This window comes from Prevotella intermedia ATCC 25611 = DSM 20706, from assembly GCF_001953955.1.
In the GTDB taxonomy this organism is placed as follows: Bacteria; Bacteroidota; Bacteroidia; order Bacteroidales; family Bacteroidaceae; genus Prevotella; species Prevotella intermedia.
The window spans coordinates 375,514-433,184 of the sequence record NZ_CP019301.1 but is presented as its reverse complement, the minus strand read 5'-3'; the positions used below and the strand labels follow the sequence as shown (position 1 = coordinate 433,184).

Genomic DNA, 57,671 nt, shown 5'->3' with positions numbered 1-57,671 from the left:
TTTGTTGCCCATAATCTGTGCTTGTTCAGCCACTTCTTGGTCGCCGTCAACGATAATATCGGTAATGTTGCATTCTATTTTGTAGCCATTGGCGGTCTTGTCGAGCACCACGTAGCGTGTGTTTTTAGTTATTGCAATCTTCTTGTTGCCTTGTCCCATAGGCAATGCCATATCCATTTTTATCACATCTTTATAAAAAGTGGTGTCGTTTTTAGCGAAGTTTGCCTTTACAGTTGCCTGTGCGTCTGCTGTGAGCGCTGCGCCCAACATCAAGACTGATAGTAAGATAGTTTTCATTTCCCTATTGCTTAATAATTGATTTATGGTATATTTGTTTTATTCTTCTGTTTGTTTTCCTGCTTAGAAGTAAACCTCTTGTATGCCGTTTATGGAGATAGCCTCCGCAGACTGGCAAGGGTCGAAGTTGGCAGGAATGTCGAACTTGGCGTTGGGCGAATAGTTCAGCGACTTGTCGGCATAGACCATTTGCATGTAGTAAGCCCATATAGGCAGTGCCATCGTGGCACCCTGACCGAGCGAAGTAGAGTCGAAGTGAATGTCGCGGTCTTCTCCGCCCACCCAGCAACCGTTTACAAGCTGAGGTGTGAAGCCCATGAACCAACCGTCGGAGTTGTTGTTGGTCGTACCCGTCTTACCGCCAATATCGCCCGTAAGGTTGTAATGGTAGCGCAAACGTCCGCCTGTTCCACCTTGAACTACGGCTTGCAGCATGTCAAGCATCTTGAATGAGCTTTCTTCCGATATAACTTCGTTCATCAATGGTTGGAATTTGGCTACCACGTTGCCGTGGCTGTCTTCTATTCTCGTAACGAAGATGGGGGCACAGCGTACTCCGTGGTTCACGAAAGTGGTGTATGCGCTGCACATTTCGCCCACTGATACCTCAGAAGGACCGAGACACAGCACGGGCGAAGTGTTTTTTTCGATGTCTGGATTGTTCAGTCCGAAGTCGTGCAGAATATTCACGAATTGCGATGGACCGAGCAAACTGATGAGGTAAGCCGAAATCCAGTTGTTTGATTGTTGCAATCCCCAGCGCAGCGGAACCTGTTGTCCGTAGCGTGCCTTTGAGGCATTGCGAGGCGTCCAGTTGCCATACGAACGCTGAACGTTGGGTGCTGTGGTGCACGGAGTCATTCCGTTCTGCATCGCAAGCGCATAAAGGAAAGGCTTAATGGTAGAACCCACCTGGCGTCTGCCGCCCATTACCATATCGTATTTAAAATGGTCGTATTCTATTCCGCCCACATAGGCTTTCACAGCACCTGTCCGTGCCTCCATACTAAGGAAGGCTGCGCGCAGGAAAGACTTATAGTAGCGAATGGAATCGATAGGCGTCATCAGCGTATCCACGTTGCCGTGGTAGGTGAAGAGCGTCATTTCGTGCTTTGTTTGGAAGCTGCGGCGTATCTCGTCGGGCGTAGCTCCCTGTTCTTTCAATCGCAGGTATCGCAAACTCTGGCGGCACGAGCGGTTGAGGATAGATTTAATTGTATTTCGCGAAATGTTCGTTGAGAATGGTGCATTCTTCTTGTAGCGGTTGGCACGGTTGAACTCTGCCTGCAGATAACCGCCGACATGCTTGCGCACAGCCTGCTCGGCGTATTGCTGCATACGTGTGTCGAGGGTTGTGAAGATGCGCAGACCGTCGGTATTTATGTCGTAGGTTTCGCCGTTTCGCTTTTTGTTCTTGTTACACCAACCGAAGAGCGGGTCTTCTTCCCACGCAATAGAGTCGAGCACAAAATCGCGCATTTGCCACTCTTGGTAGTTTGCTCTTTCGGGTTTCTTCTCCATCATGTAATGGCGCAGGAATACTTGGAAGTAGTCGCCAGAGCCTTTTATGTTCTTTGACCTCGAGAAGTTGAGCCCCAATGGTCGCTGTACAAGCTCGTTAAGTTCCTCTCGTGTGATGTAGCCAGACTTGCACATCTGACCCAAAACCACGTTTCGGCGTGTGCGGCAGCGTTCTTCGTAGCGCAGGGGGTTATACATTGAGGGGTTCTGGCACAGTCCGATGAGGGTCGCAGCCTCGGTAACGGAAAGTTGTCGTGGCTCTTTGTTGAAATAAATGTTGGCTGCTCGCTTTATGCCGACGGCATTATGGAGATAGTCGAAGTAGTTTAAGTACATCGCAATAATCTCTTCTTTCGTGAAGTGACGCTCCAGTTTCACAGCAATAATCCACTCAATGGGTTTCTGCAACATTCGTTCGAGCGTGCTGTGTGCCTTTTCCGAGAACACCTGCTTTGCCAATTGCTGTGTGATGGTTGAGCCACCGCCTGCTTTATCATGCCCCAATACGCCTCGTTTAAGTACGGCACGTGCCAGCGCAATGAAGTCGATGCCCGAGTGTTCATAGAATCTTTCGTCCTCGGTAGCTACCAAAGCGTGCACCAAATGGGGCGAAAGACTGTTGTAGTCTACTGCCACGCGGTTGGCATTGTCTTGATTCCAAGTGCCAATAAGCTTACCGTCGGCAGAGTAAACCTGCGAAGCAAATTTGTCTACGGGGTTCGAAAGTTCTTCCATATCAGGCATATAGCCTATCCAACCGTTCCATACCGCCACGAAAAAGATTGTGGTGAAACTGATGACAAATATCAATATAGCCCAAAAAGTATGTACAAGATGTCTTCGCATTTTCATTATTGTTTATAAGTTGCAAAGATAACGCAAATAGATGAGAAGGCAAAATAAAAATAGTGGGATTTTTTTAAGAACGCCAACATATAGATATTTTCTTTTATAAAAGTTCTTCAATAGAAAATATTTGCGTATCTTTACGCTCGAAAACGACCAACTCAACACAATACAATGGAGAAACAGAACTTTGTGAACATTCAGGATTTGGATAAGGAACAGCTTCTTTATCTTATTCAAATGGCGCAGGAATTTGAGAAATATCCTAACCGCGAGTTACTAAAAGGCCGCATTATAGCGACTCTGTTTTACGAACCTTCCACCCGTACACGCCTTAGTTTCGAGACGGCTGCCAATCGTTTGGGAGCCAAAGTCATTGGTTTTACCGATGCAAAGGCGTCGAGTGTGAGCAAGGGAGAAACCCTTAAAGACACCATACTGATGGTTGCGAACTACGCCGACACCATCGTGATGCGCCATTACATCGAGGGAGCAGCGCAATATGCCTCGGAAGTGTCGCCCGTACCTATCGTGAATGCAGGCGACGGTGCCCACCAGCACCCTTCGCAGTGCCTTTTAGACCTTTACACAATAAACCAAACGCAGGGCACATTGGAGAATTTGAACATCTATCTCGTCGGCGACCTTAAGTACGGACGCACCGTTCACTCGCTGCTGATGGCGATGCGCCACTTCAATCCTACGTTCCACTTCATTGCACCAGCCGAGCTTGCTATGCCCGAAGAGTACAAGATATTCTGCAAACAGCACGGCATTCGATACACGGAGCAGGAAGATTTCACCCCCGAATCCATTGCTGGTGCCGACATATTATATATGACACGTGTACAAAAGGAACGCTTCTCCGACCTTATGGAATACGAACGTGTGAAGAACGTCTACATTCTGCGCAACGATATGCTGCACCTTGCAAAGCCCAATATGCGCATTTTGCACCCACTGCCACGCGTGAACGAAATAGCATACGACGTAGATACCAACCCGCACGCCTACTATATACAGCAAGCTAAGAACGGACTTTTCGCCCGCGAAGCCATTTTTGCCTACTGCCTCGGCATAGGAATGGACGAAGTGAAAGCCGATACAACGATAATAAAATAAGGAGATTATGGAAATGAACAAGAAAGAACGTTTGGTTGCCGCCATCGAAAACGGCACTGTAATCGACCATATACCCGCAGAAAAGACCTTCCAAGTGGTGAATCTTCTCGAACTTCAGAACCTTTCAACCCCTGTTACCATTGGCTACAACTTCAGTTCTTCCAAAGTAGGGTGCAAGGGAATCATCAAGGTAAGCGACAAGTTCTTCACCGACGACGAAATATCTCGCCTCTCGGTAGTTGCGCCCAACATCATCTTGAACATCATTCGCGACTATGAAGTGGTAGAGAAAAAGCAAGTCATAACGCCCAACGAACTGCGCGGAATCGTGAAATGCAACAACCCAAAGTGCATCACCAATAACGAGCCAGTGTCTACAATATTCAACGTTGTAGACAAGGAGGCAGGCACATTGAAGTGCCATTATTGCGACAAGGAACAGCAAATGGAGAACGTAGAGTTGTGTTAATCCCTATATAAGATATTCTATACTGATTCAGAGTAATATAAGCGAGTGTGTAAAAGTTGTGGTTGAAGCTGATAAAAGCCCCTGCTTGCCACACCTCCCCATACTCTGTTAAGTCCGTGGAATAGCCTTTAAAATTGGTTTTAGCATTTCACTGCAAATATTTGTACGAAATATTTGCCCTGTTATTAGAAAATTCCTATATTTGCAGCTAATTATAACAACCTTGCTTTTGGCGACATCTTTACTAAAAACCGTGGATAGTCGGCGGAGGCATTTTAATACTTAAACAACATGAGAAAAGATCTTGAGATTTTTGATCTCATCGAGCAAGAGCACCAGCGCCAGTTGAAAGGCATGGAGCTTATCGCTTCAGAGAACTTCGTCAGCGACGAAGTAATGCAGGCAATGGGGTCTTACCTTACCAACAAGTACGCTGAAGGCTATCCCGGAAAGCGTTACTATGGTGGTTGCCAAGTAGTAGACGTAGTAGAGAACCTCTGTATCGAGCGCGTAAAGAAAGTGTTCGGTGCATGCTGGGCGAACGTGCAGCCACACTCTGGTGCGCAGGCTAACCAGGCCGTTCTTTCAGCAATTCTCGAACCGGGCGACAGTTTTATGGGACTCGACCTCAACCATGGCGGCCACCTTTCACACGGTAGCCCAGTAAACAACTCTGGTATTCTCTACCGTCCTATCGGCTATCAGCTTGATAAGGAAACCGGTCGTGTAGACTACGACAACATGGAGAAGCTCGCTCGCGAGCACAAACCAAAGCTCATCATTGCGGGTGCATCAGCATACAGCCGCGAGTGGGACTATGCACGCTTCCGCAAGGTAGCCGACGAAATTGGTGCAATCTTCATGGTAGACATGGCTCACCCAGCAGGTTTGATTGCTGCAGGTTTGCTCGAAAACCCAGTTAAGTACGCTCACATCGTAACAACAACTACACACAAAACCCTCCGTGGTCCTCGTGGTGGTGTGATTATGATGGGCGAAGACTTCGACAACCCATGGGGAAAGACAACTCCAAAGGGCGTTATCAAGAAGATGTCGCAACTTCTCGATTCTGCTGTGTTCCCAGGAAACCAAGGCGGTCCATTAGAGCACGTTATTGCTGCTAAGGCTGTTGCCTTCGGCGAAATCCTCGAACCAAGCTGGAAAGAGTATGCTACACAGGTGAAGAAGAACGCTGCTGTGCTTGCCGAAGAACTCGTAAAGCGTGGCTACGGCATTGTTTCAGGCGGTACCGACAACCACTCAATGTTGCTCGACCTCCGCACCAAGTTCCCAGAACTCACTGGTAAGGTTGCTGAAAACGCACTCGTTGCAGCTGACATCACTGTAAATAAGAATATGGTACCATTCGATACACGTTCTGCATTCCAGACTTCAGGTATCCGTCTTGGTACAGCTGCTATGACAACTCGTGGCGCAAAAGAAGACCTTATGATTCTCGTTGCCGAGCTTATCGACAAGGTTCTTTCTGCTCCAGAAGACGAAAAAGTCATCGCAGAAGTTCGCGAGAAGGTAAACGCAACAATGAAAGAATATCCATTGTTCGCTTACTAATCAAGAACAAAACAAAATTTCTCATAGCTAAAAAGGCTCCCTCAACGGCATTGCTGTTGAGGGAGTTCTGTTTTTTGTCCAGTCTGCTGCTTTGTCGTTGGGGTGGGGTAGATAATATTTATCCATCTGCAAAGTCGCTTTTTCTTTGGCATAATGAACTGTCTGCCGAAACTTCAAATGCAGCAACACACCTTATAATATAAGTGGGAAAGAGAAGAAAAGTGTGTAAATATTTTTCACAAGCGTATCTATGGTGCAACTTCTTCATTATCAACGCTTTGCAAAACCTATTGTTTTGCATTCCAAAAGCGGCTGTTTTGCACGGTAAAAGCGTAGGTTTTGCAGCGCAAAACAGCCGCTTTCGCAATGCCAAATCGAAATTAGCGTTTTTCAACGAAATTATCTTTACAAAAATAATGTTATTGTCAAGTTCTATGATAGGGTTCCTAGAGACTTCTAGTTATTCTAGAATTTCTAGATAGCCCCGCCGTTTCTTCCTTGTTAGTAAACGCCCAAAACCACGCCCAAACCCTCTTTGTTGCGATTTCCGAACGCCCCCTTACCTTACAAAAGCCCTTTCCACAGCCTTTCCACACACAACTCTTGGAAAACAAAAAAAGCTGGAACACCTCACGGCTATCCAGCTTCTCTAACCTTTTATCTAATATGTTCTCTTTCTATAAATCGCTTACAAAAAGAGATGTTTAACTCTTAAATATAATTTCTATGATATGTTTATTTCTTCATTCCAGTGTATGCCTTGTTCATACCTTTCACTACTTCCGAAGTAATGTTGCAAGCATCGTCGGCATAAAGAATGTTGTCGCCGCTCTTTGCAAGTATCATAACATACTTCTTGTCTTTGTTAAAGCTCTTCAAGTAGTTGTGTACACTGTCAGAAAGAGCCTTGTTGTAGTTGGTAACTTCCTTCTGATACTCTGCGCCCAAACGCTGTTGCAAGGCTTCGGCATCGGCAGCTTGCTTCTGAATACCTGCCTGAATTTGCTGTGCCTGTGCCTGTGTGTACTTGTTGGTCTGAATGTTTCGCTGGAAGTTGGCTGCTGCCTGCTGCAATGCCTGCTGCTTTCCTGCGAGCGTCTTCTGTATGTTCTTTTCCTTTGCTTCAAGGATTTTAGTCACCTCTTTCCAATAAGTGTACTGGGTCATGATAGAATCAATCTCCACGTATGCTATCTGTTGCGAGCCTGCTGCTGCGGTTGCAGTTGCAGGTTTTGCGGTTTCCTTGGTGTCATTGGCTTTTGGCTGATTGTTGCAAGACATTATACCGAATGTCATTGCTGCGACAGCCAACGCGCTTAAAGTCTTTTTCATTTTATCTTTGTTTTTATTAATATTCGTTGTTTCTTAGTATGCCTTGTTGGCGGCACGTGCCTCTTTGTCTTGGTCGATAACGCAATGAATTCCCTTTTTGCGCAGGTACTTGCTGTCATGAATGTGTTGCGACTGGAAACTTGCGCCTTTCTTCAGAAGCACTCTGACGGAAAGCAACAACATTGCAATAGCAATTATTAACACACTCAACAGTAAAGTCTCAACCATTTTACTTATCTTTGCATCTATATTTTTGGCAAAGGTAACACAAATCAAGAATATACCAAAAGAAATACTATTAAAAATGACAAACATGGAATTAAAACCTGCTCGCGTATTTGAGCATTTCGCGAAAATCAACCAAATTCCTCGCCCATCAAAGCACGAGGAAAAGATGATTGAATACCTTGTTGAGTTTGGCAAGAGCCGCAACTTGGACACCAAGGTAGACAAAACAGGCAACGTGCTGATAACGAAGCCTGCAACCAAAGGTATGGAAAACGCACCTACCGTAATACTGCAAAGCCACATCGACATGGTGTGCGACAAGCTCGTGGATTTGGATTTCAACTTCCACACTGACGCTATTCAGACCTATGTTGATGGCGAATGGCTCAAGGCAAAGGGCACTACACTCGGTGCTGACGACGGTATTGGCGTGGCTTATGAGCTTGCAGTACTCGATTCAGACAATATTGAACACGGCAAAATAGAATGCCTTTTCACCGTAGACGAGGAGACCGGGCTGACTGGTGCCTTCGGTTTGGAACCGGGCTGGCTTACAGGCGACTACCTTATCAACCTCGATTCGGAAGACGAAGGACAGATTTTCGTAAGCTGTGCAGGTGGTATCGCCACCGACAGCGTATTCAAATTCAAGCGCGAGGACACTCCTGCGGGCTACTTCTTTATGGAGGCAAGCGTTAAAGGACTGATTGGCGGACACTCTGGCGACGACATTAACAAGAAGCGTGCGAACGCTATCAAGATTCTCGGACGCTTCCTTTATATGCAGCAAAGCAAGATGGACTTGCGCCTTGCAGAGTGGAATTCTGGCAAGTTAGACAATGCAATACCTCGCGATGGTAAGGTTGTTTTCGCCGTACCGTCGGCAAAGAAGGAAGACGTTATGGCAGACTGGAACATCTTTACAAAGGGTGTTGAGGAAGAATACCACGTGTCTGACCCTAACGCAGTATGGGGAATGGAGAGCACAGAGGCTCGTCCAGTGGTTGAAAAAGAAGTAGGTCGCCGCATCGTAATGGCTGTTCAGGCTGTAGACAATGGTCCTTTGACCAACTGTCAGGACGAAGCTATCGCCTATATGGTAGAGACTTCGAGCAACGTAGCTGTGGTAAAGACCGAAGAGAACGCAATCACGGTTATTGCTTCGCAGCGTTCTAACGTGCCAAGTGCACTCACCAATATGGCAAATACCATCAAGGCTTGCTTCGAAATGGCTGGTGCGGAAATCTGCCAGCACGACGCATACCCTGGCTGGAAGATGAATCCGAACTCTAAACTCGTGGAAGTTGCCGTAGAGGAATACAAGAAACTCTTCAACAAAGAACCACAGGTGCTCGGCATTCACGCAGGTTTGGAATGCGGACTCATATCAGAGAAGTATCCAAACGTGGATATGATGAGCGTTGGTCCTACCCTTCGTTTCGTTCATACCCCCGACGAGCGTTTGCTTATTCCTACCGTACAGATGGTTTGGGACCACTTGCTCGCCATCTTGAAGAATGTAAGATAAAAGGCACTCGCTTCTTAAAAACACACATAAATGCGCCCGCCCAACTCGCTCCGAGTAGGCGGGCGTTTGCTGTATAATAAGGAATCAACCGATTTTACCCCTATTGCTTTTTGTTATTTTTAACTTTATTTTAATGAAAAATATTTGATAATAAAATAAAAAAAATCTACATTTGCATTGAATTCAATTAAATAATAACTCATTAAAACCAAAGTAAAAATGAAAAAGATTATCTTATCAACAGTTATCATGCTTGCGTCTGTAGGTGCTTATGCACAATATTCAGTTGGTTCTATTAGCTTACAACCTAAAGTTGGCGTGAACATTGCAAATATCACAGACGCAGATGGTCCAGACTCACGCATTGGTCTTGCAACTGGTTTAGAGGCAGAATTTCAGGTAACCGATATCTTCTCTCTCTCATTAGGTGCTATTTATTCTCAGCAAGGTGCAAAGACTGGTATTTCTACAGATGATATAGACGGTACGCTAACTTTTAAGTTGGACTACATCAACGTACCTATCCTTGCTAACGTCTATGTGGCTAAGGGCTTGGCAGTAAAGCTAGGTATCCAGCCAGGCTTCAATGTAGCCTCTAAGGCAGAATACAAGCAAACAATAGGTGGCATTACAAACAAGGTATCGGGCGATGTTAAAGGTCTTAACTCAGTAGACGTCTCTATCCCAGTAGGTTTTTCTTACGAGTATGCCAACATCCTGTTTGATGCTCGTTACAACTGGGGTTTAACAAAGTTTATTGATGATTCTGACAGTAACAGTAAAAACTCTGTACTCCAAATCACACTTGGTTACAAGTTCAAGCTGTAAACAGAACTGTCTGCAGCGTACTTTGATATGATGAACGCAGGCTTTATCTTTCGTTTCATTCATATCCCCAACGAGCGTTTGTTTATATCTACCGTTCAGATGGTTTGAGTTCAGTTGCTCGCCATCTTGAAGAATATAAGACAAAAACACTCGCTTCTAACACACACTAACACGTCCGCCCAACTCGCTCCGAGTAGGCGGGCGTTTGCTATATAATAAAAAATCAGCCAATTTAATCTTTACTGTTTTTTTACTATTTTTACCCTTTTTTCAATGAAAATATTTGATGATAGAAGAAAAAAACGTACATTTGCATCGTATTCAGTTAATTTACAATTCATAAAAACTAAAGTAAAATGAAAAAAATCATCTTAACAGCAGCTATCATGCTTGCTTCTGTGGGTGCTTATGCACAATTCGCAGTTGGTTCCATTAACTTGCAACCTAAAGTTGGTCTGAACATTTCAAACATTACAGACATAGACGGCACAGACCCACGCATTGGCCTTGCAGCTGGTTTAGAGGCAGAATATCAGGTTTCTGACATCTTCTCTCTCTCAGCAGGTGCTATTTATTCTCAGCAGGGTACAAAGTTAAGCTGGGTAAGAGGTGGTGTAGACGTTGCACAGACTTTAAAGTTGGACTACATCAACGTACCTATTCTTGCTAATGTTTACGTGGCTAAAGGTTTGGCAGTTAAGTTAGGTGTACAGCCAGGTTTCAATGTTACTGCTAAGTTAGAGCATAAGGAAACAGCTGCAGGCCGCACAAGAAAAACAACAGGAGATGTGGAAGATGTAAAGTCAGTAGACTTCTCTATCCCCGTAGGTCTTTCTTATGAGTATGCCAACTTCCAGCTCGATGCTCGTTACAATTGGGGAGTATCAAAGGTTGCTAACGACGATGACGAGAAAAATTCTGTGTTCCAGATTACACTTGGTTATAAGTTCAAGCTCTAAACAGAACTTTCTGAAACGCACATGAACATTATGTGCATACACAGATTCGCAAATTTCGGAAATTCTTTCGAATTACACAAGTAGTAGCGAGGGTTTTGTCACTCTCCAGTCTTTAATTATGAACTCTCTGATGTTTCATGAACGTGAGTTGTTCGTCAGTGGGAATGCCCATGAGCAGTGCAACGGCTTCCGTCTCCGTCGTTGGTACAGTCATGGCTTTGAGTTCTCGCTCCGTATTCCGCGCAGCCGCAGCGGGAACTTCTATCCCGTTCTCTTGGGGTTGATACGCAACGAAAGCGAGGAACGTGCCAGATTGTTCTGGCCTCCTCTACACCAAGGGGTCACCACTGAGCAGATAGGCGAGATTTCTGACTGTGTCTATGGCCGTGCCTACAGCAAGCAGCAGGTGTCGCATCTTGCTGGCAGCTGCCGTGATGACGTCGAACGGTGGCTCGGCCGCAGCCTGTCCTCCCACAACCTGGCCGTCTACATTGATGCCACCTTTATCTCCACCCGCAGGGACAGGCAGGTGTCCAAGGAGGCCTACTATACCATTCTGGGGGGGAGGACGGCAGCAGGGAGGTGCTCACCGTTGTCAATCACCCCACTGAGGGTGCCCTGTGCTGGAAAGACGAGCTTGAGGCATTGAGGCAAAGAGGCGTCGGGCAGATAGACTTAGTCGTTTCCGATGCGTTGCAAGGCATAGAGAATGCCGTCTGTGCGGCCTTCCCTGGTTCCGCACACCAGTTCTGCGTGGCACACGTCAAGCGACAGATACTTGGCAGCGTGTCCCATAAAGACAAACTGGCAGTGGCTCAGCAGCTCAGCGAGGTGTTCCCATTGGAGAACAACGAGATGAAATCCTTCGAGGGATACGAAGAATTCATTACCTTTGTCGAGAAATGGGAAAGCAAGTACCCTGCCTTGAGAAGGTACAAGGCCGAGCGCAACAGTGCCTACTTCACGTACATGGACTTCCCAGCCCAAGTGCAGAGGTGCATATATACGACCAATTGGATTGAAAGGCTCAACAGGAAGTACAAGAGAACCATCAATATGAGAACCTCCATGCCCTCGGAGAAATCCGTCATCTTCCTACTGGCAGCGGTGGCGATGGAGGAAACAAAGACGACATATGGCAGGAGAATATATCAATTCAAAAGCTGGAAAGAAAAGAATAAAAAAGCAGTGGAAGTACAGAGAAAAGAAAGATGAATTACACACTTTTAAGGACACTACCCGCAAACAGCCGCTTTCGCAATGCCAAATCGAAATTACCGTTTTTTAAAGAAATTATCTTTACAAAGTTAAGGCTATTGTTAGGTTTAGTGCTAGAACTTCTAGAGGATTCTAGTTTTTCTAGAATTTTAAGATGACCTTGCTTTGCTTGGGTGTTAGAAAACTATTGCTTTTGAGGTTCTTTCTTCTTTTTCTTTTTCCGCTTGAACAACTCCTTGAAGTAGGTGAAGTCTTTCTTCATAATAACGCCGAGCCCCTGTGTGTTCAGCGAGTTGCGCGTGAAGTAGCGGTCGTTGGCACGGTTGTAGAAGTTCAGTGCCATATTGCCGTTCGGCACGAACAGATACTTGATGTCGAAATCGCCGATGAATGCCGATGTGTTGGTGGCAACGTTGTCGCGATAACCGAACTCGCCGTTGATGAGCAGGCGGTTGTTGAGCAGGCTGCCCGAGAGTATGCCTTCGTACTCGGCATTGCTGAAACCATCGTTACCTGTGGCTATGTTTGCGCCAAAGTTCCAGTGGTTGTCGTTTATAACGTTCGACAGCACGGTGTTGATTTGCTGTGAGAGCGTTCCCGACAAGATGCTCTGCATAACGAGCGAGGCTTGTCCTATCTGGTTAGGTTCACGGGGGGCAGCGTTGTTTGCTGCTTGCGGATAAAATCTGCCCACAGCCAGGAGGTACAACGCCTGCTGGTTAAGGTCTTGCTCGGAGTTCAATACCGACAGCACCATCTGCTTTGCGTCGGAAGAAAGTTCGGGCAAGTCGAGTCCGAACGTTATTGATGGGTTTTCGGGCGTACCGTTGATGTCGAGCAGACAGTCTACCTTGGTGTTGTTGGAGCGGAACGAATTGCCCATTTGCAGGTCGGAAAGAGGCACGGAATTCAGCGTGTAGTGCCCTTTCAGCTTCAGTGCTGCGGCAAATGGGTCGCCACCGAAGGCAATGAGCGAGCCATCGCCGAAGGTGAATTGTCGTTTTATGATGTTCTGAATGGTAAGGTTGTAGCTGCCTCGGCTGATGTTGTAGTTGCCGAAAAGCTGGAATGCGCCCTTATTATAATAGGTAGCACGGATTACGCCCGAACCGTTCAGTGCGATGTTGTCGCCTGTTGCCTCGTCCATCAGCACGCCAAGCGTAAAGTCGGGCGTGGTGTTTATGAGGAAGTTCACGTGCAGGTCGCTTGATATTTTCTTGTTGTAGCCGTTTTCGGTGTTGCGTTTCAGCCACACAGTATCTTGTCGGAGCACTGGTCGCAGCGAGTCGGGCGTCATATCACGCCAACGAATGAACGAGTTTTCGTCGATGGTATTCTTTGCCGCATTGTAGGTAATGTACGAGTTGCGGTTCGGTGTCATATTTATATTCATCGTTACTTCGTTCTCACGACCGATGATTGCACATTTGCCAGTGCCATATACACGCCCCCAGAATGTGCCCGACGATGCCTCACGGGGGAAATTGTATGCCAGCAGATTGTTGGTTTGCACGTCTATGTCGAACGTCAGATTGCGCAGTGCTTGGTGGTGGAGTCCGCCCGTAAGCATACCTGTGTGCCCTTCGGCATCGGCAATGGTGATGCGGTCGAAGCTGATTTCGTTCGGAATGAGCAGCACACGGCCGTCTTTGACGGTGTAGGTGGTGCCCAATGGCGTAATGCGCACAGAGCCCGAAGCCAGCATATCGCCCTCAAGATTTACGTCGGATAGCGGTCCTACCACCTTTATCCAACCATCTCCGTGCAATTTAATCTTGTCCATAAATGCACCGCAGAAGTGCTTCAGGAAGGTAAGGCGCGTGCCGTGGGCATAGATGGGCAGGTTTATGCGGCTGTTTCGCAAATCTACATAGCCGCCAATGTCGGTCGATGCGTCGCCGTCTATCGCCTTTGCGTCGATGTTTATGCGTCCCTCGTTGTTGTTGTAATTGGCTTGTGCATAGAGCGTTCCCATGTCGCCTCGTTCAAATTGGAACTGTCTTACAACGAGGTCGGCATACGCTTGTGGGTTGGTGAATACCGATTTCAGCACCACTTCGCCCGAAGCAAGCCCACCGAACGACACGCTGTGGAAGTTTACGAGGTCTAAGATGTAAGGCACGTCGATGTCTTTGAGTTGCACGGTGAGCGAGTCGGAAGTGTTTCCAGATGTCTGTCCGTTCACGATAATGTGCTGTTCCTTGTTCGATAGCTCGAAGTGCTTTATGTCTAAGTTGTTGTGAGCATAGGTAAGTTCCGATGGCTGCACCTGCAGTTCGATGGTGTCGATGCGTATTGCTGAGGGCGCAAAGTGCAGATGGGTAGCTAATTTGCTGCCCTGTCGTTCGAATTGTGCAATACAATTGATTTGTCCCAAGAAGGTTTTCTGTGCGAAAGCGTTGAACGACGACAGCGTGTTGAGTGCGTTGTTTGCAGCTGTTCCGTTGATTTGCAGTGCGAGGCGGCGGTCTGCCTTGTCTACCCATTCGCCTTTCAGAGCGATGTCCAAGGTATGGTTGGGCGTGGAAAGGTCTACTTCGAGGTTCTCAAAGTGGTAGCCAGCATAGTCTGCCTGTGGTGCTGCGATGTTGAGCGACAGCGTGTTGCGGGCTTCGTCCACATCGCCCATAACTTGGATATGGGGCGTGATGCCGATTTTAAGGTTCGTCAAATCGTGCAAAAGTTGTGTGTTTGTGATGTTGGCTGATATGTGGAACGCATTCTTGCTTGCGGTTTTGCCCCATCGCTGCGGTGCTCCCACAAGGGCAGGGAGGTAGGCACCAATCACGTTCTTTACGCTTTGCACGAGCGTAGAGTAGTTGAAGCGTCCAGAAATGGAAGCTGTGCCGAAGTCGGATTGCAGTTCTATCGACTTGCCCATAAGCTTGTTGGCTGCCGTTAGCTCCAAGTAGTTCAGTTCAATGCTGCGGTTGTTTGCCTCTTGCGTGGCAAAGTTGTCGAGCGTGAGTTTGCCGATAAGGTCGTCAATCGACGCACTGCTGCCTTCCAATGTCGCATGGAACGAGAGGGTTCGGTTGCCCAATGCTTCGGTGATATGCATATTGTGCAGATTCAGTCGGTCGGCATCAATGCGGGCATTTACGGCTATTTTGCCTTTCTGTTCGATGAATTTGCGAATGTTTCCCACCGTTCCGTCAATGCTTATTTTGCCGTTCGGGTCGTTGATAGAGGCTTTTCCGCTGAATATATCGTTGGTATAGTTGCCGTCTATGGCAATGTTGCGATAGGTATAGCCGTTGTAGTCGAACCGTGGCACGACACCCTTGGCGTAGATGTAGCGCAGGTCGGTGGTGGTTTCCACCTTAATATCGGCGACAACGGTGCCAAGTTGCGCAGAGGTAAGAATGTTGCCAATGGTGAAACGCTGCGTGTGCAGTTCAGCTTTTATGTTCCGTCCACGGAGCGAGAAGTCTATGTCGGCATTGCCGTGCACGAGGGCAAGTGTGCCCTTTGCGTGGTGGTTGCCGTGCGTTCCTTGCACCTTTCCTTTGAAACGAAGGTCGCCCAAGCGCAGAACTTCGGCGGGCAGGTTCAGTCGGAAAGCCTTGTTTATCTGCTGGATAAGGCTGTTTTTCACTTGAATGGTCTGTGCGTTGATGTTCCAAGCAGGTTGTGTGGTAAGGTGTGCGAGCGACCCTTTGAGGTTCGCCACGATGTCGCCCCTGCCGTAGCGCAGCGCAAGCGTGTTCAATTTCAGTTTGTCAGCCGTTCCCGAAATGTTGGTGTTGAGGTACAGTTTGTGGTTGAAAGTCTTTAAAGACGGTAGCAGACAGGCAATGTCGGCAGGCGTCAGATACGACTTTTCTATGCGCACTTGATGGTGGGCAGTACCGAAATCGGGTATTGTCGCTTTGTCGTTGAAGCGTGCTATATATAAAGGTATGTTGATTTTCGACTGTGGGAGCTGAACGAGCAGGTCGTTTATCTCTGCCTGTTGCTTGTCCATCTTCAAGCGTAGGTGCAGTTTGCGCACGTCCAATCCTGACGCTTCAGCAAACGAAAGGTTGCGAACGGTGGCGTCGATATGGTCGTCGGTGAGGGTGTTTAAGTTGATGTGTCCCGATATATCCTTAACGTTGAGGTGGTTAAGGTTCAGCTTGTTGCGTGTGATAGGCGCAGAAAGAAGGTCGTAACGCACATTGCTGTGGCGGATAATAAGGCTTTGAATGCGAAGGTCTAAAGGGATGTGGTGCGTTGTATCGCGCGATGCTAACGAGTCGATGACGAACTGGAAGTTGGGCTTTTCGCTTGGCGAGGTGCGATAGAGTAGGGCGTTCAGACCGAAAACCTGTGCCGACGATATACGCACTTTGCCCTCGCTGATGAGCGTCCATAGGTCTATCTTTGTGGCAATGCGCGATGCCTTTGCCATTTGCTTGCCTTTTTGGTCGTTTACAACCAATCCGTCTACAATGAAATGGTTTAAGAATCCAAGGTCGATGCGTCCCACCTGAACCTTTGTTCCAAGTTTTTCGGTGAGTGCATTTGCAACCTGCGTACCCACGAAATGCTGTACGGAAGGCAGGTGTAACAATATAATAATAAGCAAGTATAGCCCAATTGCGGTCCATACGCTCCATCGAATAAAAGTCCTCAGTTTCTTCAAAGCAAGTGCAAAACTACAATTTTTCCATTGTATACTAAAATTAATGATACAAAAAGTTTCTAAAGTGCCTAAAAATTACTATATTTGCACGCTGAATTAGCGAAGATTTCATTATTTATATTATGACAGAACAAATAAGGTTGCGTAAGGGTTTGGATATAAAACTCAAAGGACGTGCTAAAAAACAAACAATGCCACTGGAATTGTCGAAGCTGTATGCAATAGTACCCGATGATTTTGTAGGGGTTACACCCAAAATGGCAGTGAAGGCAGGCGACCATGTCAAAGCGGGCGAAACGCTTTTCGTGAACAAGAATTCCGAGGAAGTAAGGTTTGCTTCTCCTGTCAGCGGTACTGTAAAATCAATAGAAAGAGGCGACCGCAGAAAGATTCTGTACGTTAGCGTAGAGGCAGATGACGAGCAAAAGTTTGCTGATTTCGGTGCGAAAGACATACAGACGCTTGATGGCGAAGGGGTGAAGAAGGCTCTGTTGGAAGCTGGATTGTTTGGATATATCAACCAGTTGCCCTATGCAGTGTCTACCACTCCCGACACTGAACCAAAGGCAATATTTGTTTCGGCATTAAGAGACAAACCATTGCAAGGCGACTTTGAGTATGAACTTGAAGGAGAAGAGCAAGCCTTCCAGACTGGATTAACCGCACTGTCAAAGATTGCAAAAGTTTATTTATCTATCGGTGTACAGCAAAACAGCAAGGCTTTGACAGAAGCAAAGAATGTTGAGCTGACAGTTTTCGATGGACCTTGCCCTGCTGGAAACGTAGGTGTGCAAGTCAATCATCTATCACCTGTGAACAAGGGAGAAGTGGTTTGGACGGTAGATCCAACTGCTGTCATCTTCTTCGGACGACTCTTTCAGACGGGTAAAGTAGACTTGACACGTGTTGTTGCCATAGCCGGCAGCAAGGTAAAAGAACCTGCATACGTGAAAGCATTGGTAGGAACACCTATCAAGGACATTGTTGCAGGCAGACTGACAGCCACCGAACACGTGCGTATATTGAACGGAAACCCACTGACAGGTACGATAGTTGGCGATAATGCCTTCCTCGGTGCACACACATCTGAAGTTGTGGCAATGCCCGAAGGCGACGATGTGGACGAAATGGCAGGCTGGATAATGCCTCGTTTCAATCAGTTCTCTACATCGCGAAGCTATTTCAGCTGGCTCTTTGGCAAGAAGAAGGAATATGACCTCGACGCCCGCATCAAGGGCGGAAAGCGTAATATCATCATGAGTGGCGAGTACGACTCAGTATTACCGATGGACATATATGGCGAATACCTTATAAAAGCTATCATTACGGGCAATATCGATAAGCAGGAACAGCTTGGTATTTACGAAGTAAGTCCCGAGGATTTTGCCTTGGCAGAGTTCGTAGACAGTTCAAAGCAACCATTGCAGCAGATTGTGCGTAACGGTTTGAACACGCTGCGAAAGGAGAACGAGTAAGTACACCTTTATTATAATAGAGAATTAACAACTTTAAGTGATACAATATGAGCTTAAGAAATTATCTTGATAAGCTGCGTCCACAATTTGAGAAAGGTGGAAAGCTGCACGCTTTCAAGAGCATTTACGATGGTATGGACACTTTCCTGTATGTCCCACACGAGACATCGAAGAGCGGAGCGTCTATTCACGATGCCATCGATTCAAAACGAATAATGAGCATGGTAGTTATTTCGCTGATACCTGCAATGTTGTTCGGTATGTACAACATTGGTTATCAGAATGCTTTAGCTGCTGGCAAATTGGGCGAAGCAACCTGTATGGGAATGTTCCTGTATGGTGCTTTGATGCTTTTGCCTAAAATCTTGGTGTCTTACATTGTGGGTCTCGGCATCGAATTTGCTTGGGCACAATGGAAAGATGAGGAAATTCAGGAAGGCTATCTGGTAAGTGGTATCCTCATTCCGCTTATCATTCCCATCACGCTGCCACTGTGGATGCTGGCATTAGCCGTAGCTTTTGCCGTGATTTTCACAAAGGAAATCTTCGGCGGAACAGGTATGAATACCTTCAATGTGGCACTTGCCGCACGTGCTTTCCTCTTTTTCTCTTATCCGGGAAGTATGACAGGCGACACGATATGGACTTCTACCGAACAGATTTTCGGACTTGGCTACACGCTACCTGACGGCTTTACAATGGCAACTCCATTGGGCGAGATAGCTCAAAGCACAGCTGTGAACGCATCGTTGAACGATATGATTATTGGTTTAATTCCCGGTTCGGTGGGCGAAACATCGGTTATCGCCATTGCTATCGGTGCAATCTTCTTGATTTGGACGAACATTGCCAGCTGGAAAACCATGCTTAGCGTCTTCGTAGGTGGTGCCGCTATGGCGTTACTCTTCCATTCTACGGGTGCAAGTCCGTTGCAATGGTACGAGCATATCGTGCTGGGTGGCTTCTGTTTCGGTGCTGTATTCATGGCAACCGACCCTGTTACCTCTGCGAGAACGGAGTGCGGAAAGTGGATTTACGGTTTAATGATTGGCGCAATGGCTGTCATTATCCGTGTGTTGAACCCCGGTTATCCCGAAGGAATGATGCTTGCCATACTCTTTGGTAACATGTGCGCACCATTAATCGACTACTGTGTGGTTCAGTCTAATATCAACAAGCGTGCTAAGCGTGCTAAAATGTAAGGAGGAAAGAAACAGATGAAGACAAATAGCAATTCATATACAATCATCTATTCTGCTGTTCTTGTGGTCGTTGTGGCTTTCTTGCTTGCTTTCGTATTCCAAGCATTGAAACCTGCGCAAGACGTTAATGTGCAGATAGACCACCAAAAGCAGATTCTCTTTGCACTCAACCAAGACCGCAATATGACCAACGAAGCAGCGCAAAAGCTGTGGAAGGACATCATTGTTGCCGACGATATTATCAACGAAAACGGAGAAATTGTGGAACAAGGCGAGCAAGGTGGCGTAAAAGCAGGCTTCAAGTTGGACAGCAAAGACGCTAAAGAAGGCAAATTGGCATTGTTCCGCTGCAAGGTAGACGGTAAGGACAAGTATGTTATTCCTGTTTATGGAAACGGACTTTGGGGACCCATCAACGGTTTCATAGCTTTGAACGAAGACAAGGCAACCATCTTTGGCGTGTACTTCAACCATGAGAGCGAAACTGCCGGATTGGGTGCAGAAATCAAGGATAGCAAGGAATGGCAAGACAAATTCAAGGGCAAGAACATCTTCAATGCACAGAAACAGAATATCGTTTTCAGTGTAACGAAGAAGGTGGAAAAGCCTGAAAGCCAAGTGGACGCTGTTACAGGAGCTACGCTGACAAGCAACGGTGTAACCGAAATGTTCCACAACGAGAAAGGCGGACTTGCACCTTACGTTAAGTTCCTCACCGCAAAGTAACATTGAGAAGTAAATTAATATAAAACAGAAAGATTATGAGTTTGTTCTCAAAACAAAATAGAGAGGTTTTCATAAACCCGCTGAACCTTGACAACCCTGTGTTGATACAGGTGTTAGGTATCTGTTCGGCTTTGGCTGTTACCTCGCAGCTGAAACCTTCTATCGTCATGGGACTGGCGGTAACCATTATTACAGCCTTCTCGAATGTGATAGTTTCGATTATTCGTAAAACCATTCCAAACCGTATTCGTATCATCGTTCAGCTTGTTGTCGTGGCTGCTTTGGTAACCATTGTCAGCCAAGTATTGAAGGCTTTTGCCTACGATGTAAGCGTCCAGCTTTCGGTTTACGTGGGTCTTATCATTACCAACTGTATCCTTATGGGGCGTTTGGAAGCCTTCGCCATGACGAACAAGCCTTGGCCAAGTTTCCTCGACGGCATTGGTAACGGCATCGGCTACGCCATCATTCTTGTATTGGTAGGCGGCTTCCGTGAGTTCTTTGGTCGTGGCACCCTGCTTGGTTTCAAGGTTATTCCGCAGAGTTTCTACGATATGGGCTATGTAGACAATGGTATGATGGCAATGCCTGCTATGGCGTTGATACTCGTTGGCTGCGTTATATGGGTTCATCGTGCATATTTCTATAAAGGAGAAGAAAAATAATTATGGAACATTTATTAAGTCTATTCTTCAGGTCCATCTTCGTGGACAATATGATATTCGCATTCTTCCTTGGAATGTGTTCGTTCTTAGCCGTATCTAAAAACGTTAAGACATCGTTCGGACTCGGTGCTGCCGTTATCTTTGTGTTGGTTGTTACCGTGCCTGTAAACTACCTTTTGCAAACGAAAGTGCTCGGTCCCGACTGCTTGATAGAGGGCGTAGACCTTTCTTATCTCAGCTTTATTCTCTTCATTGCCGTTATTGCGGGCATTGTTCAGTTGGTTGAAATGGCAGTCGAGAAATACTCACCTTCGCTCTATGGGGCGTTGGGTATCTTCCTTCCGCTCATTGCCGTGAACTGTGCCATCATGGGTGCCAGCCTCTTCATGCAGCAGCGCATTGGGCTCGACCCTTCAAGTTCGCAGTACATTGGTTCTGTTTGGGACGCTCTCATCTACGGACTCGGCTCTGGTATCGGCTGGCTCTTTGCCATTGTGCTGATGGGTGCTATACGCGAGAAAATGGAATATTCTGATGTGCCCAAGCCTTTGCAGGGTCTTGGCATCACTTTTATCACCGTAGGACTTATGGCTTTGGCTATGATGTGCTTCTCAGGACTTAAAATTTAATATCAAAAATGGCAGAGTTTATATTATACAGCATTGCTGTTTTCTTGGTTACAATCCTTCTTTTGGTTATTGTTCTTCTTGTTGCAAAGAAGTATCTCAGTCCAAGCGGAAAGGTTAAGATAACTATCAATGGCGATAAAGAATTAGAAGTAGAACAGGGCAGCACCATTTTGGGAACGCTCAACGAGAACGGCGTCCACTTGGCTTCTGCGTGTGGAGGTAAGGGAAGCTGCGGACAGTGTAAGTGCCAGGTGCTCGAAGGCGGTGGTGAAATCCTCGATTCAGAACGCCCACACTTCTCTCGTAAGGAGGTAAAAGACCACTGGCGTCTTGGCTGTCAGGCGAAAGTGAAGGGCGACCTCTCCATAAAAGTATCAGAATCCATATTGGGTGTTAAGGAATGGGAATGCACCGTTATCTCCAACAAGAACGTTTCGTCGTTCATCAAGGAGTTCAAGGTGGCACTTCCTCCAGGCGAACATATGGACTTTGTGCCAGGTTCGTATGCACAGATACGTATTCCAAAGTACGACTGCATCGACTACGACAAGGACTTCGATAAGGAACTCATCGGCAAGGACTACCTCCCAACGTGGGAAAAGTTCAACATACTTTCGCTCAAAGCCAGCAACCCAGAAGACACCGTGCGTGCTTACTCAATGGCAAACTATCCAGCCGAAGGCGACATCATTACGCTCACCGTGCGTATTGCTACGCCACCGTTCCTGCCACGTCCACAAGTAGGTTTCCAAGACGTACCAGCGGGTATCGGTTCGTCGTACATCTTCACGCTGAAACCAGGCGACAAGGTAATGATGAGCGGTCCTTACGGCGAGTTTGCACCTAACTACACATCGGGCAAGGAAATGATATGGATTGGTGGTGGTGCAGGTATGGCACCGTTACGCAGTCAGATTATGCATATGTTGAAGACATTGCACACCCGCGACCGTGAGATGCACTTCTTCTATGGTGCCCGTGCGTTGGGCGAAGCCTTCTTCCTTGAAGACTTCTGGGAGCTTGAAAAGGAATATCCTAACTTCCACATGCACCTCTCGCTCGACCAGCCCGACCCAGTGGCAGATGCAGCAGGCGTGAAGTATTACCAAGGTTTTGCGGTGAACTGTATTTGCGAAACCTATCTGAGGAATCACGAAGCACCCGAAGATTGTGAGTATTATCTTTGCGGTCCTCCTATGCTCATCAAAACTGTTACCGACTATCTCGACAGCCTTGGCGTAGAGAAAGACGCCATTCGCTTCGACGATTTCGGATAAGAAGCAATTGTATAAATCTCAAGTAAAAACAATTTTCATTATAACAAAGGCGTCTGCACCCATAAGTGCGGACGCCTTTTACTTTTGTTGCAAGGCTATTTCGTCAATACAAAATGCGGGTAGGGGAGTGCCCCTTCACGTTCCTGACACCGAAAGAACAACAGATTTGCCGTGAGGAATGCGATAAATAGCACCCCTATAATGAGCAACAGTTTGTAGATAAAAATAAATAGGAAAGAGCAGGATTTACCATTTATTTTGTAAAGATAATAGTGTTAAAAAGTGATAACTGCGCTTTGGCGTTGCAAAAGCGTAGGTTTTGCAATGCAAAACAGCCGCTTTTACCGTGCAAAACCTACGCTTTTGGAATGTAAAACAATAGGTTTTACAAAGCGTTGATAAAGAGGTGGTTATGCGGTAGATGAGTTTGTAAAAAATATTTACACATTCATCGTCTGTATTTCGTTCATTGGGTAAGTTGTTGTTCTCGATGTTGCGTTTGTTCCTAAATTGTACATTCCAAATCGAAGTGCGACAAAATGCAGAAAAATCACAAAAAAGTTGATAATTCCATAAATATTTCCTACATTTGTAGCATTGAAAGGCGTGAACGGGCTATCTGCACAGAGGGCTTGACCCCCCCGATAAGGTAGATAAGAGGTTGCATTGAAGTGCAGGAAAGGCTGCATACACGGCACTTCTCTGCTGTTTCCCACACGCATTGAATGACTATTTTCCTAACTTATAACAGAACATTAACAAAGCGTATGAAAAAGCCAGGCACTGCCACATCAGCCGAGAACTACACCAACGAGTCGAAAATCATCAAATGTTACAAACGCTACGCACCGCTCTACGACCTGCTTTTCGGTAGCGTATTCCAGCAAGGGCGTCGGGCAATCGTCAAGGAAATGAAGGCAATTGACACCAAAGACGTGCTCGAAGTGGGCGTAGGAACCGGGCTTATGCTGCCGATGTATCCGCAGGACGTAGCAGTTACGGGCATAGATATCTCCAAGGAGATGCTCGACAAAGCCCAAGAGAAAGTGGACAGAGACTGCACTGCCACCGTGTCGCTGATGCAGGTAAATGGCGAGCAGCTGCCGTTTCCCGATAATCACTTTACCTGCGTTACGCTGCCCTACACCTATTCCGTTACCCCTGACCCCTTTAAGCTTATCAACGAGGTGAGGCGCGTCTGCAAAAAGGACGGTTTCATCATCATCGCCAACCACTTTTCGGGCGTCCGCTCCCCGTGGGCTGTGTTTGAAAAGATAGTCAGTCCGTTTGCCACGAAGATAGGATTTCAATCCAAATTCTCTTATCAGACCTATGTGGAGAACCTCGACTGGAACGTAGTGAAGAGTTATTCGTGCAACCTCTTCGGGCTTTCGCGCATCGTCGTGGTCAGGAATGACTGACGGCACGGACTGCTCCAGTGCTGCCTGCGAGGTGGACGGAGACCCCAATCGCCACCTTTCTGGAGATGGAAGAGGATAGTTTGCTTGCTGAAAGGGCACTTTCCTGTATTTCGCAATGTTTTGAAATGAAACTTGTACCCATTGGCTATCAGTATGCTGCGGCTTATCTGCAATGGTTTCGGCAACAGTACTGGTTGATGGGTGTTTATGTAATTTTGATGTTTTATCGGACAGCAACCAATCAATAGCTATGCTCTGGCATTCCAAAACCCATTGTTTTGCACGGCAAAAGAGCCTGTTTTGCATCGTAAAACAGGCTCTTTCGCAATGCAGAAACACTCCTGTCGTTCACAGTCCTATATAGAATAAGGTGTTGATGGCACGGAACGCTGACGGCAATACAGGGCAGGAAGACCTCTATAAAACTGTTGAAAACAAATAAAGGAAGTTCAATACATTTGGAAAACTAATTAAATCTGGGTCTATTTGCACAGATATAAGATTGGTTTAAGTGGATAACAATAATTGCTTAATATCAGTTTTGGATAACATTTTTGTTTAATTCATACGAGAAAAAGAATGGAAATACGTAAAATTGCATTATCGTTGATTGCGGTAATGGCGTTAAGCGCAACAACAGTACAGGCGCAGACCACAAACACCAGTAAGAAAACTCCAACTGCAAAGGCTAAGATTTGCACTGTTGAAAAGAAGATAGAAGGAGACTTTAGGTGCGACGAAGCGAAAGTGGAAAAGGCTGCAAAGAAGACTTATTGCAATGCAAAGAACGTCTGCCAGAGACCGAGAAGGACTGCAAGAATGCTATACATAACGCTAAGGTAAAGTGCGAAGCAAAGGAAGCTGCCAAAAAAGCACAGAAGAAACGCTAAGAAACTGACGGCAAAAGAACAAAGCATCAGCTCGGTTTCGATAGGAATTGATAGCTGCAAACAAATGTTTGTGGCTGTAACACAACAGATTTCCATGAAAGATAGACGCATGTCTACTTTCGGGGGAAACTCTTTACAAAGTCTAAACCAAACAAGCAATTTGACTAAAATAAGACTGACAAGACATAACCTTTGGCATACCATTTGCAAGAAAATACCACAGAACAGATGAAGAAACGAGGTGCGAGATGTTAATAAAAAATATATTATAGTCCAAAATTTTGTAGTTCGATAAATATTTAGTAACTTTGTACAAAATTACGTCTATCCTAACGTAACTTAACACCATATTTAATATTTAGGTATATTCTATCTAATGAGACAACTTAAGATTTCAAAAAGTATTACCAACCGTTCCAGCGAGGCACTCGACAAGTACTTGGTGGAGATTGGACGTGAACCAATGATTACCGTTGATGAAGAGATTGAGCTTGCTCAGGAGATTCATAAAGGCGGCAAAAAGGGCGAGCGAGCAAAGGAGAAACTCATTAAGGCGAACTTGCGCTTTGTGGTTTCTGTTGCTAAGCAATACCAACATCAAGGTCTCTCGCTTACCGACCTTATCGACGAAGGCAACATCGGCCTTGTCAAGGCTGCCGAGAAGTTCGACGAGACACGTGGGTTTAAGTTCATCTCATACGCAGTTTGGTGGATTAGACAGAGCATCTTGCAGGCTATTGCCGAACAAAGCCGCATTGTGCGCCTGCCGCTGAACCAAGTGGGAGCCATCTCAAAGATAAACCAAGTTACCAACGAGTTCATTCAGAAACACAACCGTCGTCCTTCTATTCACGAATTGGCTGATATGACGGGCATAGACGAGGCACGCATTCGCCAAAGTCAGAGCGCGGACAATCACCACATGAGCATTGATGCTCCGTTCAGCGACGACGATGATAACTCTATGAGCGATATGTTGGCATCGGGCGATGACTCGCGAACCGACCGCGGTGTGGATTTTGAATCAATGTCTGACGACCTTAAGTCGGTGTTGCAGAACACGTTGAAAGACCGTGAGCGCAAAATTGTAATTGAGTGTTTCGGCATTGGTTGTCAGGAGAAAGGACTGGAGGAAATAGGCACGGAGATGCAGCTTACACGCGAACGTGTGCGCCAGATTCGTGAAAAGGCAATCGAAAAAATCCGCTTAAGTGGTAATGCACGAGTGCTGATGAAGTATCTCGGTTAAACGTAAAATTTATTGGATAGTCCTCGCTGAAGGGCTGAATATTCAGAAATAAACCCCATCGCTTGCACGGCGGTGGGGTTTTCAGTTACGGAAAAGTCTGTTTTTATGGTTAGTTTTTGTGCAACTTTCTTGTTCTTTCGCTGAAAATCACTATCTTTGCAACAGTTATTACCGTTGTTCTGTGCTCATACAATGGTAACGACACGATGGAACGGCTGTAATAACGTTCCTGAAACAACAAACAGAAAAGCAGAAATAACAATCATAAATAATAGAAAAGCATCTCGTCTGCAATGCCGCAAACGGTGTTGAAGCGCAGAAAGATGAAAGTTTTAACTAACAAATTAATGGAAGAATTTGAACTCATTGCCAAAACCTTTATGGGACTTGAGGAGGTTTTGGCTCAAGAGCTCACCCAACTGGGTGCTAACAACGTGCAGATTGGACGACGAATGGTGTCGTTCACAGGAAACAAGGAAATGATGTACCGCGCTAACTTCCAGTTGCACACCGCAATAAGAGTACTGAAACCAATCGCACACTTCAAGGCAAAGAGCGCAGAAGATATGTACGATGAAGTGAAAAAGATAGATTGGAGCAAGTACATTCTGAAGGGAAAGACATTCTCGGTAGACTCGGTGGTCTACTCGGAAGAGTTCAAGAACTCACGTTTTGTTACCTACAAGGTGAAAGATGCCATTGTAGACCAGTTCCGTGAAAACACAGGCATACGCCCGAACATCTCTGTAAGCAACCCAGACATTCGCCTGAACATACACGTAGCCGAAGATAAGGCTACCTTGTCGCTCGACTCCAGCGGCGAATCGCTGCACCGTCGTGGCTACCGACAAGAAAGTGTGGAGGCACCATTGAACGAAGTGCTCGCAGCAGGTATGATATTGATGACTGGTTGGAAGGGCGAAACCGACTTCATCGACCCTATGTGTGGCTCGGGCACGCTGCCCATCGAGGCTGCACTCATCGCACGCAACATTTCTCCAGGCGTATTCCGCAAGGAGTTTGCGTTCGAAAAATGGCCCGATTTCGACCAAGAACTCTTCGATATGATATACAACGACGATTCGCAGGAGCGAGAATTCGACCACCATATCTACGGTTACGACGTTGAAATGAAGGCTGTGAACACGGCAAAAATGAACGTGGCGGCAGCAGGATTCACAAAATACGTTACCATAGAGCACAAGGACTTCAAGAACTTCACGCAGCCAGAGCAGAAGAGTATCATCGTGATGAACCCTCCTTACGGCGAGCGCATCTCTACTCCGAACCTCTTGGGCACCTACAAAATGATTGGCGAACGCCTGAAACACCAGTTTATGGGCAACGAAGCGTGGATTCTCTCGTATCGAGAAGAGTGTTTCCGCGAAATCGGATTGAAGCCAAGCATCAAGATTCCCGTGTATAACGGTTCGTTGGAATGCGAGTTCCGTCGCTATCAGATGTTCGACGGCAAGCTGAACGACTTCCGTGCAGAAGGCGGGATTGTGAAGACAGAAGACGAAAAGCGCGAAATGGCACAGAAACACCGCTTCAAGAAGAACCGCGATTTCAAGAAACGACTCGACGAAACCGAAGAAAACGAAGAGGGCGACATACGCTCTTTCACCTTCCACAGCTTTGAACACAACATCTCGATAGGCGGAAAGAAGTTTGAAGACGGCAAGCGTGGCGGACGCAGAAACTTCCGCGATGACGACCGATTCGGCGACGAGCGTGGCTCATTCCGTGGAAAGAAGAAGTTCGACGGCAAACGATTTGATAAAGGAAACAAAGGCGGAAAGTTCCGTAAAAAAAATAATTATAATACAGATGAAGACTAAGACTTTAATTGTAAGTGCAGGATTGGCAGCAGCCACTTTAGGTCTTGCATTGCCTACCAACGTTATGGCACAGAAACAGTTCACACTCGAAGAACTCAACTTCGGCGGTAAAAACTTCCAAAAGATGCGAGCTGAAACCCGCTACACCACGTGGTGGGGCGACCAGCTTGTGCGTTTGGACAAAGACCGCTGCACAATCGTAAACCCAAAGACGCTGAAAGAAACCACGCTCTTTACGCTCGACGATATAAATGCAGTAGTAGCACGAGGCAACGACGACGCTAAAGTGCGCTCGCTCTTCCACGTTTCTTTCCCATACGCCGACCGCCCAGTGGCTCAAATCGCAACGGGAAAGGAAATAATGATGGTTAATTTCAAGACCAAAAAGATTGAAAGCACTATGAAGAGCGTTGCTGGCGTTCAGGCACAGGATTATAATAAGGTGTCAGGAGCAATGGCATACGTGCTGAAAGACCAACTATACGTTGCCGATAAGGGCGGAACAACAAAGCAACTTACTAACGATGGCTCGCAAAACATCGTCTACGGACAGGCTGTACACCGCGACGAGTTCGGTATCAAGGGCGGTTTGTATTGGAGTCCGTCGGGCAATCGCTTGGCATTCTACCGTATGGACCAAAGTATGGTAACCGATTATCCGCTCGTTCATATACCTGAAGTAGACTGGAAACCTGAAAACGGCGAGTCGCGCGCAGCTACTCCAGCACCTACCAAATACCCAATGGCAGGCGAAACATCGCACAAGGTAACCGTGGGAGTCTACGACATCAACACAGGAAAAACTGTTTACCTCGATGCAGGCGACCCTACCGACCGCTATTTCACCAACATACAGTGGAGCCCAGATAGCAAAACCATCTATATGTTCGAGCTTAATCGCGACCAAAACGACTGTCGCTTGGTGTCATACAACGCCGAAACGGGCAGCAAGATTGCAGAATTGTATCGCGAAACCGACGCAAAGTACGTGGAACCTTCGCACCCTATACTCTTTTTGCCTTGGAATGCCGACCAGTTTGTTATGCAAACGCAGAAAGATGGCTACAATCACTTCTACCTATTTAATAAGGATGGCAAACAGCTGAAGCAGATTACGAAAGGCAATTGGGTGGTTATGGACGTGCTTGGCTTCAACGAAAAGGCGAAATCAATCATCTACGTGTCTAACGAATGCAGCCCTATACAGCGCAATACGTGGAGCGTGAACGTTGAGAACGGCACCCGCACCCTCTTGGACAACGGCCGTGGCTACCACTACGCAACACTCAGCGGTGGCGGTAACTACTTGGTGGACAACTATACAGAACCTACTGTGCCACGCAAGATAGACATTACCACCATCGGAGCAAAGCCAACGATAAAGAATTGGCTTACTGCGAAGAACCCATGGGACGGTTACAACATACCAGAGTTTACTTCTGGCTCGCTGAAAGCTGACGACGGCACCACCGACCTCTATTGGCGTATGGTGAAGCCTATCGGTTTCGACCCATCAAAGAAGTACCCAACCGTGGTTTATGTGTATGGTGGACCACACGCACACAACGTTGATGCAAGCTGGAACTACGGTTCACGTTCGTGGGAAACCTATATGGCGCAGAAGGGTTACTTGCTTTTCATTCTCGACAACCGTGGTAGCGAGAACCGTGGTAGAGCGTTCGAGCAAGCTACTTTCCGCCAACTCGGACAGGTAGAAATGCGCGACCAGATGCAGGGCGTGAAGTATTTGAAGACGCTGCCATACGTTGATGCCGACCGTATCGGCGTACACGGCTGGTCGTTCGGTGGCTTTATGACCATCTCGCTGCTCACCAACTATCCCGAAACCTTCAAGGTAGGCGTTGCAGGTGGCCCTGTTATCGACTGGAAGTGGTACGAAGCTATGTATGGCGAACGCTATATGGACACACCGCAGACCAATCCAGAAGGCTATGCAAAGACTTCGCTCTTGGCAAAGGCAAAGGATTTGAAGGGCAAGTTGCAGATTATTACAGGTCTGAACGACCCAGTGGTACTGCCACAGCACTGTTATAGCTTCCTCAAGGCGTGCATTGCAGTAGGCACTCAACCCGATTTCTTCGTGTATCCAGGCGAGCCTCACAATATGCGTGGACACCAAAGCGTTCACTTGCACGAAAGAATCACACAGTATTTCGAGGACTATTTGAAGTAAGTTTTTAAACAAACGAAACATAATACATTAACGGAAATCCTTACGATAAGGGGAAAGAGAGGTGCTTATGAAGATATTACTGTTAGGCAGCGGCGGCCGTGAACACGCCTTAGCTTGGAAGATTGCACAAAGCAAGAAGTGCGAAAAACTGTTCATTGCGCCAGGCAATGCAGGTACAACCGACTGTGGCGAGAATGTAGCCATTGGTGTAAACGATTTTGAAAAGCTCAAGGCGTTTGCCGTAGACAACGCTATCGATATGGTAGTAGTAGGTCCTGAAGACCCATTGGTGCGTGGCATATACGACGAATTCAAGCACGATGCCCGCACTGCTCACATTTCCATCATCGGACCGTCGAAGGCTGGGGCGGTGCTCGAAGGCAGTAAGGACTTTGCCAAAGCCTTTATGCAACGCCACGCCATTCCTACAGCAGCCTATGCAACTTTCGACGGCACCACCGTAGAGGAAGGATTGAAGTTCCTTGAAACGCTGAAAGCCCCTTATGTGCTCAAGGCTGACGGCTTGGCAGCAGGCAAAGGCGTGCTCATACTGCCAACTTTAGACGAGGCAAAGCACGAATTCAAGCAGATGCTCGACGGTATGTTCGGCAAAGCATCAGCCAAAGTGGTCATCGAAGAGTTCCTTTCGGGTATCGAGTGTTCGGTATTTGTACTCACCGATGGCACGAACTATCAGATACTTCCCGAAGCAAAGGACTATAAACGCATCGGCGAGGGCGATACAGGACTCAACACTGGCGGTATGGGAAGCGTGTCGCCGGTGCCTTTTGCCACTGCGGAATGGTTGCAGAAGGTGGAGAACCGCATTATTAAACCTACGGTTGATGGCTTGAAAGTTGAAGGTATCGACTATAAAGGCTTCATTTTCTTCGGACTTATCAACGTAGATGGTGAGCCGATGGTGATAGAATACAACTGTCGTATGGGCGACCCGGAAACCGAAACCGTGATGTTGCGTCTGAAGAGCGACATCGTAGACTTGTTTGAAGGCGTTGCCAATGGAACCCTCGATAACTGTAAAGTGGAGTTCGACGACCGTGCTGCCGTTTGCGTTATGTTAGTCAGTGGTGGCTATCCTGGTGCTTACACAAGGGGTTACACCATCAGTGGGCTCGACAGCGTAGCCGATTCGGTGGTTTTCCATAGCGGAACAGCGTTGAAAGACGGACAGATTGTAACCAACGGAGGGCGTGTTATCGCCGTGTCATCTTACGGAACAAACAAGGAAGAAGCCCTTCTCAAGAGTTTCACCAATGCTAAAAAGATACAGTTTATAGGCAAAAACTTCCGTAGGGACATCGGTCAGGATTTATAAAAACCACATTGACAAGTAGGTGTTTATAATAAGTTGCCACTATATTTAAGTCTGTTTTTCAGTCAGTATGCCAGCTTTAGGAAGTGATGAAAGATGGCAGAACGACAAGAAAAAGGCATAAATATAGTGGTAAAACCAAGAATAAAACAATAGGATAATGCGTAGGTGTTTCATTTTGAACACCTACTTAAAACTGAAAAGCGGTGCGCAAACAACTACAAAACACAATTGCTGAAAGCAGATGGACACTCACCGTGGTATCCGTCCTCACCACTGCTGTGTGGGCAGTGGTGTGTTTAAACAACCTGTCGGTTATTGCGCCCTTCCTCTGCATGCTCTTTTCCACCTTCCTAATGATGGAATTGAACAACTCCAACGCCCTCATACGCATTTACAGTCGTATGGTGTCGTGTTGCTATATGCTGCTTACCACGATGGCAACCTTCCAGTTTGTGTCGATGCGTGCCGCCAGTGTAGTGCTCTGTATGGTAGGTTTCTACACCTGTATTTTCCGTTGCTATCAAGACCAACGCTCGCCAGGGTGGGTGTTCTACGCCTTTCTCTGTATGGGTTTCAGTAGCATTGTGTGGGTGCAAACCCTTTATTTTGTACCCATTGTGTGGGTGTTGCTCGCCACAAAGCTGTTGGCTCCCAGCGTCCGAAACTATGTTTCCTCTCTTTTCGGACTGCTTTTGCCCAACCTTGTGGCATTCGGAATCCTGCTTTATCGTGGCGAATGGCAGTTGGCGGTGCAGCATTTCAACGAACTAATCAATTTCGGCAGTCTTGCCAACTATTGGTTGCTTTCGGTCAATCAGATAGTTACAGCGTCGTGGGTAATCCTCTGTGCCATCATCGGAACGGTTCACTATATACGTAAAAAGAGTGCCGACAGTATTCGCAACCGCATGCTTTACAGCTTTTTCATCAACCTAAACACCGTTTCCATTATTTTCCTGTGCCTGCAACCACAGCATTTCGATGCCCTCCTCGGTACGGTTATCGCATCTACTTCGCCCCTTATAGGGCATTTCTTTGCGCTGACCCACACCAAAATCACCAATTTCACTTTCAAGTTTCTTGCCCTTGGCACGTTTGTCATCACGCTTTACAATCTCTTTCCCTACCTTCTTCGATAGGGAACGTAGCAGTGTTTACGGCACGAAACAACCTTCTTTTCTCACATCTTCTTCATTTTGCCATTACGAAAGTATAGCCCTTGTATTGCATAAATGCATGTAGGGGCGTGATTCATCACGCCCCTAACACCAAGAAAAAGAGGGGTTATCTAAAATTTCTATGAAAACTAGAACTTTCTAGAAATTCTAGTATAGAACTTGACAATATCCTTGATTTTGTAAATATAATTCGCAGGAAAAACGCTAATTTCGTTTTGGCACTGCGAAAGCGGCTCTTTTGCAACGCAAAACAGCCGCTTTTACCGTGCAAAACCTACGCTTTTGCAATGCGAAACAATAGGTTTTGGAACGTCAAAGCGTAGTTGTTGATTATCAATAATTTACGAGTGGTAAACTAAAAAGATATTTGTAACGATTTTTCGTAATACCTTTTAATAATGTAACGATAGCGAGGTAGTTATAGAATAGAGGTGTTTGTGAAAAATATTTACACTCTTATTGTCTGTTTTCTGTCTATAAAACAAGAAATATTGGCGAAGTTGTATAAGGTAGAAATAAATACTAATGTACCATAAATGGGCGCACTAAAGTAGCTGAGTGGGGGAGATTCGGTTGGTAAAACACAAAAATTTGCAAAAGAACGGCATAATTAACCGCTTATTTTGCTTGTATCGTTAAATTGTCGTACTTTTGTATCTTGAATATCAATTCTGTGCAGACAACAAACGTATGGTATTAAATTATATTTGGATAGCGTTTTTTCTGATTGCTTTTGCCTTCGGAATAGTAGGCTTGATAATGGGCGACACCACGCTGTTTCAGAAGATGGTGGACGCTACTTTCGACTCGTCGAAGACAGCGTTCGAGGTTTCGCTCGGACTTACGGGAGTGCTTGCCTTGTGGCTCGGCATTATGAAGATTGGCGAAAAGGCAGGCATTGTGAACGTGTTGGCACGACTGTTGAGTCCTGTTTTCACCAAGCTGTTCCCCGATATTCCTAAGAACCACCCTGTTATGGGCTCTATCTTTATGAACATCGCTTCCAATATGCTTGGACTCGACAATGCCGCTACGCCGACAGGACTGAAGGCTATGGCGCAGATGCAGGAGCTTAACACGAAGAAAGACACGGCTACGAACCCTATGATAATGTTTCTTGTGCTGAACACAAGTGGACTTACCATTATTCCGACCAGCATTTTGGCGTTCCGAAGTGCGAACGGTGCAGCGCAGCCTACTGATGTTTTCATTCCTATTTTGCTTGCTACGGCGGTTGCTACGATTACTGGAATCATGGTTACCTCGCTTTGGCAACGCATCAATCTGCTGCAGCCTGTGTTGCTTGCCACCATTTTCGGACTTATCGGTTCGGTGGGATTGGTGATTTGGGGCTTCGGTCAGATGGACGAAAGCACTATGAACACCGTAACTTCGGTAGCTTCCAACCTTATATTGATGTCGATAATCGTTATCTTTATCGGTGCAGGACTGCTTCGGAAAATCAATGTTTACGATGCTTTCATCGAAGGAGCGAAGGACGGTTTCACCACTGCCGTGCGCATTATCCCTTATCTTGTAGCCATACTCGTGGGCGTGGGCGTGTTCCGTGCGTCGGGTGCGATGGATATGTGCATAGGCGGCATACAGTGGACGTTGGAGCAATGCCACGTGAATACCGACTTTGTGGGTGCTCTGCCAACTGCGCTGATGAAGCCATTGTCGGGCAGCGGTGCGCGCGGACTGATGCTTGAGGCGATGCAAAACTATGGAGCCGACTCGTTTGTGGGCAGGTTGAGTTGCATCTTCCAAGGTTCTACCGACACCACATTCTATATATTGGCTGTTTATTTCGGCAGCGTAAGCATACGTTACACACGCCACGCCGTGGCTTGCGGCTTGCTTGCCGACCTTGCCGGCGTGCTTGCAGCAATCGGAATATGCTCTCTTTTCTTCTAAACAGACACGAAACAAAATGGCAAACTTAAAATCATTGGCAAAAGACACGGCTATTTATGGGCTCAGTAGCATCGCTGCACGCTTCATAAACTATCTTTTAGTGCCGATACAAACTGCCAAATTCAATGCTGCTGGCGGACAGTATGGCATCATAACCAACGTGTATGCCTACGTGGCACTGCTGATAGTGCTGCTCACTTACGGTATGGAAACCACCTTCTTCCGCTTCATGAGCAAGGAAGGAGAGGACCCCGACAAGGTGTATGCCACCACTTTGAAGATGGTGGGAGCTACGTCTTTGCTCTTTATGGCAGTAGTATTGCTGTTCAATCAGCCCCTTGCGGCACTCTTGGGCTATGCCGACCACCCCGAATACATTATGATAATGTATGTTACGGTGGCGATAGATGCCTTTGCAGCCATACCTTTTGCCTATCTGCGGTGTAAGCATCGCCCCATAAAATTTGCTATGCTGAAGATGCTCAACATCACTTTCAACATCGTGTTGAACCTGCTTTACTTGGTGGTGTTGCCTTACTTCAAGCTCAATCCGTTCGGTATCTACGATGCAAACTTCACGCTCGACGTGGTGTGGGTGTTCTATATAAACTTCTTCTGCACCGTTGCTACCTTGCTTTTGCTATGGAAGGAACTGTCGGGCATACGTCACAGCTTCGATATGGGCACGTGCAAGCGTATGCTGGGCTACACTTTCCCACTTCTGATAATGGGTTTGGCAGGACAATTGAACCAGTCTGCCTCGCAAATAATATTCCCTTACGCTTTCGATGGCACAGCCGAAGAGGCACGAACACAGCTCGGAATCTATGGCGCATGTATTAAAATAGCCATGATAATGGTTATGATAACGCAGGCTTTCCGCTATGCTTACGAACCGTTTGTGTTCGGAAAGTCGAAAGACAGAGACAATAAGGACACCTATGCAAAGGCTATGAAGTTCTATATCATCTTCACTTTGCTGGCTTTCCTTGCCGTTGTGGGCTATATGGACGTGCTTCGCTATGTGGTGGGGCGCAGCTATTGGGACGGATTGGAGATTGTACCGATTGTTATGGCAGCCGAAATTATGTTCGGAATCTTCTTCAACCTCAGCTTCTGGTACAAGCTTACCGACCGCACAATATGGGGAGCGTACTTCTCTGGCATCGGTGCGGTGGTGCTCATCGTTATGAATATCCTGCTCATACCGCATTTCAGCTATTGGGCTTGTGCGTGGGCAGGCTTCGTTTCGTACGCCGTGAGTATGGTTGTAAGCTACTACTTCGGACAGAAGTATTATCCTATTGCCTATCCGTTGAAGGAAATTCTGTTCTATGTAGTGGTGGCATTGGTGCTGTTTGCAGCCATTACGGCTTCCAACAAATACCTGTCAACGTTGCTTGCCCTTGCTGCCAACACAGCGTTGATACTGGTTTTCCTTGCCATTATCGTCAAGCGCGACTTCCCATTAAGCAAACTTCCCGTTATAGGAAAGCGGTTTAAGAAATAAGAAAGCACAAAAATTTATTTATCATTTATACAATTAATTATGAAAAAATCAACATTGCTCCTTGCCGGACTGCTCTCTCTGAGCACTGCTTCTAAGGCAGATGAAGGTATGTGGACACTTTACAACTTGCCTGAAGCGGTTTATACGCAGATGGTAGATTATGGTTTTTCGTTGCCTTGCGACAAACTTTACAACAATCCAGATGCTATCAGCAACTACGTTGTAAACTTCTCTGGCTTCTGTTCAGGTGTTGTTGTATCGCCCGATGGCTTGGTTTTCACCAACCACCACTGTGGTTTCGGTGCCATCAATGCACACTCAACGGTTGAGCACGACTACATGCGCGACGGCTTCTATGCCAAGAGCTTCGCCGAAGAACTGCCAAACGAAAACACCTTTGTTTCGTTTATGCGTGGTCAGCAGGACATTACCAACCGCATTGCACCGCTCATCGAGAACAAATCGTTGAAGGAACAAGGTGAGATTATTGACTCTGTGGAGAACGTTCTGAACGATTCAATCAAGAAAATCGACAAGACTTTGCACATCGAAGTGGCTCCGTTCTACGAAGGAAACAAGTATTACGCTACCACTTATCAAGACTTTACCGACGTGCGCCTTGTGTTCACCGTTCCAAAGAGTATGGGTAAGTTCGGTGGTGATACCGATAACTGGATGTGGCCACGCCAGACTTGCGACTTCTCGGTGTTCCGTATATACGCCGACCCTAAGACTAACGGACCTGCTGCCTACTCTAAGGACAACGTGCCTTACCACCCAGAGCACTACGCACCTGTTAGTTTGCAAGGCTATAAGGACAAAGACTTCGCCATGACCATCGGTTATCCGGGCAGCACAAACCGCTACCTCTCTTCATATGGCATTCAGCAGCGTCGCGATATTGAGAATACCTCACGAGTGCAGAGCCGCGACATCAAACTCGCACTTATGAAGAAGTATATGGACGCCGACCAAAACGTGCGCATTCAGTACGAGTCTAAGTATGCAAGTTCTGCCAATTACTGGAAGAATTCAATGGGTATGAACAAGTGTATCGACTCTATCGGACTCATCAGGCAGAAGGCTGAATACGAAGGAAAGATTAAGAACTGGTTGGCAAAGCAGCCTACAAAGAACCCTGCAATAGATGTAAACTTCAGCGAATTGGAGCAACTCTACGCTCAAAACCGTCCGTTGGTACAGGCTTTAAGCTATTGGTCAGAATCGTTCAGACGCACAACAGAGTTCTTCACACGTGCTATGAATATGAATACCAAGACGCCATTGAAGGGCTCGGCAGCCAATCCAAAGGCGCAATACTTTGAGTTTAAGGATAATAGCAGCGAGTGGAACTATGCACTTGATAAGGAGCTGACAGCCGCAATGATGCAGAACTACGCCAAGATGATGCCTGCTGAATATCACCCGGCATTCTTCCAGACTGTAAAGAAGAAGTTCGGAGGCGACTTCTACAAGTACACCGACTGGCTTTACAAGACCAGTAAGGTGCTTACAAAGGGCGAAAAGTTCTATCCTAACGACAGCAAGAAGTTTATGAAAGACCCTGCTGCGCAGGTAGGAAAAGACCTCTTGGAAGTTTATCAGCAGATTGCAAAGAAGTCAATGCAAGTAACTGAAAACATCAAGGCACAGGAAAAGAAACTCACCGAAGCCAAAATACAAATGGAAATGGACCTTCCACACTATAGCGATGCCAACTTTACAATGCGTTTGAGCTATGGTCAGGTAGGCGGTTATATGATTGGCGGCTTCAACAGCGGCTACTATACGACAGCCGAAAGCATCGTGGAGAAATTCAAGAAAGCCGACAAGATTGCCGACTACAAGGCAGAACCAATTATGATGAGCCTGCTCTCTTCTAACGATTTCGGCAAGTATGCCGACAAGACATCGGGCAAGATGCAACTCTGCTTCCTTACAAACAACGACATTACAGGCGGTAACTCTGGTTCGCCAATGTTCAATGGTAAGGGCGAACTCATCGGTCTTGCATTCGACGGCAACTGGGACAGCCTCAGTTCAGACATCAACTTCGACCGCAACCTTGCGCGTTGCATCGGTGTAGACATTCGTTTCGTACTCTATATGATGGACAAATGGGGACACGCTGACCGCTTGATTAAGGAAATCAACGCAAAGTAAGCGAGCAGCAAAGACACATATATAAAATAAAAGGTGTGGCAAATTGGTTTTTGCCACACCTTTTTTGTTCTCAAACCAGCCACAGCCTTCTTGCGATTCAGTACTCCGTACCGCCTTTGTTCTCTGCCCTTTCGCTTGCATTCGCACGCTGTTTGCGCTTTGCGGCACCATTGTGGCAGCCTTGTAGCATAATCGCAAAGATTTCATAATTGCAGGAAGTGTTATCGCACACGTCTTTAAAATTGTTTAAGAAGACAGGAAAACAGCTTGAAAAGTTTTGATGATAAATAAAAAAAGTGTAAATTTACACCCGTTATCCTGAAACAATCTTATACACCTTACTAACTAATGCCTAACAAAAAATAGAAACGACGGACTGAGAAGCCTGTCGTTTTCTTTTGCCCAAAAAATTGTTGGCAAATAACAGACAAACACAATGCTTTTGTAAAGATAATTCTCTTAAAAAGTGATAACTGCGCTTTGACATTGCGAAAGCGTAGGTTTTGCGATGCAAAACAGCCGCTTTTACCGTGCAAAACCTACGCTTTTGGAATGCAAAACAACAGGTTTTGCAATGCGCTGATAATTAAGTGGTTACGTAATAGATACGCTTGTGAAAAATATTTACACCCAAATCACGTCCCTGCGGTGGAGAAATGACAGATGTTTATCGGTGGAACGGTTTTCTTTTGGCTGTACTTCCGCACAAAAAAATACTCCCATTCTGTTTGAGAAAACAGCATGGGAGTATGGAAAGTTATAACATTTTCAGGGGCTTTCTATTGTCTGTATTTCTCTATACCGAGCTTATACATATCGTTTCCTTCGTGGTCGATGGCTACGATTACGGGCAGTTCCTCTACACGTAGGCGGCGTATTGCTTCTGTGCCGAGTTCGTCGAAAGCGATGACTTCGGCTTCTTTAACTGCCTTTGCCATAAGAGCGGCAGCACCGCCGATGGCAGCGAAGTAAACGCCAGTGTGTTCTTTGAGTGCGTCGATAACCTCTTCGGAACGAGAGCCTTTGCCTATCATGACGCGTAAGCCTTGCTGAATGAGGCGTGGCGAGTAGGCGTCCATACGTCCACCCGTAGTCGGACCGACAGAACCGATGGGTTGTCCTGGCTTGGCAGGGCAGGGACCAGCATAGTAAACCGCCTGACCTTCAAAGTCGAAAGGCATTGGTTCGCCTGCGTCCAGCATTTCGCAAAGACGCTTGTGTGCAGCATCGCGCGCCGTATATATAGTGCCCGAAATGTAAACCATATCGCCTGCGTGGAGCGACTTGATGGTTTCGTCGGTGAAGGGAGCTGATATAATTCGTTTTTCTTCCATAATTCGTTTTCTTATATTTGCGTGTTTAGAGTGAACCTTCGGCGTGTCGTGTGGCGTGGCAGCCAATGTTTACCGATACGGGCAAGCCTGCAATGTGGGTGGCATTGGTGAGAATGCTTACTTGCAAGGCGGTTGTTGTGCCGCCGAAACCGCAGGGGCCGATGCCGAGCTTGTTGATTTCTTCCAGCAATTCTTTCTCCAACTGGGCTACGTGAGGCTTTTCGCTCACACTGCCGACAGGGCGGAGAAGGGCTTTCTTGCTGAGGAAGGCTGCCCGCTCCATAGTTCCACCGATGCCGATACCTACGATGATGGGTGGGCAGGGGTTGCCGCCAGCGTGGAAAATGGTGTCGATGACAAACTCCTTGATTCCTTTCACGCCTGCACTGGGCGTAAGCATCTTCAGCCCGCTCTTGTTTTCGCTGCCGAAACCCTTTGGTGCTACGGTGATGTGGAACTCATCTCCCGATACGATTTCGTAGTGAATGATGGCTGGTGTGTTGTCGGTGGTGTTCACACGGTCTATCGGGTCTTTCACAACCGACTTGCGCAGATAACCGTTTGCATAGCCTTGGCGCACGCCTTGGTTGATGGCTTCCTCGATGAAACCGCCCGTAACGTGGCACTCTTGTCCCATTTTGACGAACACAACCGTCATTCCCGTGTCCTGACACATAGGCACCCGCTCGGTTCTGGCGATGTCGGCATTCTTTACTATCGTACCGATGATTTCGCTTGCCAAGGGCGATTTCTCTTGTTTCTGGCATATTGCGAGCTTGTTGTATATATCGTCGGCAAGCACGTAACACGCTTCTATACAGAGTTTTTCTACCAACTCCGTAATTCTTGATGCTTCAATTTCTCTCATTTATAGTTCTCTTGTAAGGAAATACTGTGTATTTCGGTTTTCAATGTTTTCGCAATTCTTGTCTACAATGCCGATTAGGCAGTACGTTTTGCTGTCCTTGTCGTGCATAAGTTCCTTTACGAAGGCAAAATTCAATATGTCTCGGGTGTTGGTAACCTGCAGGCGAGGGCCTCCGCACTCTACGATGCGTTTGCCGATGGTGATGTGTTCCTCGTCGTAGTATGCCACAGGCTGATGCTGATCTATCACTTCTTTCACGCTGTCTTCAAGTTCCTGAATGTCAAACTCTTCGTGGTTGTAGAACTTCAGTACGAATCCGTTGCGTATGTCGGAGAAGTAGTAGCTGTCTGGATAAATGCCGTAGTTGTCCTCGAGTATGTAACGGGTGATTTCTTCGGCGGTGTGCGCCATCTTGCGGTATTTCAACGACTCGTGCACAATGTCGTAAATGCTTTCGGGCAGTGGCCCAAACATCGTCGGACGAGCCACGATGATTTCCTCGCCGATACCCACTATCAGGTCGGCATTGCGTCCCAAGGCTTGGCGCAGTAGGTTGAAGTGCTCGATGATGACACGCTTTTTGTGTTCCAACAGTGTTTTAACGAACTCTGCAATCTCCCACATCTGCATGAAACCAGTAAGGAAACGTATGTCCAAATGGAACGATGAAGCCTCCTTTATCTCGCCCAATGCAATCGCCTCGCGCATGGAAAGGATTTTGCGAGGGTTGATAACGTCGTCGTCGTTGGTGAGTTCCAATCCAGGAAACATACCCTTGATGAGCGACGACTTGCCCGAACCTGCATCGCCGACAATGCCGATAAGGCGGTCGGTGTAGAGAAGGTGGCGTTGCGAGATGTGGTCGCCGAGGAATATAAGACGCTCTTTGCCACGGGGAGCGAAGTATTGCGTCGATATAAGATATTGTTGAAGTGGGTTTATCATTGCTGTTCGTGCTGGGTGTTGGTGTGATAAGGCAGTGTAAGCAGTGCTTGTTGCCCAGTGTATAATAGAACTTATGTATAAAAAAGAACGAGTTGGCACGCCCCATGGTATGGGTTTCGGTGCCAACTCGCTCTATGTTTGTGTTACAATTCGAAGGTCATCTTCATCAAAGGTGTGTGCTGCTGTGCGCCGTACACATCGGTTTCGCCCAACGAACCCGATGGGATAGGGCGGACGATGGTGGTCTTGATAGCCTTTGCAGGGTCGAAGTGAATGATGTTGATGATGTCTTCAGCCTTGATATGGTAGAGTTCGCAGAACATCTTTTCGTTGAAGATGTTGGCGTCCTTCACCTTGTTGTAAGTTTCAAAGTCTTTAAAAATGACGTCGAATGTAAGTTCGAAAGGGCCTGAGTTCTTGCTGCGAATCACTGAAGCCACGTCTACTAATTTATATTGTGCCATGTTTTTATCTCCTTTTACTGTTAGTTACTTGCATTCTCCCTTGTCGAAATTGACGTAAGTAATAGGGAAAAGACTTGTAGGGTCGTCTACTTCCAAGAGGTGATAGACGTTGAATTCGTAAACTTCGCCCATCTTGCAGTCTGACGGAGAGAATGGGAAAGCGAGGTTGCCCGATGTAGAATAGCGACCATCGTAGCCGAAGTGGAGCAACGTGCTTCGTGCAAAGCCACAGATAGTGTTCGCTGTTTCCTGTGTGTCGGCAACTGCTTCAATGATGATGAGCAGCTCGTCAGAGTGAGATTCTTCAGCACCTTCGAACATAGCCATAACGCCTTTCTTGCCGTAAATCTTGAAATCGAGGAAGAAATCGGTTATGCCATACTTCTTGAAGTTATCCTCTACGCGAGCACGCACAGCCTTTGTGATTTCGTCTATCTTTGAAATCATGACAGGGTCTTTCACTGCTGCGGGCGACATCGTGCGATAACCTACGCGGCGAACGCCTTCGAGCTTAACGAAATACTTGTCGGTTGGCACGAACTTAGAGCCCGAAACGCGCACCTTATTCTCATCAACTTGCTCGAATTTGCATTCGTGCAGGTTGATTGCACCGCCCGGACCAGGCAAGATGTAAGGGTTCGTCTTCTCGTAAAGAGTGTGTCCAGCAATGGAAAGCGTGGTGCACTTACGAGCTGACGACAATGGTTCGAGCACGAAGTTGTCGTGGCGGAGGTAGCCAAACATACAGTCGCTACCGCTTCCAGGCAATGCGCAGATGGCAGCACACTCGAGGATTTTGCCCAAGTGGATAGCCAATCCTTTAGGGAAACCTTCCTTAATAGGGAGGGCGGCAAATACTGATGGGTCGTAAGAACGGCCTGCAATGATGACGTCAGCACCTTCTTCCAATGCCTTGATATAAGGTTCTTCGCCCATTTGTGCCACGATGTGGACAGCCTCGTCTACATCTTTCTCTTCGATAGGCTTTGCTGGAGCGAGTGGAGTAACCTTGCCATTGCGGAGGTTTTCCTTGATAAAGTCCTTTTCAAACTCTGACTGAATGACTGCCATTTTGAAAGAAAGACCTTTCTCTTTAGCTATTTCGCGTACAATATCGAGTACGAATTCAACGTGAGGACGTGCGCCACTACCGCCGGCAGTACCAACAATAACAGGCACTTTCGCCTCGATGCCCGCAGGAATCATTATTTCCAAGTCGCGTTTTACAGAGTTGCGGTCGGTGAATGACTTGCCTGCACCAAGATAATAAGGGCCTGGGTCTGTTGAACCAGCGTCTACTGCGATTACATGTGGTTTACGTTTCATTCCTTCTACAAACGATTCCATTGGGAAACCATAACCCAATATCGCAGTAGTGGAAAGTATTCTGATTTCTTCCATCTTCTTTTTCTTTTTTTTATTACTTAGCCGAAGCCAAGATACAATTACTTAGTCAAAGCTAAGATACGGCTCATTTCGTTGAAGACAATCATATAGCCTTCGTCTACACCCATACCTGGCTTTGCGAGATACTGAACAGGTTTGGTAGCCATAGCTATGTTTGCACAAACTTCTGCAGAGCGGTTTGTTTCGTTGCAAGTACCACCAAGGTAGGCACCCATGCCGTGTTCCTTGCAGTAAAGTACAGCTTCGATGGTGTTGTTGATACCGCCGAGGTCTGGCGTCTTTATCTGTGCCATGTGTCCAGCCTTCTTTGCTGTGAAGTCTTTAATGTCTTCCAACGTGTTGCACCATTCGTCAGCAACTATTTCGGCGTCGATTCCATCGCGGTCCATCGCTGCACGGATAGCTGCCAAGGCATCTATTTGTGCTTCACGTTCGCCCATATCAACCGGACCTTCTACACGCAAGCGGAATGGTTTGGCAATTTCAGCAACTTCGCCGATGTACTTTGCGATAGCCTCGAAGTCGTTGTTGAACACGATGCTGAGTGTACCGTAAACGTCAATATGGAATGTTGGATTGTAGCATTCGCATGGACGGAGTTCAAGCACGCGGTTGCGGAGCCATTCAACATACTCCTTAATCTTTTCGCCTTTCAAGCCTACCTTTGTCTCAACGTGGTTGAAAAGTGCATGGGGCAATACGTCGGCACGTTTCATTATCATCTTGTCGGCATTCAGATAACGGTCGTCGCCTGATTGAGAGAAGATTGGAATAATTTCCTTTGATACTTCGGTGCCGTATTCGTCAGCAATTACCTGTGCCATTAACTTGCATTGGCTCTTTGCAACCGCATCGAGACAAGCCTGTGTTACGCCGTAGCGAATAGCGGTATGATATATTTTGCCAGTAGAAGGGCTTACTGTCTTATCAACGAGGTCAGCCATTTCACGGAATGATGTAATTTCCTTGCCTTCGTAAAGCGGAGCTATCTCCTTTTCAATCACAGGGATAAAGTCTGCTGCAAGGAACAATGGGTCTCTGCCACCTGCACCAGAGTATTGTACAGCAGCGCAATCGCCGTGTGCAATCGCACCGTTTTCGAGAATGAACATTACGCTGATAGACTCTCCAGCTTGTCTTACTTGCTTGAAACCAGGAGTTTCAGGAGTGCCAATATAGAAAGCACCATCGTTTTTAGCACCAGCTTTGATGGCCTTCTGGTCATCGAAGAAAAAGCCCGTTTTACCTGGGGCGCATACAACTTTCTTGATTTTCATAATAAGAACCTGTTTAAGTTATGGCCTCGCTACCATTCCTCTATTATTCAATAGCGAGACCGATGTGTTAGTTTATATTTTTAATTGATATGTCTTATCTTTATATTCGCTTAAAGAACGTTGCAGAATCAGTTGTTCTTTGGGCGTCCTACAAGGTGTCCCTTACCGATGGCGTAAACGTCGTCGATAACCATTTGGAAACTTACAGGACGGTTTTCTGCCTTCGCACGCTCTTCGAGTTTCTGACGGTGGAAGATAACTAAGTCGTCGCTGAGCGGCATGTTACCCATATTCAGCAAGCGGATAGCACCTTGGTTGTCGCGTGCAGGCAACACCTTACCAGCATTGTACTTGCTTGGTGCGAACGGTATGTCGATAACACCAGCTTCGATTGCAGCGCAAGTACCCACAGCCCAGTCGCCCTTACCGAGTTCCTCGACCTTGTTGAGCATGCACTCCATTTCCTGCATAATGATTTCGCTTTCGTCTACAACAGCAGGAATTTCGCGGAAGTTCTGGTCTTTCAACATATTGATAACCTGCTTCGTTGCACGCAGACCCGCAGCGTTGGCTTCCTTGGTTGGGATACCCATAGCCTCGTGAGGAGTCTTCACGATTACCTTTGTTGCTTTTGCCAATGCGCCAGCTGCCGAGCCCCACGAGATAACACCGAATGCTTGTGCTTCGTCTTGTGGGAAACCGCCCATCCATTGGTGGAATACGGTGGTAACACGAGCGTCCTTGTAGCCGAACTTATCGAGATATTTGCGTGTCATGATGTCGAGCGAACGAATGGCAGCAACGTCTTGAATAAGGTTACCACACTGTCCGTAGCCTACAGTAAGGTCGCGCACTCCCTGTGTTGCAGCGAGCACAGCTTCAATCACAGCTACTGTATTTGAAATACAAGGTGGAATGAGTGTACCTGTAAGAGGGCCGAATGGCTCACGGTTGATAGACACGCCTGCTTCTTCGTATAGACCAACCAAGCGGTCGGCATACTGCCAATGGTGAATCACTTGGTCTACTGGGTGTGCCTTAGAATATGGAATATTATAGGAAATACCGCCGCCTTCGTACGATGTGAAGCCACCAGCGATAGAGAGTTCGGTAAGCAAACGGGCATCAGGAGTTCCGTGTCGTACCTGCACAGGGTTCTTCACAGCCGATGTAACCTTGCGGCAAATTTCCACACCATAGTTTACAATAGGAAAACCGTTGAGCATAGAACGGTTGGTTTCAAAACTCTTCTGAATACCAACTTCACATTCCTTGTATCGGTTCAGACGGGTGTAGCTGTCTACGGTAGAGGGCAGCAAGTCGGCTCCGCCTTCGTCTTCAAGGAAGCGCAACAGCTTGATGTGTTCTTCGTAGAGTGCCACACCAGCACGAGGCTGAATAAGTGTGTCGCCATTTTCCACAGCTTTCTGCAACTTGTACGAGAAGCGTTTCTCTGGCGCAATGCTCTTTTGGTAATCTACTGCTTCTTGGAAGTCTACCTCTTTACCTGTCTCCCAATGCGTTAGGACGTCGGCTCTTTCTTTGAAAAATTCGTCGTCGGTAAGTTTTTTATTCTTTAATTCCATAATAGTAATTTTGTACTATTGTTTTGTTTATATTTCCGTAATTTCTTTTTTCATTATTGCCAACGCCAGATGCGGCTCGAAGGTGCTTAGCAATCCCATTGATGCGAAGATGTATTTCTTGTCGAGCATATAATTCGGAGCTTTGGGTTTGGCGAACATTGGGTCGCGCGATGCTTTCTTTTCTGCGCCACTGAGTATTTGCTTAGGGTCGGTATTGTTCTTGATAGAACCGCCGATACCTACTATATAAGGCACTTCGGAAAGGTCTTTCCCCGTCAGCGTGAACACCTGACCCATTGGTGTGAAGGCTGGTTCGAAGTATCCGCAGTGGCGTTCTACTGCCACTTTCACGGCATTGCGTGCCAATCCTTGCTCTATGCGTGCTTCCTCGTCGGTCTGTGGAAGGGTGGCAGGAGCGGCAACACACCGTTTAATCCAATCTTCTATCTTGCTTTGCTCAATTCCGAGTTCATCGGCAAACACCTCCATATTCATCTCGTCCGCCATAGCCGTAAGGCTGTAACGCATACCGAGGTCGCCTTCCACAGTGCGTTTGCTGTATGGTTCGGGCAGTCCCTTGGTGATAACTTCGGCTATGGTAGGCTCTCCTTTTGCCATAGAGTATATGTCGGTAGTAGCCCCACCGAGGTCTACTGCCATCATATCGCCCACGCCTTCGTCGCGTCCGTAGCCCTTGCTGAAGAGTTCGCAACCAGTCAGAACAGCCAATGGTGTAGGAATAATGTCGTAACCACTCATTTCCTGAATCCTTGAAAGTCCTTTTGCCTCAATGATTCGGCTGATGAAGAGTTCCTTAATCTTCTGCTTTGCAGGGTTGATGTTGATGACGTTGAACTGTGGCATTACATTTTCGGTAATGACACACTTCTTTTTGTTCGATGCCTTGAATATTTCGTCGAGCTCGTAAGAAGCAGTCTTGTTGCCTGCTGCAATAATGGAAAAATCGCGGTCGATGGCGCACAGCCGTTTGGCATTGGCAAGAATGACGTCTTTGTTGCCTCCGTCGGTACCGCCACAGAGCAATACCAAGTCGGGATTGATGTCGTATATTTCCTGCTGTTCGGCTTGCGAGATTTCAAACGAATAGGTCTTTACCACCTTTGCGCCTGCACTCGAAGCTGCCATCTTTGCCGCCTTGGCAGTAAGCTCTGGTACTAATCCGAGTGCAACCATCTTCAAACCTCCCGCAGCACTGCTGCAACAGAGAAGTCTGTCGTAAGCGAAGTGTCCTATTTGGGCTTCGAGTTGCTGCATACCGTTGTTGAATCCCTCCATCACATCGGTTTCGATGGTGGTGAAGGCAGCTGCAGTTCCTACAACGTCGCCCTTCTCGGTGTCTATCGCCGTTAGCTTCGTGTATGTGCTACCAAAGTCTACTGTAAGGTATTTCATAGGTTAGTCTTCCTTTCCTAAAACTTTATCGAGGTCTTTGATAGAGATTTCGATGTCAGTTCCAGGAGGATATACCTTTGTGAAACCCATTGCGAGGAAACGTTTTTCCACATCTTCAAAGTTCTGCTTACCCACCACGAGGTTGCCGCCTACGAAGATGGGAATGCCTTTCAGTCCTGCTTCATCGCACTTTTCGCGTAGTCCTTGGCAGTCGATTTCGCCGTGGCCATACATTGACGAAACCAGAATGGCGTCAGCATTGGTCTCAATGGCAGCTGCGATATATTCTTCCTGTGCCACCATTACACCGAGGTTTACCACATTGTAGTTGTGCTGCTCGAGCGCAAAAGCGATAATCTTGTTGCCAACTGCGTGAGCATCAGCACCAATAACGCCAGTTACTACTGTCTTTTTTTCCATAGCAATCTAATGTATTTGAATTAGGTTTATTATATTTTCGTATATTTACTGCAAACTTACAACCTTAATTTTTAAACAACAAGGATTTGCCCGACAAAATGCAAAAATTAACACTACTTTGCATTAAATAGCAATCTTGCCTGTTCTGTTTGGCAGTTCAATTGGTGTTTATCGTGGGCGAGCAATTTTCTTTTTGTGCTGACGGAAGAGGGTAGCAACACCTTTGTTTTGTAAAGATAATTCTCTTAAAAAGTGATAACTGCGTTTTGACGTTGCGAAAGCGTAGGTTTTGCGATGCAAAAGAGCCGCTTTTACCGTGCAAAACCTACGCTTTTGGAACGCAAAACAATAGGTTTTGTAAAGCGTTGATAACAAATAAGTTACGTAACAGTTGCGCTTGTGAAAAATATTTACACTCTTATCGTCTGTTTCCCCTATATATAATAAGGTGTGTTCTTATTCGGGAGTTGGCAAAAATATACAGGAGCGAAATGCTGTTTCGCTCCTGTATATTTGTTGTAAGCCACTTGCTGCGTGGTTTTTCGTTTATGGCAATACCACTCTGTCGCCTGCCTTGATGCCTCGTTTCACAATTTTCCTGTTCGCCTTCATAATGTTCTTCAGGCGCACACCGTACTGCTGTGAAATATCGTACAGACTTTCGTTGCTTCTTACCGTATGGTATTGCTTGCCAAAGTTTTCGGGCACGTGGCGTTGCTTCTTTCTCAGCCATACTATTTCGCCCTCACTCAACGGCGCATCTTCAGGTCGCTCGTTGTATTTGGCTAACTTTCGGGCTGATATTCCTATTTCTCTTGCTATGTTGTCGTAGGTTTCGCCAGCGTGTGCCGTAAGGTAGCAGTTCTCGTTGAACGCACGGAACTGTCGCATACCTGCGTACGAGCTGTTCTGTTGTGGTTGGGTTGGCATGTCCCAGTCGTTGTTGCTCTTTCTAAGCACCATATTGTCGTATTCGTAGAGTCTATACAACTCTATGATATCAATCAGGCTGTAAGCGTAGACGGGGTTGGTGGCATAGCCTGCACGCTTCAGTCCGTGTGCCCAGCCTCGATAGTCCGTCTTTGAAAGCAGGAACAGATTGCTGTATCGCTTGCGTCCTCTCAAGAATTTAGAGTGGTCTTCGTAGCTTTCCACCGCATTGTTGTAAACACGGAAACATTCGCCCAACTCATCGTCGTCGTGCGAGATAGAGGGGCCTGTCCAATCGTGGCACTTTATGCCGAAGTGGTTGTTCGCCACGGTAGCCAAGCGGCTGTTGCCTGCTCCGCTTTCCAAAACGCCTTGCGCAAGTGTAATGCTGGCGGGTATGCCGTAGCGTTGCATCTCCCTGATTGCGATATTCTTGTATTTGTTGAAATAGTTTTGGTAGGCTTGGTTCCAACGTATTTTGGGGCCAGCTATTGCCGAACCAATACTTGCAAGTGCTACCATTATAATGAGTACGTATCGCTTCATATACTTTGTTAGAGAATGAATGAATTGCAAATATAAGGTATTTATGCCGAAGACCAAAGGCAAAAGTTTTAAAAAAGATGAAAAGGGGAGTGGCAGGAAATTATTGCAGACAACTTGCTTTGTAGACGAAAAGAAGGCGATAATAGTGTAAACATTTTTCGCAAGCGTAACTGTTGTGTAACCTCCTTGCTATCAACGTTTTATAAAACCTATTGTTTTGCGTTGCGAAAGCGTAGGTTTTGCACGGTAAAAGCGGCTGTTTTGCGATGCAAAACAGCCGCTTTCGCAACGCCAAATCGAAATTAGCGTTTTCTCTCAGAATAATCTTTACAAAATCAAGGGTATAGTCAAATTATATGCTAGAATTTCTAGAAATTTCTAGTTCTCCTATAAATTTTAGATGACAATGCCTTCGATAACTGTCTTCAATAAGAAAAGGGAAACCTAACTGCCCCTGCAAATGTCGCCTGTTCGCCAAAAAGACAATAGCCTTGAGCAATAAAAAAGGCTGGACTTTACGAAAAAGCCCAGCCCATTGTTATGATGAGATGTAAGTTATCTTAAAATTACTTGCCCTCTTCCATCTTCTTTTTGAGGTCGGCGAGAACGTCGAGGTCGCCAAGAGATGTACCAGCTGCAACGTTGTTGATTTGTGATGCTGGTTCAGAGTGCTTCTTGCTGGCTGTGCGCTGACGGCGTGCCTGCTCTTCCTTCACTTCTTCGAATGTGCGAGAGTGTGAGAGAATGATGCGCTTAGTGTCCTTAACGAACTCGATAACTACGAATGGGAGTTCCTCACCGAGCTGTGCCTGTGAGCCGTCTTCCTTAACAAGGTGCTTAGGAGTTGCGAAACCTTCGCCGCCTTCGTTCAATGTGATAACTGCACCCTTGTCCATTGACTCGGTAATCTTACCAACGTGTGTAGAACCTGGGGTGTAGATTGATTCGTAAGTATCCCAAGGATTGGTTTCGAGTTGCTTGTGACCGAGGCTCAAGCGACGGTTTTCCTTGTCTATTTCGAGAACGATAACGTCCATGTCTGCGCCTACCTGTGTAAACTCAGATGGGTGTTTCACCTTCTTAGTCCATGAGAGGTCAGAGATGTGAATGAGTCCGTCTACGCCTTCTTCGAGTTCTACGAAGATACCGAAGTTGGTGAAGTTGCGAACCTTAGCTACGTGCTTAGAGCCTACAGGGTACTTAGCTTCGATAGCTTCCCATGGGTCTTCCTTGAGTTGCTTGATGCCAAGAGACATCTTGCGTTCGTCGCGGTCGAGTGTAAGCACTACTGCTTCTACTTCGTCGCCTGCCTTCATGAATTCCTGTGCAGAGCGCAAGTGCTGGCTCCAGCTCATTTCTGAAACGTGGATAAGGCCTTCTACGCCTGGTTGAATTTCAACGAATGCGCCGTAATCAGCCATAACAACCACCTTACCCTTAACGTGGTCGCCTACCTTGAGGTTAGGATCGAGAGCGTCCCATGGGTGTGGAGCGAGTTGCTTCAAGCCGAGAGCGATGCGCTTCTTCTCTTCGTCGAAGTCGAGAATAACAACGTTGATTTTCTGGTCGAGCTCAACAACTTCGTGTGGGTCGTTGATGCGTCCCCAAGAAAGGTCGGTAATGTGAATGAGTCCATCAACACCGCCGAGGTCAACGAATACGCCGTAAGAAGTGATGTTCTTGACAACACCTTCGAGGATTTGACCCTTTTCGAGGTGAGAGATGATTTCCTTGCGTTGTGCTTCGAGCTCTGCTTCGATGAGTGCTTTGTGTGAAACGACTACGTTGCGGAACTCTTGGTTAATCTTAACCACCTTGAATTCCATTGTCTTGCCAACGAATACGTCGTAGTCGCGTATTGGGTGAACGTCAATCTGGCTGCCTGGAAGGAATGCCTCAATGCCGAATACATCAACAATCATACCGCCCTTGGTGCGGCTCTTGATGTAACCTTGGATAACAGCATCAGCTTCGAGTGCTTCGTTAATATTAACCCAGCTCTTCTGGAGGCGTGCCTTCTTGTGTGAAAGAATAAGCTGACCGCTCTTGTCCTCTTGGTTTTCAACGTAAACCTCAACCTTGTCGCCTACCTTAAGCTCTGGGTTGTAGCGGAATTCCGATGCTGGAATGATGCCGTCGCTCTTGTAGCCGATATTGACTACAACTTCTTTCTTGTCAATAGAGATTACTTCGCCTTCAACAACTTGATGTTCCTGAATCTTGTTGAGGGTGTTGTCGTAAGCCTTTGTCAGCTCTTCCTTGTCGCCACCAACGGTTACACCGTTTTCAAAGTCGTCCCAATTGAAGTCTGACAATGGATTGACGTTTTCAAAATTTGCCATAAATGTTTTTAAAAATGTTTTAATTAATAAAGTTAGACTTTATGTGAAAAATTCTCTCAAGGGCACAATATGCCCCTATAAGGGCGCAAAGTTACTAATAATAATCTGAATATAAGTAAGTTTGGACAATTATTTTTATTCTTTTTCTCTATTCTTTTTCAAATTTTTAGTTGGTGTTGAGAAAAACCACACCTATTTTATATATATGGGCAGTAGGTTCCCTAAGTAATTTCTGCACTCTTGTCTTGCTTTGCCGTAATCGTTCATTGGTGGTAAATATGCCAAGTTTGTCTGAACTTAGAATAATGATAGGGTAGTGTCGGTGGGGTTATGATGACGAGCGAAAGTTCTGCCGATAAACTATGCGTATCAAGCGGAAAGAAGCTAATAGAAGTGTAAATATTTTTCACAAGCGTATCTATTGCATAACCTCTTAATTATCAACACATTGTAAAACCTATTGTTTTGCGTTCCAAAAGCGTAGGTTTTGCACGGTAAAAGCGGCTGTTTTGCATCGCAAAACCTACGCTTTCGCAATGCCAAATCGAAATTATGGTTTTTCTTCAGAATTATCTTTACAAAACCACAGATACTTTGCAGTAAGCAAAAAATTGCATTTTATTTGGTATAATGGACAAAAAGATTTATATTTGCATCATTGTTCAACCATCTTAAAATGAAATAATGAAGACAAAATTGTAAAATAGTCTTTATGATATACTGGGTTGTTCTCGATGGAATGCAAAAACTCATAATGCAAGATTTGTTGAACCACAAACACTACGAACAAACTTTTTGATATTCAATGGATATATTTGAACAAATAGCTTACAGATTAAAGGATACATTCAAGTATTTTAAAAACAGAACAAAAGAGGAATTTGAAGGTCAACGATTTGAAGAGTGGGTTGTTTCACATTCAAATATTCAGAAAATTTCGAATATAAAAGAAGAAAGAGCCTATTGGCGTCTTCTTGAATGGAGAGGAGATAAATACGTTGGCGGTTGGTATCCATTGTCAAATCTTGCTCCAGATTTAGTATTAGAGTGTGTTAGAACTGGATGTAAAGAAAAAACGATTGCAGTAGAATGTAAGTATCGAAATAAAGAACATAACTTTGGGTTGAAAAAAGAACAAATCCTCAATTATGAGTCTTTTCATCAAGATAGAATGTCAAATATTGATGCTTTTTATTATGTATTTGGCTTTGGGTGGCAAGAAAAAGCACCTAAAGAAATATACATAATTCCTTCAACAGCCCTCTACTCCTATAATAAGGAGGATAAAACTATCAGATTCTTACATTCAAAAAAGGACTCGGAAGAACTATCAAAAGAAGCCCCTTGGTATGAAAAATATAGAGTATACTTAGATCCTAAAAATGGTAAGAAGTTCCTTCAGTATAAAAGCGACCAACTTTAACATTAACTTTATTATCAGTTACGCTTCTGTAGAAAAGCATTTCTAATTTGTTTGTAAGATTACTTTACAAACAATCAATGAAAAGAAGAAAAAGAAAAGAAATATAAAAATGAAAAAACGACAACTCTAAGATGTGTTTCTTTGAGTTATCGTTTTATGTTTTATGGAACTTCCGGAGCATTGGAGGTTCCGAACGGGAGGTGTTTGGCTACCGAAAATCAATACCGTTTCATTGCTCTGTCCATTTCTCGGCGATCTTCTTTCTCCTTCAATGTCTGGCGTTTGTCGTATTCCTTCTTACCACGGCACAGCGCAATGTCTACTTTCGCACGGCCGTGCTGGTCGATAAACACAAGTGTGGGCACGATGGTGTAGCCCGGCGACTTTGAATCTTCTTCCAATCGGCGTATCTCGCGCTTGTTCAATAGCAACTTGCGCTTGCGGCGTGCCTCGTGATTGGCAAACGAACCGTAGAAGTAAGGCGATATATTCATACCTTCCAACCATATTTCTCCCTTGTTGATGAAGCAGAACGAGTCTACCAACGAGGCCTTGCCAGCACGGATTGACTTTATTTCGGTGCCCGTAAGCACTATGCCTGCCGTGTAGGTATCTATAAAATAATATTCGAAAGAAGCCTTCTTGTTGCGTATCTGCACAGGCGACTTCTTGCGTATCTCTTGTTCTTCCTTATTCATTTTCTATCACAACAAAATCGTTGATGTGGTCGTCGATGTATGCAGCCACCATTTTTGTCCACTGTTCTTCGTTCACAATGAAGTCGTCGTCGGCATCGTCGAACTCTGGCATCTGCTCGTAAAGTGCCATAAAGTCGTCGTCCGACAGGTCTTTTTCTATCTGCTCGTGGTATTTATCGTATGCCTTCTTGGTGCGGCGGAGGTGCGAATACAGTTCGGTAAGTCCCCAATTACGCATCGCAACCCCAAAGGGATTCTTGAAAATAAAGGCACCGTAGCCGTTGTGAATGAGCTGAACGTAACCGCCGTCCATTACTTCTTCGTGCAGATAGCCCCACCCCAACAGCGTAATCTGGTCGGGTGTAAGCTCTTGCATATTATCTTGTGTGAGCGTTCCTCCTATGGCTGCGCTTATGGCATCGATGAATGCCTGCACGAAAGCGTCTTCGCCTTCAGCCACTGCCGCACGGAGTGTTGCGTCTTTTATCTTTACTTCTATCATTGTTCTTTCTTTTTTCTGTTACATTTCCGCTTCAACGCCCTTACACTTCCTCTACCGTGGTGTTGGGAACTTCGTGTTCCTTTATCATCTGGTCGAGGCTCTTGAACGTGTAGGCAGCCTTATCTTTCACGTAAGTGGTGTTGAAACGCTGGCGCAAATCCATAAGTTTCTGCATGGCAAGCGGATAAAGCTCTGCCGTTATGCGCTCTGCCATATCCTTGGCGTTGGGCTGTGTAAAGTCGAAATACTGGATAAGCATTTGTTGGAACTGCCTGCGCTGCATCTCGTTCATCTGTTCTAATTGGGCGTCCATCTTGTTCTTGGCACGGTAAATCTGGAAGACGAGTTCGTCGGGTTCGCCCCCTCGCTGCCCGTGGTCGTACTTTTTCTCGTAGTCGAAGTAGCAATCGCAGAAGCCTTTGTCTGCCAATTCCTGCAATTCCTGCTTCGCTGGGTCAAGCACACGACGGCAGAAGTCGGAGAATTTCTTATAGTTGTTCTCCAAACGGAGCATCTTTCTGAATTCCAATGTCTTGATGACGGTGCGCCCTTTGTCTACCCACGACTCTATAAACATATAAATGCGCTGCGTGTAACGGTTCTTGCAGGCAAACACGATCTGCTTGCCAAGGCGGTGATAGCCAAAGTCTAACGACACAAGACGTTCGGCAACGCTCTGGTCGAGCTTCAATATTGCGTACTTGTTGTACGAGCGGTCTTCGGGAATATAAACGTCGCAAAGGTTTGTTGCCTTTGTGTATTTGCGCCCTTCGCTCGTTTTGTATGGTATCTCAACGGGGATAGCAGCCAGCATTTTCAGCGATGTGCGCAACTGCGGATAGTGGTTTGGGTCTACGCCAAGTTCCTTGAAGGGCAGCTTTATAGGCATTCTGCCGTCCTCGTCCAATTCGTTGGTCTTGAAAAGGTCTAACTGCGGACTGCGCTTGTTGTTCAGAATGCCGTGCAAGATAGATTGCAGGCTTTCCACGATAGACACAAGAATGCGCACTTGAATGAGCGAATAGTCGTGCCGCATCATCGTTACCGCAATAGGTTGCAGTAGCCACGTTTCCTCTTCGATGGGAATGAGTTCGTTCGATATACCGCGCTTAACGGGTGCTTTCTGCGCTTTAGCTCCTTTCTTGGGCTTTGAAGTCGCAGCCGTCGTCTTCTTCGTTACAGTCTTCTTGGTCGTTACCATACATTATATATAATATGTGGGGGAATTTCAACTGCACATTTGCCAAGTGTGCAACAATGTTCAGAATGCAAAGATAACAAAAGTTTTTGATTCAAAAGACTATTGGCGACAAAAAGTACAAAAACTTTCGCACTTACAGAAAACAAGGAAAGTAAATCGGTAAATTCATAAAAAAGAAGAAAAAGCTATTGATATTCAGGCTCGTTATGGTAAAACAGATGCGATAAACCCACATAATTATTGCATTATCAACGTATTAACATTATTTATATCTATATATTTGCAACTTTAAGAATGATTGAATAATTTTGCAATGTGTTTTTCATGGTATTAGATTATTAAGGTTTTGAAGATTGGTTGTCGTGAGACAGTCAATCTTTTTTTATATACAATGCCTCCAAAACACATCTTGCTCCCCTGCCCTGCTTCTTCTTTACACCTTATTATATATAAGGAAATCAGACGATAAAAGTGTAAATATTTTTCACAAGCGTATGTATCGCGTAACTATCTCGCTGTCAATGCTTTGCAAAACCTATTGTTTTGCGTTCCAAAAGCGGCTGTTTTGCACGGTAAAAGCGTAGGTTTTGCTACGCAAAACAGCCGCTTTCGCAATGCCAAATCGAAATTATGGTTTTTCGTTGGAATTATCTTTACAAAGTTAAGGGTGTTTTATAGTTTTACATTAGATGGTTCTAGAGATTCTAGTTTTCCTAGATTTTCTATGTAAGCCTGCTTTCCTTTAGTGTCAAGGGGCGCAGCAATATTTTTTATTAACACCTTAATTATATATTATTCTCTAATCTTTTTTGTACCTTTGCAATCCCAAAGAAAAAACATTTAGAATATAAATCGTTAAGCATATAAAAGAAATGAAACCAACATTGTTACTTCTTGCAGCAGGAATGGGCAGCCGTTACGGTGGCTTGAAACAGTTAGACGGACTCGGTCCGAACGGCGAAACCATTATGGACTATTCTATTTACGATGCCATAAAAGCAGGCTTCGGTAAGATAGTCTTCATCATTCGCAAGGATTTCGAGGAGCAATTCCGCAAGCAAGTACTCGCAAAATACGAGGGACACATACCCACTGAAATAGTTTTCCAAAGCATCGACGCACTGCCCGAAGGCTTTTGCGTGCCTGAAGGCAGAGAAAAGCCGTGGGGAACCAACCACGCCGTGCTTATGGCGAAGGACGTTGTGCACGAGCCTTTCTGCGTTATCAACTGCGACGACTTCTACAACCGCGACGCCTTTATGGTGATTGGCAAGTTCCTTGCCGACCTTCCAGAAGGTTCAAGAAACAAATACGCTATGGTGGGATTCCGTGTTGGCAACACCTTGAGCGAGAACGGAACCGTTTCGCGCGGACTCTGCAGCACCAACGAAAAAGGACATCTGACCACCGTTGTGGAGCGCACGAAGATTGAACGCCACGGCGACAAGGTGCAATACATGGAGGAAGACGGCAGCTGGACGACAGTTCCTGACAATACACCTACATCGATGAACGTGTGGGGCTTCACTCCCGATTACCTTGAATACAGCGATGCCGACTTCCGTGAGTTCCTTTCCGACCCAAAGAACATAGAGAACAAGAAGTCGGAATACTACATTCCGATGATGGTGAACAAGCTCATTACCAACGGTACAGCCACCGTAGACGTGCTCGACACCACAAGTACTTGGTTCGGCGTAACCCATAATGCCGACCGCGACGGCGCTGTCGCACGCATAAAGCAACTCGTTGCTGATGGCGTTTACCCCGAAAAGCTGTTTTAAACGCTAAGCAGCCTTATGCTATTTCGATACATTTCCGTATCGAAATAGCCTATACATTAGAGCAATACAGAAACAAATGAACGTAAACTTATTAAGCGACACTGAGGCAGAGCAGCTGCGGCAGCTCATTGCCGAGGCTGAACACATCGTTATTTGCGCACATAAATCGCCCGACGGAGATGCCATCGGTTCTTCCTTGGCGTGGAAATCCTATTTGAAACAAATAGGTAAGACCGACATAACGGTTTGTATGCCCGATGCCTATCCCGACTTCTTGCAGTGGCTGCCCGAAGCAAACACAATATTACGCT

The 57,671-nt window shown here is 46.2% G+C and carries 45 protein-coding genes and 1 pseudogene (2 of these 46 only partly in view); 27 read left to right on the top strand and 19 right to left on the bottom strand.

The genetic code is table 11. The features are described 5' to 3' along the window. Window positions 1-297, bottom strand: partial view of a hypothetical protein gene (locus BWX39_RS10500; RefSeq protein ID WP_028905182.1) — the 5' end (the start) only. Its footprint begins 639 nt before the window's first position; 297 of the gene's 936 nt are visible here — the first part of the coding sequence; it begins with the start codon at window positions 295-297; its stop codon lies beyond the left edge, outside the window. A 63-nt stretch (window positions 298-360) separates the two neighbouring features. Next, entirely contained in the window at window positions 361-2,664 is a 2,304-nt protein-coding gene (locus BWX39_RS10495) for a transglycosylase domain-containing protein (RefSeq protein ID WP_028905183.1), read from the bottom strand. Window positions 2,665-2,838: 174 nt separating this feature from the next. On the opposite strand from BWX39_RS10495, the gene pyrB reads away from it, so the two are divergent. The 4 genes from pyrB (at window position 2,839) to BWX39_RS12650 (ending at window position 6,309) form a co-directional block, all read left to right on the top strand. Then, window positions 2,839-3,786 (top strand): aspartate carbamoyltransferase, encoded by a 948-nt coding sequence (gene pyrB, locus BWX39_RS10490; RefSeq protein WP_014708351.1) that lies wholly within the window; start codon window positions 2,839-2,841, stop codon window positions 3,784-3,786. 13 nt (window positions 3,787-3,799) lie between these two features. Continuing rightward, window positions 3,800-4,255, top strand: a complete 456-nt coding sequence (pyrI, locus tag BWX39_RS10485) for an aspartate carbamoyltransferase regulatory subunit (protein WP_028905184.1) — start codon at window positions 3,800-3,802, stop codon at window positions 4,253-4,255. A 291-nt stretch (window positions 4,256-4,546) separates the two neighbouring features. Beyond that, window positions 4,547-5,827, top strand: a complete 1,281-nt coding sequence (gene glyA / locus BWX39_RS10480) for a serine hydroxymethyltransferase (protein WP_028905185.1) — start codon at window positions 4,547-4,549, stop codon at window positions 5,825-5,827. Window positions 5,828-6,093: 266 nt separating this feature from the next. Then, entirely contained in the window at window positions 6,094-6,309 is a 216-nt protein-coding gene (locus tag BWX39_RS12650) for a hypothetical protein (protein WP_244271536.1), read from the top strand. A 253-nt stretch (window positions 6,310-6,562) separates the two neighbouring features. Here the strand turns inward: BWX39_RS12650 and BWX39_RS10470 are convergent, their stop codons facing one another. Further along, window positions 6,563-7,159, bottom strand: a complete 597-nt coding sequence (locus BWX39_RS10470) for an OmpH/Skp family outer membrane protein (RefSeq protein WP_028905186.1) — start codon at window positions 7,157-7,159, stop codon at window positions 6,563-6,565. Window positions 7,160-7,192: 33 nt separating this feature from the next. After that, window positions 7,193-7,387, bottom strand: coding sequence for a hypothetical protein (locus BWX39_RS10465; protein ID WP_028905187.1), 195 nt, complete (start codon window positions 7,385-7,387; stop codon window positions 7,193-7,195). A gap of 76 nt (window positions 7,388-7,463) precedes the next feature. On the opposite strand from BWX39_RS10465, the gene BWX39_RS10460 reads away from it, so the two are divergent. The 4 genes and pseudogenes from BWX39_RS10460 to BWX39_RS12865 all read left to right on the top strand — a co-directional run. Beyond that, on the top strand, window positions 7,464-8,915 hold the full coding sequence (locus tag BWX39_RS10460) for an aminoacyl-histidine dipeptidase (protein WP_028905188.1): 1,452 nt from the start codon (window positions 7,464-7,466) through the stop codon (window positions 8,913-8,915). A 219-nt stretch (window positions 8,916-9,134) separates the two neighbouring features. Then, window positions 9,135-9,743, top strand: coding sequence for a porin family protein (locus BWX39_RS10455; protein ID WP_028905189.1), 609 nt, complete (start codon window positions 9,135-9,137; stop codon window positions 9,741-9,743). Between the two features lie 356 nt (window positions 9,744-10,099). Then, window positions 10,100-10,702 (top strand): porin family protein, encoded by a 603-nt coding sequence (locus BWX39_RS10450; protein ID WP_028905190.1) that lies wholly within the window; start codon window positions 10,100-10,102, stop codon window positions 10,700-10,702. A 52-nt stretch (window positions 10,703-10,754) separates the two neighbouring features. Continuing rightward, a pseudogene (locus BWX39_RS12865) lies at window positions 10,755-11,875 on the top strand (IS256 family transposase); the annotation flags it as partial. Window positions 11,876-12,104: 229 nt separating this feature from the next. On the opposite strand, the gene BWX39_RS10440 reads toward BWX39_RS12865, so the two are convergent. Further along, on the bottom strand, window positions 12,105-16,580 hold the full coding sequence (locus BWX39_RS10440) for a translocation/assembly module TamB domain-containing protein (RefSeq protein ID WP_028905192.1): 4,476 nt from the start codon (window positions 16,578-16,580) through the stop codon (window positions 12,105-12,107). An 89-nt stretch (window positions 16,581-16,669) separates the two neighbouring features. Here BWX39_RS10440 and BWX39_RS10435 point away from each other — a divergent pair, with 89 nt between their 5' ends. The 16 genes from BWX39_RS10435 (at window position 16,670) to BWX39_RS10355 (ending at window position 38,220) form a co-directional block, all read left to right on the top strand. After that, window positions 16,670-18,022 (top strand): Na(+)-translocating NADH-quinone reductase subunit A, encoded by a 1,353-nt coding sequence (locus BWX39_RS10435; RefSeq protein WP_028905193.1) that lies wholly within the window; start codon window positions 16,670-16,672, stop codon window positions 18,020-18,022. Window positions 18,023-18,069: 47 nt separating this feature from the next. Beyond that, window positions 18,070-19,224 carry an NADH:ubiquinone reductase (Na(+)-transporting) subunit B gene (locus tag BWX39_RS10430; protein ID WP_028905194.1) on the top strand — a complete coding sequence of 385 codons (1,155 nt, stop codon included), beginning with the start codon at window positions 18,070-18,072 and terminating at the stop codon, window positions 19,222-19,224. A 15-nt stretch (window positions 19,225-19,239) separates the two neighbouring features. Beyond that, window positions 19,240-19,950: an NADH:ubiquinone reductase (Na(+)-transporting) subunit C gene (nqrC, locus tag BWX39_RS10425; protein WP_028905195.1), complete on the top strand. Its 711-nt coding sequence runs from the start codon at window positions 19,240-19,242 to the stop codon at window positions 19,948-19,950. A gap of 35 nt (window positions 19,951-19,985) precedes the next feature. Beyond that, window positions 19,986-20,615 (top strand): NADH:ubiquinone reductase (Na(+)-transporting) subunit D, encoded by a 630-nt coding sequence (locus tag BWX39_RS10420; RefSeq protein WP_014708359.1) that lies wholly within the window; start codon window positions 19,986-19,988, stop codon window positions 20,613-20,615. 2 nt (window positions 20,616-20,617) lie between these two features. Beyond that, the gene (nqrE, locus tag BWX39_RS10415; RefSeq protein ID WP_028905196.1) at window positions 20,618-21,244 is read left to right on the top strand and encodes an NADH:ubiquinone reductase (Na(+)-transporting) subunit E; all 627 of its coding nucleotides are present in this window, start codon (window positions 20,618-20,620) and stop codon (window positions 21,242-21,244) included. An 8-nt stretch (window positions 21,245-21,252) separates the two neighbouring features. Beyond that, window positions 21,253-22,521: an NADH:ubiquinone reductase (Na(+)-transporting) subunit F gene (nqrF, locus tag BWX39_RS10410; RefSeq protein ID WP_028905197.1), complete on the top strand. Its 1,269-nt coding sequence runs from the start codon at window positions 21,253-21,255 to the stop codon at window positions 22,519-22,521. A 767-nt stretch (window positions 22,522-23,288) separates the two neighbouring features. Continuing rightward, window positions 23,289-23,942, top strand: a complete 654-nt coding sequence (locus tag BWX39_RS10405) for a class I SAM-dependent methyltransferase (protein ID WP_004362437.1) — start codon at window positions 23,289-23,291, stop codon at window positions 23,940-23,942. 579 nt (window positions 23,943-24,521) lie between these two features. After that, a complete protein-coding gene (locus BWX39_RS10395; protein ID WP_232527487.1) occupies window positions 24,522-24,785 on the top strand; it encodes a hypothetical protein in 264 nt (87 codons plus the stop codon). 423 nt (window positions 24,786-25,208) lie between these two features. Further along, the gene (locus BWX39_RS10390) at window positions 25,209-26,081 is read left to right on the top strand and encodes a sigma-70 family RNA polymerase sigma factor (protein ID WP_014708687.1); all 873 of its coding nucleotides are present in this window, start codon (window positions 25,209-25,211) and stop codon (window positions 26,079-26,081) included. 347 nt (window positions 26,082-26,428) lie between these two features. Then, entirely contained in the window at window positions 26,429-27,922 is a 1,494-nt protein-coding gene (locus BWX39_RS10385) for a THUMP domain-containing class I SAM-dependent RNA methyltransferase (RefSeq protein WP_028905199.1), read from the top strand. After that, window positions 27,912-30,116, top strand: coding sequence for a S9 family peptidase (locus BWX39_RS10380; RefSeq protein ID WP_028905200.1), 2,205 nt, complete (start codon window positions 27,912-27,914; stop codon window positions 30,114-30,116). The genes BWX39_RS10385 and BWX39_RS10380 overlap by 11 nt, the downstream gene beginning before the upstream one ends. Before the next feature lie 67 nt (window positions 30,117-30,183). Next, window positions 30,184-31,452 carry a phosphoribosylamine--glycine ligase gene (gene purD, locus BWX39_RS10375; protein WP_028905201.1) on the top strand — a complete coding sequence of 423 codons (1,269 nt, stop codon included), beginning with the start codon at window positions 30,184-30,186 and terminating at the stop codon, window positions 31,450-31,452. Window positions 31,453-31,655: 203 nt separating this feature from the next. After that, on the top strand, window positions 31,656-32,591 hold the full coding sequence (locus BWX39_RS10370) for a hypothetical protein (protein WP_028905202.1): 936 nt from the start codon (window positions 31,656-31,658) through the stop codon (window positions 32,589-32,591). A 729-nt stretch (window positions 32,592-33,320) separates the two neighbouring features. Beyond that, on the top strand, window positions 33,321-34,547 hold the full coding sequence (locus tag BWX39_RS10365) for a nucleoside recognition domain-containing protein (RefSeq protein ID WP_028905203.1): 1,227 nt from the start codon (window positions 33,321-33,323) through the stop codon (window positions 34,545-34,547). A gap of 16 nt (window positions 34,548-34,563) precedes the next feature. Continuing rightward, window positions 34,564-36,057, top strand: a complete 1,494-nt coding sequence (locus BWX39_RS10360; RefSeq protein WP_028905204.1) for an oligosaccharide flippase family protein — start codon at window positions 34,564-34,566, stop codon at window positions 36,055-36,057. A gap of 39 nt (window positions 36,058-36,096) precedes the next feature. Next, window positions 36,097-38,220: a S46 family peptidase gene (locus tag BWX39_RS10355; RefSeq protein ID WP_028905205.1), complete on the top strand. Its 2,124-nt coding sequence runs from the start codon at window positions 36,097-36,099 to the stop codon at window positions 38,218-38,220. 779 nt (window positions 38,221-38,999) lie between these two features. On the opposite strand, the gene BWX39_RS10340 is transcribed toward BWX39_RS10355, so the two are convergent. The 11 genes from BWX39_RS10340 to rpsA form a co-directional block, all read right to left on the bottom strand. Further along, window positions 39,000-39,554: a Fe-S-containing hydro-lyase gene (locus BWX39_RS10340; RefSeq protein WP_028905206.1), complete on the bottom strand. Its 555-nt coding sequence runs from the start codon at window positions 39,552-39,554 to the stop codon at window positions 39,000-39,002. A 25-nt stretch (window positions 39,555-39,579) separates the two neighbouring features. Continuing rightward, complete coding sequence (locus tag BWX39_RS10335; RefSeq protein ID WP_028905207.1) at window positions 39,580-40,422, bottom strand: fumarate hydratase; 843 nt, start codon at window positions 40,420-40,422, stop codon at window positions 39,580-39,582. Further along, complete coding sequence (locus BWX39_RS10330) at window positions 40,423-41,367, bottom strand: P-loop NTPase family protein (protein WP_028905208.1); 945 nt, start codon at window positions 41,365-41,367, stop codon at window positions 40,423-40,425. Between the two features lie 143 nt (window positions 41,368-41,510). Beyond that, complete coding sequence (locus tag BWX39_RS10325; RefSeq protein WP_014708676.1) at window positions 41,511-41,831, bottom strand: DUF4387 domain-containing protein; 321 nt, start codon at window positions 41,829-41,831, stop codon at window positions 41,511-41,513. Between the two features lie 24 nt (window positions 41,832-41,855). Continuing rightward, window positions 41,856-43,232 carry an acyclic terpene utilization AtuA family protein gene (locus BWX39_RS10320; protein WP_028905209.1) on the bottom strand — a complete coding sequence of 459 codons (1,377 nt, stop codon included), beginning with the start codon at window positions 43,230-43,232 and terminating at the stop codon, window positions 41,856-41,858. 44 nt (window positions 43,233-43,276) lie between these two features. Further along, window positions 43,277-44,515, bottom strand: coding sequence for a methylaspartate ammonia-lyase (locus BWX39_RS10315; RefSeq protein ID WP_028905210.1), 1,239 nt, complete (start codon window positions 44,513-44,515; stop codon window positions 43,277-43,279). 128 nt (window positions 44,516-44,643) lie between these two features. Next, entirely contained in the window at window positions 44,644-46,101 is a 1,458-nt protein-coding gene (locus BWX39_RS10310) for a methylaspartate mutase subunit E (RefSeq protein ID WP_028905211.1), read from the bottom strand. Window positions 46,102-46,128: 27 nt separating this feature from the next. Next, window positions 46,129-47,514 (bottom strand): methylaspartate mutase accessory protein GlmL, encoded by a 1,386-nt coding sequence (glmL, locus tag BWX39_RS10305; RefSeq protein ID WP_028905212.1) that lies wholly within the window; start codon window positions 47,512-47,514, stop codon window positions 46,129-46,131. 3 nt (window positions 47,515-47,517) lie between these two features. Further along, entirely contained in the window at window positions 47,518-47,934 is a 417-nt protein-coding gene (glmS, locus tag BWX39_RS10300; RefSeq protein ID WP_004364137.1) for a methylaspartate mutase subunit S, read from the bottom strand. Between the two features lie 546 nt (window positions 47,935-48,480). Next, on the bottom strand, window positions 48,481-49,410 hold the full coding sequence (locus BWX39_RS10295) for a glucosaminidase domain-containing protein (protein ID WP_028905213.1): 930 nt from the start codon (window positions 49,408-49,410) through the stop codon (window positions 48,481-48,483). Window positions 49,411-49,976: 566 nt separating this feature from the next. Beyond that, window positions 49,977-51,752, bottom strand: a complete 1,776-nt coding sequence (rpsA, locus tag BWX39_RS10285) for a 30S ribosomal protein S1 (protein WP_014708576.1) — start codon at window positions 51,750-51,752, stop codon at window positions 49,977-49,979. 805 nt (window positions 51,753-52,557) lie between these two features. On the opposite strand from rpsA, the gene BWX39_RS10280 reads away from it, so the two are divergent. After that, on the top strand, window positions 52,558-53,175 hold the full coding sequence (locus tag BWX39_RS10280) for a hypothetical protein (protein WP_028905214.1): 618 nt from the start codon (window positions 52,558-52,560) through the stop codon (window positions 53,173-53,175). Window positions 53,176-53,393: 218 nt separating this feature from the next. Here the strand turns inward: BWX39_RS10280 and smpB are convergent, their stop codons facing one another. The 3 genes from smpB to BWX39_RS10265 are packed head-to-tail and all read right to left on the bottom strand — an operon-like array spanning window position 53,394 to window position 55,576. Beyond that, a complete protein-coding gene (smpB, locus tag BWX39_RS10275) occupies window positions 53,394-53,873 on the bottom strand; it encodes an SsrA-binding protein SmpB (protein WP_014708566.1) in 480 nt (159 codons plus the stop codon). Then, window positions 53,866-54,375, bottom strand: coding sequence for a DMP19 family protein (locus tag BWX39_RS10270; protein ID WP_028905215.1), 510 nt, complete (start codon window positions 54,373-54,375; stop codon window positions 53,866-53,868). The genes smpB and BWX39_RS10270 overlap by 8 nt, the downstream gene beginning before the upstream one ends. A 40-nt stretch (window positions 54,376-54,415) precedes the next feature. Beyond that, complete coding sequence (locus BWX39_RS10265) at window positions 54,416-55,576, bottom strand: replication initiation protein (RefSeq protein ID WP_014708568.1); 1,161 nt, start codon at window positions 55,574-55,576, stop codon at window positions 54,416-54,418. 872 nt (window positions 55,577-56,448) lie between these two features. Between BWX39_RS10265 and BWX39_RS10255 the strand changes: the two genes are divergently transcribed. Beyond that, entirely contained in the window at window positions 56,449-57,360 is a 912-nt protein-coding gene (locus BWX39_RS10255; protein WP_028905216.1) for a glycosyltransferase family protein, read from the top strand. Window positions 57,361-57,436: 76 nt separating this feature from the next. Continuing rightward, window positions 57,437-57,671: the 5' portion of a DHH family phosphoesterase gene (locus BWX39_RS10250; RefSeq protein ID WP_028905217.1), read on the top strand. 809 nt of this gene lie beyond the right edge of the window; only the first 235 of its 1,044 coding nucleotides appear in the window; its start codon is at window positions 57,437-57,439; the stop codon falls past the right edge of the window.

What these genes read in the sequence shown, in the direction of transcription:
- BWX39_RS10295 (WP_028905213.1), bottom strand. Translation starts at nt 49,410, where the DNA reads ATGAAGCGATACGTACTCATTATAATGGTAGCACTTGCAAGTATTGGT.
- BWX39_RS10360 (WP_028905204.1), top strand. Translation starts at nt 34,564, where the DNA reads ATGGCAAACTTAAAATCATTGGCAAAAGACACGGCTATTTATGGGCTC.
- BWX39_RS10455 (WP_028905189.1), top strand. Translation starts at nt 9,135, where the DNA reads ATGAAAAAGATTATCTTATCAACAGTTATCATGCTTGCGTCTGTAGGT.
- BWX39_RS10335 (WP_028905207.1), bottom strand. Translation starts at nt 40,422, where the DNA reads ATGAGAGAAATTGAAGCATCAAGAATTACGGAGTTGGTAGAAAAACTC.
- BWX39_RS10270 (WP_028905215.1), bottom strand. Translation starts at nt 54,375, where the DNA reads ATGATAGAAGTAAAGATAAAAGACGCAACACTCCGTGCGGCAGTGGCT.
- BWX39_RS10325 (WP_014708676.1), bottom strand. Translation starts at nt 41,831, where the DNA reads ATGGCACAATATAAATTAGTAGACGTGGCTTCAGTGATTCGCAGCAAG.
- glyA (WP_028905185.1), top strand. Translation starts at nt 4,547, where the DNA reads ATGAGAAAAGATCTTGAGATTTTTGATCTCATCGAGCAAGAGCACCAG.
- BWX39_RS10255 (WP_028905216.1), top strand. Translation starts at nt 56,449, where the DNA reads ATGAAACCAACATTGTTACTTCTTGCAGCAGGAATGGGCAGCCGTTAC.
- pyrI (WP_028905184.1), top strand. Translation starts at nt 3,800, where the DNA reads ATGAACAAGAAAGAACGTTTGGTTGCCGCCATCGAAAACGGCACTGTA.
- BWX39_RS10470 (WP_028905186.1), bottom strand. Translation starts at nt 7,159, where the DNA reads ATGAAAAAGACTTTAAGCGCGTTGGCTGTCGCAGCAATGACATTCGGT.
- BWX39_RS10495 (WP_028905183.1), bottom strand. Translation starts at nt 2,664, where the DNA reads ATGCGAAGACATCTTGTACATACTTTTTGGGCTATATTGATATTTGTC.
- BWX39_RS10265 (WP_014708568.1), bottom strand. Translation starts at nt 55,576, where the DNA reads ATGGTAACGACCAAGAAGACTGTAACGAAGAAGACGACGGCTGCGACT.
- BWX39_RS10365 (WP_028905203.1), top strand. Translation starts at nt 33,321, where the DNA reads ATGGTATTAAATTATATTTGGATAGCGTTTTTTCTGATTGCTTTTGCC.
- BWX39_RS10395 (WP_232527487.1), top strand. Translation starts at nt 24,522, where the DNA reads ATGGAAATACGTAAAATTGCATTATCGTTGATTGCGGTAATGGCGTTA.
- BWX39_RS10435 (WP_028905193.1), top strand. Translation starts at nt 16,670, where the DNA reads ATGACAGAACAAATAAGGTTGCGTAAGGGTTTGGATATAAAACTCAAA.
- nqrF (WP_028905197.1), top strand. Translation starts at nt 21,253, where the DNA reads ATGGCAGAGTTTATATTATACAGCATTGCTGTTTTCTTGGTTACAATC.
- BWX39_RS10390 (WP_014708687.1), top strand. Translation starts at nt 25,209, where the DNA reads ATGAGACAACTTAAGATTTCAAAAAGTATTACCAACCGTTCCAGCGAG.
- glmS (WP_004364137.1), bottom strand. Translation starts at nt 47,934, where the DNA reads ATGGAAAAAAAGACAGTAGTAACTGGCGTTATTGGTGCTGATGCTCAC.
- BWX39_RS10280 (WP_028905214.1), top strand. Translation starts at nt 52,558, where the DNA reads ATGGATATATTTGAACAAATAGCTTACAGATTAAAGGATACATTCAAG.
- BWX39_RS10310 (WP_028905211.1), bottom strand. Translation starts at nt 46,101, where the DNA reads ATGGAATTAAAGAATAAAAAACTTACCGACGACGAATTTTTCAAAGAA.
- rpsA (WP_014708576.1), bottom strand. Translation starts at nt 51,752, where the DNA reads ATGGCAAATTTTGAAAACGTCAATCCATTGTCAGACTTCAATTGGGAC.
- purD (WP_028905201.1), top strand. Translation starts at nt 30,184, where the DNA reads ATGAAGATATTACTGTTAGGCAGCGGCGGCCGTGAACACGCCTTAGCT.
- BWX39_RS10355 (WP_028905205.1), top strand. Translation starts at nt 36,097, where the DNA reads ATGAAAAAATCAACATTGCTCCTTGCCGGACTGCTCTCTCTGAGCACT.
- BWX39_RS10315 (WP_028905210.1), bottom strand. Translation starts at nt 44,515, where the DNA reads ATGAAAATCAAGAAAGTTGTATGCGCCCCAGGTAAAACGGGCTTTTTC.
- BWX39_RS10320 (WP_028905209.1), bottom strand. Translation starts at nt 43,232, where the DNA reads ATGGAAGAAATCAGAATACTTTCCACTACTGCGATATTGGGTTATGGT.
- BWX39_RS10405 (WP_004362437.1), top strand. Translation starts at nt 23,289, where the DNA reads ATGAAAAAGCCAGGCACTGCCACATCAGCCGAGAACTACACCAACGAG.
- nqrC (WP_028905195.1), top strand. Translation starts at nt 19,240, where the DNA reads ATGAAGACAAATAGCAATTCATATACAATCATCTATTCTGCTGTTCTT.
- BWX39_RS10385 (WP_028905199.1), top strand. Translation starts at nt 26,429, where the DNA reads ATGGAAGAATTTGAACTCATTGCCAAAACCTTTATGGGACTTGAGGAG.
- BWX39_RS10420 (WP_014708359.1), top strand. Translation starts at nt 19,986, where the DNA reads ATGAGTTTGTTCTCAAAACAAAATAGAGAGGTTTTCATAAACCCGCTG.
- BWX39_RS10460 (WP_028905188.1), top strand. Translation starts at nt 7,464, where the DNA reads ATGACAAACATGGAATTAAAACCTGCTCGCGTATTTGAGCATTTCGCG.
- pyrB (WP_014708351.1), top strand. Translation starts at nt 2,839, where the DNA reads ATGGAGAAACAGAACTTTGTGAACATTCAGGATTTGGATAAGGAACAG.
- BWX39_RS10380 (WP_028905200.1), top strand. Translation starts at nt 27,912, where the DNA reads ATGAAGACTAAGACTTTAATTGTAAGTGCAGGATTGGCAGCAGCCACT.
- BWX39_RS10430 (WP_028905194.1), top strand. Translation starts at nt 18,070, where the DNA reads ATGAGCTTAAGAAATTATCTTGATAAGCTGCGTCCACAATTTGAGAAA.
- glmL (WP_028905212.1), bottom strand. Translation starts at nt 47,514, where the DNA reads ATGAAATACCTTACAGTAGACTTTGGTAGCACATACACGAAGCTAACG.
- BWX39_RS10340 (WP_028905206.1), bottom strand. Translation starts at nt 39,554, where the DNA reads ATGGAAGAAAAACGAATTATATCAGCTCCCTTCACCGACGAAACCATC.
- nqrE (WP_028905196.1), top strand. Translation starts at nt 20,618, where the DNA reads ATGGAACATTTATTAAGTCTATTCTTCAGGTCCATCTTCGTGGACAAT.
- BWX39_RS10450 (WP_028905190.1), top strand. Translation starts at nt 10,100, where the DNA reads ATGAAAAAAATCATCTTAACAGCAGCTATCATGCTTGCTTCTGTGGGT.
- BWX39_RS10465 (WP_028905187.1), bottom strand. Translation starts at nt 7,387, where the DNA reads ATGGTTGAGACTTTACTGTTGAGTGTGTTAATAATTGCTATTGCAATG.
- smpB (WP_014708566.1), bottom strand. Translation starts at nt 53,873, where the DNA reads ATGAATAAGGAAGAACAAGAGATACGCAAGAAGTCGCCTGTGCAGATA.
- BWX39_RS10330 (WP_028905208.1), bottom strand. Translation starts at nt 41,367, where the DNA reads ATGATAAACCCACTTCAACAATATCTTATATCGACGCAATACTTCGCT.